Below are 57,671 nucleotides of genomic sequence, written 5' to 3'. Positions count from 1 at the left end.
ATGGCACCGATGCTGATCGAATTGTCCATCCACAGATAAATAGAGAGCGCACCGATAGTGAAGACCAATAGGTAGTTTGTGATCTCAACGGCGACGTCAAAGCCGGTCACTAAGCGCATCTGGCGGTAAACAGTATCAAGGAAGCCGCGCATGCCATTTTCTGCGTACACCGTTTCCCGTTTGCTGTGGGAAAATAGTTTAACCGTAGCAATGTTGGTATAGCTGTCGACGATACGCCCTGTCATCGTGGATCGGGCGTCAGCTTGCTCAGAAGCGACCTTTTTCAATTTAGGTACGAAGTAGATCTGAATAGCGATGTAACACAATAGCCAAATAACCATAGGGATCATCAGACGCCAGTCAGCTTGAGCCAGAAGTACGACGATCGCAGTGAAATATACGGATACATAAACGAAAACGTCCATGGTTTTCATTACGGTTTCACGGACTGCCAGAGAGGTTTGCATCACCTTAGTCGCGACACGACCTGCAAAATCATCCTGATAGAAATTCAGGCTTTGTTTTAGCAAGTAGCGATGCGCTAACCAGCGAATGGACATCGGATAGTTGCCAAGGAGTGTTTGGTGCACCAATAGTGAATAGGCAACGACCAAAACAGGCATGACAACTAAGAGTAAACCACCATAAAGCATGAGTTCGGATCGGTTTTCTTGCCAGAATGTTTCAGGGTTACTGGTTGACAGCCAGTCAACAAGGTTGCCCATGGCACCAAATAATGACACTTCTACGATGGCCACAACCGTTGCCATCAACGACATAAGGATCAGAGGTACTTCAAACCCGCGAGTGTAATAACGACAGAAAGCAAAAATTCCACTCGGTGGCTGAGAAGGTTCTTCATTAGGAAAAGGTTTCGTGAAACCTTCAAATTTCTTAAACATAACTCGCCTTAAAATTCACAACGCAGAAGAAAGCTATAGATAGCGGTTGCGCTTTGCATCATATGGTAGCTCGTTAATGTGTGAAATGTAACCGTATATCAACCATTTGTTATACCAATAGCTGCATAATATTCAGTCAAAGGGTTTTAAATGTCATTCTATCCATAAAATTTACTGTAAAACTTAAGATTCACAGTAAAAATGTAAGATTAGTATCGATTGTTATACATGAATTCAGTAATTGTTGTCTTAACAATATGTCTACAATTCAGCGTAAGTGAGTGAGATATAACGAGTCTATCGCCATGTTCAAACAGCAAACACAACTAGAAAAGTCAGTTTCTACCGTGCAAAACGCCAACTGTGTGGTAATGGTTCCACCAAAAGAATTTGCGTTTAATGCTGAAACCGCTCGAGACAATGAGTTCCAACATCAAGTCAACGAAACCACGGAGCAAGTTCGCAAGCAAGCGATGCAAGAATTTAATACCATGGTTGGTCAGTTGCGCCAAGCTGGTGTTCAAGTTGTGGAATTTGATTACCCTCTTGGTGAAGTCGAAACGCCCGATGCCGTCTTCCCTAATAACTGGTTCAGCACTACTGCTGATGGTGCTTTGTACACTTTCCCTATGGCGTGTGAAAACCGTCAGCAGGAAGTTCGCCCAGATGCTTTGCGTGAAGCTCTAGAAGCCGCAGGGCGAAAGGTGGTGTCAGAAGATTCTCTGACTGATTATCTGGCTCAAAATGCACATCTAGAAAGTACGGGTGTTATGGTCATTGATCATGTGAATCGTACTATCTATGCGGCGTTGTCACAGCGTTGTGATCGCGAAGTATTGGAAGACTACGCTGAGCGTATCGGTTACGATCGTGTTGTGTCATTCCAGACTGCCTTACCGTCAGGCAAGCCGATCTACCATACGAATGTGATGATGGCGATCGGGGAGCGCTTCTGCGTCATTTGTGACGAAGTGATTCCTGAATTTGAACGTCGTTTTGTACTTAAGTCTCTGGCGAAAGATAAGCAGGTTATTTCTATCAGCCTTGAGCAGATGAACCAGTTCTGTGGCAACATTCTAGAACTTGAAACGGTGAATGGTGACAAAGTGATTGCCATGTCACAATCGGCGTACGATGCCTTCTCATCAGCACAACGTGCCCAACTTGCGAGCCACGGTAAGCTTTTACCTTTCAACGTTCAGACCATCGAGTCGATCGGGGGTGGCAGCGTTCGTTGTATGCTGGGTGAAGTTTTCTTACCAAGCCGGCAGACCCTTCTATAAATATTTAACAGCCTGTCATCTGACAGGCTGTTTTCTCTATACAATAACAAACCCGGCAAATGCCGGGTTTCACATTGATGAAGCGATTACTTAATCAGCCCCGCTTTTTAATACTTGAATACGCCTGCGTGAAGTAGGCGACGAGCCATCATTGACTATTATGAGCTTTTGGAATGAGGTTCAGTAGACAAAGATGAAAAGAAAAGCAGCCAGTTGGCTGCTTTAGTGATTAGAGTTCGCGGCTTTCGGCAAACTTTTCTAGCCCCAGCACTAGAGCAATGGCACACAACATAAGAACGACAGCGATGCCTATTTGTGCTGGCTGTGACGTGATGGCTTCAAAGTCAAACGGTGATAGATTGCGCTCGACGAGTGGGACTTGCTCACCACTCGAATTCGTCCGCCAGGTTAGAGTCTCTTTCCAAGGCCAGATCTTTGGTAATGTACCAATCATTAAGCCAGTTAAAAAAATCAGAGTCACATCCCTGAAGCGTTTTAGTAGCCAAGACAATACGTGAGAAAAACTCAGCAAGCCAATCACACAGCCAGTGAGAAAGAGCAGCAAGATAGTCACATCCAGTGATTTCACCGCACCTAGAACGGAGCTATACATGCCGATGAGCAACAAAATGAAGCTGCCTGAGATCCCCGGTAAAATCATGGCACAGATGGCGATAGCCCCCGCAAACATGACATTAATATTGGTCGGATCCATTTGAAGTGGTTTGAGGATGGTAATGCTATAAGCAAACCCAACCCCGAGTAATAGGAAGATAAGTCGGCTGATACTTCTTTTTTCAATTTGCTTTAGCATATGGAAGACCGAAACCAGAATTAAGCCAAAGAAGAAAGACCAGAGAGGGATAGGGTGTGTCACTAATAGCCATGAAATTAGCTTTGCCAGAGTCGCAATGCTGGTTAGTACACCACCAAAGAGAGCGATAAGGAATAAGCCATTGATATGATTAAACGCAGCTTTCAATCCATCGCGTTTTAAAATACCAATTAAGCTTGGGTTAATACGCCGGATACTCTCCAATAATGTGTCATAAATACCAGTGATGAAAGCAATGGTACCACCAGAGACTCCTGGTACCACGTCGGCAGCGCCCATAGCTAAGCCTTTGAAGAAAGTAGATAGATAGTTCATTCGTTACAGCGGTTCAGTTTAGGTAGTGGGAGTATATCGGATTGACGTCAAAAAAGTATGAAAATAGTGAATGGATAAACTAGTTGATAAGATACTTGTTTAATATCGAATTGCACTTTTTTGCAAAATGCAATTTTCATTTTGCATTTTCATTATAATAAATTGGTGAAAAGTTGGATCAAGATTAGGGTTTTTGTGGGTTTTAAAGTTGGCACGATACCTGCTTTATTTAAGGTGACCCTTATTAAGCCGAGGGTCACCTAGCCAACTGACGTTGTTAGTGAATGAACTTGTTCACACAATATATACGCCAATCGCCATTATTGCGGTTGGCTTTTTTTTTGGCTTTTTAGCTCACTCTTCGTCAATTTACATTGATTCATAAAACGAATTTTCTCTCTATACTCGACAAACGCTCGTGAGTTTATTAATAATGTCCGCTTTCTTTTTGACCCTAAAGTACATCATCGGGTCTTACTGTTGAAAATCGCGTGGGAATATCCACAGTAGAGAGGACACCTTTCAATAGAGAATATCTCAATCAATGCCTACAATTGTTACCTGATCCCTTGGTAACGAAAAGGCTTAGAGCTGTATGCTCTTTACTCGTTAGGGAAGATGAGTGACAAACAATGAAGAGGTTATATGAATCAGATAATTTCGGTTGGACCACTAGAATCTTTCTTAATTGCTATCAGCGTGTTATTTCTTGGTCACTTTGTAAACTCAAAGCTGCCAATTTTGAAGAAATTCAACATTCCAGAGCCTATTGTTGGTGGATTAATCGTTGCGATGATCATCACTGCAATGCATTTTAATGGCGTAAGTTTGGAGTTTTCACTGCCACTGCAGAATACCTTTATGCTGATGTTTTTCAGTACCGTGGGGTTAGCTGCAAACTATACGCAGTTAATGAAAGGTGGAGCGAAAGTCTTTGTTTTCCTTGCGGTTGCGTCTTTTTACATCATTATTCAAAACGGTGTTGGGGTGTCATTGGCTTCAGCTCTAGGTTTAGACCCATTAATGGGTTTGATTGCCGGCTCTATTACCTTATCCGGCGGCCATGGTACTGGTGCTGCATGGTCTCAAACTTTTACAGAGACCTATGGTTTGAGTAACACCTTAGAAATCGCGATGGCCTCGGCTACATTTGGTTTGATTATTGGCGGTATAATTGGTAGCCCAGTAGCACAGAAGTTGATTAACAAAAATAACTTTGAATCTGAATACGGGCGTGGTACCCAAACCCACGAAAAGTTCCCAGAAGTGGTGACGTATAACGAATACGAAGAAGATAAGGTGACAGCGAAAAAGGTCATTGAAATACTTTTTATCCTCCTCATTTGTGTCACTGGTGCTAAATATCTTGAACAATGGGTGAGCAGCTTAGAAATCAGCTGGCTGATGATCCCTGACTTTGTTTATGCGCTGTTTATCGGTGTGTTTATCACCAATATTCTGGAAGTGACCAAAACTCACAAAGTGGATGCGGAGACGGTCGATATTTTGGGTACTGTGTCTTTGTCGCTGTTTTTGGCTATGGCTTTGATGAGCTTAAAACTATGGAATATTTTCGATCTTGCGATACCATTTTTGATTATCCTGTCGGTTCAGTCTGTCATTTTGGGTATTTTTGCTTACTTTGTGACGTTTAAGGTGATGGGTTCAAACTACGATGCGGCTGTTATTGCGGGTGGGCATTGTGGTTTTGGTCTGGGCGCAACGCCGACCGCTGTTATGAATATGGGGTCTTTGGTGAATAAATTTGGCCCTTCCCCACAAGCTTTCATGGTCGTACCTATTGTGGGTGCCTTCTTTATTGATATTGTGAACCTGATTATCCTACAAGGTTACATCTCCTTTATTGGCTAGAGCATACTAAAATAGCAAAGGCCTCTGTTTAGAGGCCTTTGTACTATCTTGTCGACATTAATGGTCAAGATAGAGATAGTTTTGCCAACTCTTCATTCGGATGAGGACTTTGCGCATAATCGAAACGTGGGTGAATTTATCTGAATAAACCGCCACTTCGACAGCAGTACCCATGGGCAAATGATAATCAGATAAGTCGTCCGTAATTTTAAGTGTCACAAACACTCGTCCACTTGTCCGTAGTGCTTCTGTCCCTAGAAGAGCTCCACGGGCTTGAAATTGGCTTTCACCAATCGCAGGCAGCACATCGACTACTTCTCCTTTAAAAACCTTACCAGGAAGCGCTCTGAAGAGAAATTCTGCTTCATAGCCAGGTTGCAAGCGTTGTAAGGAATTTTGCCTAAACGCGGCCGCATAAAGTGTTTCCTCGGTATGAATAAAGGTCATCACTGGTGCTAATGGCAGTGGAACGGCCATAACGCCGGGTCGCAAGGCTAACTGGGTTGCAAAGCCGTCGGTAGGGGCTCTGACAATGGTTTGCTCTAGGTCAAACTCAGCCTGTCGTATCTCCGCTAACAGGCGTGCCACTGTGGTGTTTTCTCCACCAATTTCAGAGTTGAGTGCGATCTTGGCTTGCTCCACCCTAGCTTCAGCAACTTTCACCGCCGCTTCCGCAGCTTTGTATGCCTGACGTCGTGTATCCAGTTCCTGTTCGGTGAACGCCCCTTTATCGAAACCGCGCTGATACCGTGAATATTCGCGTTGCGCTTTGTCTCGGTCCGCGATGGCCTGAGCTTGAGCAGCTTGTGCTTCTTGCACATCAGATTCTAGCCCCAGTGCGCCTTGGCTGGCTTCTTTTATCTGAGCTTCCAGTTTTTCAACTTCAGCTTCATAAGGAACCGGATCGATCATGAACAAAATGTCCCCTTTCTTAAGAGGTTTATTGGGTTCAACCGGAACTTCGATCACGCGGCCTCGCACACCTGAGACAATAGGTGTGCTGGAAAATACCTGATTGCCAAGTTGGGTGAACGGATGGTTGTAGTTCATCAGCAGAATCAGTGTGCCGACTAATACCACACCACCTAATACGGCCGTGGGCACGGTCCACTTATTGAGTGGAATATTAAAGATTTTAAATATGGCAATACATAATGCGGCATAGGTCAATATGAGGAGTAAATCCATTATTGCTCCTCCTTATTATCGCCGGTTCGGGTAGTGAGCGAAGGTTCAGCATGATGTTGTTCTTTTAGTTGGTGCACGGCTTGCTGCAACTGATTAACTTGATCGATGAGTGAATCAACACGATGATGAATATCGTGCTGTTCTTCCTCTAGTTTCTGAAACCCCCATCCTCTTTCTTGACGCCACAATGTGGCCCATATCCAGAGAAATGGCCAAATAGCGTGTAGTGTGAACAAGCTGACCCAGCCAGCATAGTGGATGGCATCTTGATGCGGGTGCTGCCGCTCTTTGGCGATTTCATAGGGGATGTCGTGAATGACAATGATGCCGTAGAAAATGACCAATGCGACAAAAATAAGTAGGCCTAGCGCGAAGTAGTCCAAAAACATAAATGCGTCCCTGTTATTGTGTTTTTATTCAATAAAACGTACGGTGATACGAAGTTAAGTATAGAAATAAAAACAAGAAATTAGAGAGTGTTTACCCATTTTCTTAATCCAGTCTTAAGGTGAACGGATGGAGTTTCAGGGAGAAATTGCCGCACTATCTGCGGCTGTAGTTTGGGCGGTCGCGACTTGGATTTACAGCCAGTTTAGTCATCACTTTTCAGCGATGCAGCTCAATATTGTTAAAGGCGTTGCAGCGTCTGGGATGATGTTAATAGTCATGCCATGGCTTGATGGACCAGCCACTGAGGTATCCACTCTCCATTTGTTGATATTGGCGTTGTCCGGAATCATAGGAATAGCGATTGGAGACAGTGCCTACTTTGCCTCATTAAAGCGAATTGGTGCGAATAAAACCTTGCTGTTGGAGTCGTTGGCCCCGCCATTATCCGGTGTTTTAGCGCTAGTTGCACTGGGATTAATACTTCCCCTACAAAGCTGGGTAGGTGTCTTGGTCACCACTGCAGCGGTCACTTTTGTGATTTTTCAACCGGATGTCCACGGCGAAAAAACGCATTGGTCAGGTGTAGGATTTGGCATGCTGGCAAGTGTCTGTCAGGCCTCGGGGGTAGTCATTTCTCATTATGCGCTTGTTGCCGGAGATTTACCGCCTTTGTTGGGAGCATTGATTCGATTATCTGTCGGAGTGTTGGCGGTGGCTTTGGTTATTACTGTGTTTGAGAAAAAGCCGTTTTCATCGATGATTATGCATTTGCGTCAACTATCTACGTCGTCTTTTTTGTGGCTGTTGAGTGCCATCTTTGTTGGGACTTTTCTCGCTCTCTGGTTACAACAAATTGCGCTAAAACATGCAAATCCTGCGATTGCTAAGACGTTGATTGCAACCAGTCCACTGTTCATGCTGTTTATCTACATGGTTAAAGGCGAGAAGGTCACAGCCAAAAGCATGGTGGGGACTTTGGCTGCGCTTGGTGGGATTTCTTTATTCTTTTGGCGTTAGTTTTACTCAGTGCACACTTGATTACGACCATTCGCTTTTGCTCGGTATAGAGCTTTATCTGCGCGATAGAAGGTACGCTGAGTATTTTCACCTTCGCGGTGAAGTGTAATACCAATACTCACGGTAAGTCCACGCTCACCAAGAATATTTTGCCAGCCAAATTTGAAAATGCGTTCTCGGTAGTTCTCCGCATGCATTGTAGCTTGCTCTAGAGTTGTACGCTCAAGAATCACCAAAAACTCTTCACCACCAAACCGGACACTCGATGCACCTCTGAACTTGAAGTAGGCGGCCAGTTCATGGGAAACATTGACGATGGCTTTATCGCCCACCAGATGGCTGAGCTCGTCGTTAATCGATTTAAAATGGTCAATATCAATCACCATCAAAGCAAAAGGTACATCATGTAACAGCAGATCTTTGAGTTTTACATCGAGCCAGCGCCGGTTGTGTAGACTGGTCAGTGGGTCGGTAAACACGTCTTGCTGGAGCTTAGCTACGGTATGTTTTTGGTTTTCAGTTGTTTCCTTGAGTTCTCGGTTTTCAAGCTCTGATAGTATCAACTTAAGCTGCAGTTCAAATCGTGACAATCGACGTAACTGGGCAGCACCAAGCTCACCAATGGGAATTTGTTTCATTAAGTCACTTTCGATACGAAAAGCCCTCTTTTGGCAGGCCAGAGCTTGTTGAAAGTCACCTTGCTGCTCGTAGATATCACCGAGAGCAGTATTTAATTTTAGATTCAGCACAGGAGAGGCGTAGCGCCTTATTTTCTTCTGAGCTCTTTCTAATACCCAATTTGCGAGGTGCGGCTTGTTTGACTCGTTGAGGCTGTGTGCCAATTCAAGACGAATCATGTTCGATAGCCAAATAGAGTGGATGTTCCCTGCGGTGTATTGAACATTGCCCAAAGATTCAATGGCTTGTTCATGTTTACCCAGACGGCGAAATAGCTTGGCCTGATAAAGCAAAATTTGCCCAGCCAGCACTTTATCGCTGACTAAAATGGCGAGTTCAGAACATTCTTTGAGTAAATCTTGTGCTGCGGAAGTTCGGTTAAGCTCAATATAACACGCCAACATATACAGCTTATAACGTAGTCGCAGCGAACGGCTGGAAATGGCATGGTCAATGCTGTCGATTTTCTGGTAATAGCGTAGGGCACGGTTATGGTCGCCATACGCATCACAAAGGTTGCCCATACCCAATACCGCTAATACGTAGGCATCAATATGACTGGTGTCTACCGCAATGGTCGAAGAGGTAATGTATTCTTGAAGTGCGCCCGAGTAGTCGCCACTTTCAACCAACCTATCGGCCAAGCTATTTTTCACCTCAAGGATCAATTCAGCATCATTAGGTAAAGAGAGGTGTTCCAATGCACTTCTTAACTCTTCAATACTGGTCTTCGGCTGCTTAAGTTCATTGCGATATTCAGCACTGATGATCAGGCTTTGTGCTTTTTCCTGCGGCGTTGTCGCAATATGCTGGCGAATATGATTCCAGAAAATGATCGCTTCTTCCCCAGACACAGAAGAAGCATCTAAACCCGATTCGGAGATTTTATTAAGCAATGTTTCCATTCTGTATTTCCAGTGGTTGGCTTTCTTCTAATTGTTCTAGGGTAAACGGGAATGTCAGGATGTCCTGAAAAACAACTTTTGGTAGTGACTTATTCAGGCCTTTGCGGTGCCATGGATAGATTTCAATCATTTGTGCCAACACGTGGAATACCTGCAGTGCAGCGTCGTCTTTTTCTGACAGTAGGATACCTAAGCGATCGCTGCTTAGTCGAGAGAGCAAATCTCGATGAGTACAAAGTGAGTGTGCCAGTTCAGCACATACTTCAAGGTACTCAGGATCATTGTGTTGAATGATCACAACAGCATGATTGGATCGTTTAAGTTCCGTTTTAAACAACACCAATTGTTCCCACCAGTAAATCTCAGACACCATTTGATTGAGGTGTTTCTCAGGATCGTACTCGTGTTGACCTCGGATGCGGTTAATGAGTTTGCGAGCTCGTTGCTCAAGCTGGCGTTTTGATGCCCGAGCTTTATCGTTGCTGACGCGAGCCGTTTGCTCTCTGAGCATGTCTATTGAATATTTACGATATTTTTGAAAAGCTCGTAGTGCGGTTTTAAAGTCACCTTGCTCTTCAGCTACGCGGGATTGTTGAAAGCAGATTTGTGACAGTAACTCACCATTATCGAAAGAAGCCGCAGAACGCTCAGCCTGGACCAATAGCTTTGCGGCTTCGTCAGGTCGCTTTCTCAAAAGCTCCAATCTTGCTTGGCTGATATAGGAATGGGCTTTCATCCACACGAGGTCATGCTTTTCGGCGAGGGCTTGTGCTTTTCCTGTTGCCACTTCTGCATCTTCTATTCTTTCAAGGCCTAGCAGAGCTAGCCCTCGGAAGTCCCACATTTCGGCTTGCCAAGTTTTGTCATCGTGGCCTTTGAGTGCCTCGGTTGCGCCATCAAGTACCGTCAGCATCTCCACATAATTGTTGAGTAAGTAAAGATCCCAGGCGAGGAGAATCCTTGCTTTACCTTCCAGCCAACCTATGCGGGTGTTATTGGCCACGGTCACAGCCAGTTCATGAGTGGTTCTTGCAAGCTGGTACTCATGGGTGATACGCCAGACATTTCCGAGCCCAATTAAGGATTCAATTTGGATTTCGATTTCATCGACTAGTGCAGATTGCTCCAATGCATTGATCCAGAACTGCTGGGCGGAATAGTACTTAGCCTGCCCCCAAAAATGGAGTGCGTGGATATGAAGGATCTCAGGAAGAAAATCGTCAGTGTCTAAAGAGTTGAGTTTGCTGTGAGCTTCTTTGATGTATTTCAGCCCACGCCGATAATCCATTAGACTCCAAGCACAGCGAGACATGATGATCAGGCACTGCACAGCCCCTTCCGGGTATAAAATCTGATTGGCGCGCGTTGCGCACTGTTCAGCGATAGCTAAAACCTTCTCAGGTTCGCTTTCAATTCGTGTTTTGAGCTGTTCAATCTCTGTGTCTAGCAGGTGCTGGCTTTTATCCAATGAATCAACCCCTTAGCAGCCATTTCTAATATTCATTCAAAAGTATTATAAAAATAGTGGCTGATGCAACTCTAGTAAAAGCATTAATACGCCTAAGGTTTAATGGCGTACTTCACAATATTAGTAATTATGAAAGCAGTTCCCGCAGAGTCAAAGGTGACTGAGTTAAACCAAGACTTTGCGCTGCAGTCATACCACTCTTATCTTGGTAGCACAAATTATGCCATGCTCGAAAAATGTCCAACATAGGCAGTAGCCCGCCTGGACGAAGCTTACGGCGTGGCTCATTGATGAAGCTTTCAAACAGAGTTTGGAATCGTTGTTGATAGAACTCAGTTTGTCGAATACTTGCTTTGCTAAGCCATTCTTTAGGCTCGTTATTCTTACCTGCTAGATAACAGATCCCTTTAGACGAGTTGGCGAAAGAGGTAATTGCCCAGCGGTCTCTCCACCATCCCATATGAACAATATCGATTTTGCCAACCAGATGCTGTTCATTCCAGTTAGCGTCTTCTTCTACATACAGAAGGTCGACATTTTGACGCTGGATACGTGGTAGACAGACGCTGAGCGCCGCAGAGCGTAAAACTGGGTCCTGAGGTAAATAGATAGAAACCTGACGCTCGCTGTTACATAGATCCAAAACGTGCAGGAAATGGGCGTAAGATGTATAAGGTGGACGAATGAGCGCCCCTTTTGATGGGTAGTTGAACACCGTCAGGTTACCCATTGGGTCCTCGACATTACCGCGGGCTAAAATGGTTTGATACTGCTGGTCGATACGTTCTCTGAGCATCGGTGAAGGCTGTGGCACAGGAATACTGGCCTCTGATGAGTGATCACGAGAGACAAATCGCGCGGTTTCTTGATAGGGGTCGTGGTCGATATCCCCTTGTGGCTCTTCATTGCTAGAGTAGTTGACGTGCTGGCAAAGAATATAGCCCGAGTTTGCTTCTCCAGTTGCGATCCATAAAACGCCGTTGTTGCTCTTAGGCTGCAGAGGCACATAGTAAGAGGCGAGCTCATACTTTTCGGCATGATTTACCCAACGAGCATCAAACATGGCGAGTTTGCGGCGGCATCGGCTAGCGATGTGATCGAGATGATCGTAAAACGTCTTCGGGTTGATCTCTAATTTACGGCAAATTTCACGTACGGAGTAGCCCATAAAGAGCAGACCGAGGAGGTTTTCCTGAAAAGCGAGTTTTTTGTTGGCACCCGACCATTTATCTACGAACGTCGATTGGCACAACTTGCAACGATAACGTTGACGGTCACCGCTGTAACCAAAGGCATGATACAGGTGTTTGTGAGTATGGACAGACAAGCCAAAGTTTTCGCAATCGGTATTGCGACACGCTGGAAGACCGTCACTGTGGAGTTGTCTTAAACGATGGAGTTCGTTTAACACTTCCTGATTGTTAAGTAAGGGGGGGAAAGCACCGCACTCCCGACAAACCATCGCAGGTCGCTTAGGGTTAGCATGTTGCACGACGTATCGATGTGCATCACTCAATCCAAAGTTGTCACACGCCAATGTTTTACAAAAGTTGAGTTGTAACCCGTCTGCTTCCTTAGGCAGTTTGCCAGTTGTCACTATCTCCCCCTCGGGATTATCTGGGCTGCCAGAGCCAAGGCGCTGGCAGCAAAAGAAAGGTCATTAGATGTTGATGGCTGTCTCAAGCGCAACTTTCATCATGTCATTGAAAGATTTTTGACGCTCTTCAGAGCTCAGCTTTTCACCACGGATGATGTGGTCAGACACTGTCAGGATAGTCAGTGCTTTGGCACCAAGATCCGCAGCGACACCGTAGATGCCCGCGGCTTCCATATCTACACCTAGAATGCCAAGCTTTTCCATCTTCTCAAAGATGTCTGCTTCCGGAGTGTAGAAAAGGTCTGCAGAGAATACGTTACCCACTTTTACAGGTACTTCTTGAGCGCGTGCTTGGTTTACCGCTTCCTCTAGAAGGCCGTAATCAGCAATTGCAGCGAAGTCATGATCATTAAAACGGATACGGTTCACTTTGGAATCTGTGGATGCACCCATACCAATGACAACGTCCATCAGGTTAACGTCGTCACGTACTGCACCACAGCTACCCACACGAATCACGTTTTTTACGCCATATTCAGCGATCAACTCGTGAACGTAGATACAAGCTGATGGGATACCCATACCGTGGCCCATTACAGAAACACGTTGACTTTTGTAAGTGCCTGTAAAGCCAAACATGCTACGAACATCACAAACTTGTTTTACATCTTCTAGGAAGGTTTCCGCGATGTATTTAGCGCGAAGAGGGTCACCTGGCATTAAAACTGTTTCAGCGAAATCACCTGGTTGAGCGTTAATGTGTGGGGTTGCCATAGTAGTTACTCCAAGTTTATTAGTAATTATGTGTTCTGATTACTAATTTTGTTGATTCTCAAAAAACTGTTGAAGCAATACTAGCTAGATATGATAAGGCTCCGTGAGAAGTGTGTCACAAAAGTTACCCATTTAACTATAGATATGAGTATCTATAACGTTTTTTGTTGAAAGGGTTAATGCAATCGATTTGGAAAAACGATTGCTTCAGAATTGAACCGAAAACGGATCAATTACGTAACACTTCGTTAAATTGTACATTTTTATTTCTTGTATAACTTTGGGATGTTGTGCTAAAACTTATACAAAAGATATTTTTGTACACATTAACAAGAATACTGGAGCATCATATGAGCAACGTAATCAAAGTCGGCATTAGTTCTTGCGTTTTAGGTGAAAAAGTTCGCTTCGACTCAGGACATAAGATCAGTAAGTTTGTTACTAAAGAACTTGCTCCCTTTTTCGAGTTTGTTCCTGTTTGCCCCGAGGTAGGGATGGGAATGCCTGTTCCGAGACCAACTATCCGATTGATCTCAGACCAGGAACGTATTGCTCTAGTAGAAACAAAAGATGCATCTATAGATCACACAGACAAAATGGTGGAATACTCCAAAAGTAAAGTGGCTGAATTAAGTCATACCGACCTATGTGGCTACATTGTCTGCGCCAAGTCACCGACTTGTGGTATGGAGCGAGTCAAGGTGTATAAGAAAGGTGGGGCCGAAAATATTGGTGTAGGCCTATACACACAAGAGTTAATGAAACAGATGCCGTGGCTTCCTGTGGAAGAAGATGGTCGCTTAAATGACCCTGTACTGAAGGAGAACTTCATTACTCGTATATACACGCTAAGAGATTTCTACGATTCAATGGAAGGGGAACCGACAGCAGGTAAAATTGTTGCATTTCACTCACGTTATAAACTGACTTTGATGGCGCACCACCCTCAATCTTACAAAGAGCTTGGCCGCTTAGTTGCGAACATCAAAGATTATGATATTGATACTTTCTACCAGAAATATCGTGTTGGTTTGATGAAGGCGGTCTCTCACCGAGCAAGTCGCAAGAATAACACCAATGTTTTGATGCACCTTCAGGGCTACTTCAAACGAGACCTCGCTAAAGAACAGAAAGCCGAGCTGTGCAATGTCATTGACCAATATCGTCAAGGCACGTTACCGCTCTTGGCTCCCATCACTTTAATTAAACATTACTTGGCTGCTTATCCGGATGCTTATTTATCCGAACAGAAATTTTTGCAGCCACACCCTCAGGAAATGCGCTTGAGATACGGATTATAAGATGAAGAGATACGCAATAAGAGAAATATCTGAGCTGACGGGCGTAAAACCAGTCACTCTGAGAGCTTGGCAACGCCGCTATAGTTTGATTGAGCCTGAAAGAACAGAAAAAGGTCACCGCCTCTATACTCAGAAACACATTGACCTAATCAATAAGATCCAAGGCTGGTTAGGCAAAGGAGTGTCGATTGGTAAGGTGAAAGCTTTGCTGGAATCAGGAGAGCAGGTTGAATCCGAAGTATCTGCTAGTGAGACTCAACTAGAGGATGTTGAGCCTGTTTTGGACGCTTTGGCAAACCTCAACAAAGGTAAGGCTGAAACCTTAATACATTCGGTACTTAAAGAGTATCCACTCCATGTTGTAGAAGCCCAGTTTATTCAACCAGTAGTGCAAGCCCTTGGACTTGTCAGGCAGAGTCTGCGTTCACTTCAGTTTGGTTTATTCCATACGCTGATGCTAACCAAACTCAACGCTATCATTGAAGCTGAAAACAAAGTGGCACGTTCAGGTAAAGCGCTGTTTATTTGCGCTCAAGGCAGTATGGATATTGGTTCTCGTCTGATGGCACTTTCACTGGTGGAGAAGGGATATAAAGTCACCTTGATCGACGACGTTGAAGATTTGTCTGGCTTGATCGATCACCCATGCCTAAATGAATTCTCAGCACTGGCTATATACAGTGCGCGTGCGGTGAGTGAGTCGCAATTGTCTGCCATTAAACAACTGGAAGACTCTGTTTCAGGTGAGTTGGTGCTTTCAGAATTGCTTCAGCGACTTAAGGGGTAAAGTCATGAATCTTGTGTGGCTAAGGCGTGATCTAAGAGTCGAAGATAACGCTGCATTGATCAACGCCGTTGAGACGGGTGAACCGGTTGTCTGTATTTATGTTGCCACGCCAAAAACATGGCAGGATCATGGTGTGGCACCTATTCAGGCCGACTTGATCTATCGCCGCTTACAGGCATTAAAGCAAGATCTCGAATCTTTGCGTATCCCACTGCTTTATCAGCAGGTTGAAACATATACGAAGAGCGCCCAATGTGTGGCTGAGGTTGCTACTTTACTGGGGGCTACCCGAGTCTATGTGAATAAAGAATATGAGGTTAATGAACAGCAACGTGATGCTAAGCTTGAATCTTGTTTGAGTCATGCCGGAATTCAACTTGAGTCCAGCGATGATAAGTGCCTATTTACTCCTGGTAGCGTGGTAAACAAACAAGGCAGTTACTTCAAAGTCTTCACACCATTTAAGAAGGCCTATCTTGCAAAACTTGATGCTTGCTCGTTTCACGTTCGTCAACCCAAGGCAGTCACTTCGAGTGAACTACCTGAACAATTAGGCTCTCTTTTGCTTAATGATGATGTTAAATTCAGTTACTCAAGAGAGCCGAGTGACCAATATGTTGTTGATACACAATCAATCATTCAAAAGCTGCGAGACTTTGATAGCCAAGCTATTGAAGGTTATGCACGTAATCGTGACTTTCCAGCAGTTTCAGGAACCAGTCAGCTTTCACCCTATCTAGCCATTGGTGCTTTGTCCATTCGTCAGTGTATGGCGCGTTTGATGTTTGGCCAGACTCCTCCTCTTAGCCAAGGTAGAGAAGTCTGGCAAAGTGAGTTGATATGGCGTGAGTTCTATCAACATCTGATCTACTTCGAACCGAAGTTAAGTAAAGGTAGATCTTTTGTGGACTGGGGGGAACGCTTGGTATGGCACAATAAACCACAGCAGGTTGAGGCCTGGAAGCTGGGGGAGACGGGGTTTCCGATCGTCGATGCTGCAATGAGGCAACTCAATCAGAGTGGGTGGATGCATAATCGGCTTAGAATGATAGTCGCGAGCTTTTTGACGAAAGATCTTCATGTGGATTGGCGAGTTGGGGAGCGCTACTTCATGAATAAGCTTGTCGATGGTGATTATGCGGCGAATAACGGTGGTTGGCAGTGGTGTGCTTCAACGGGCTGTGATGGACAGCCTTACTTTCGCATTTTCAACCCCATTACTCAGGGAGAACGTTTCGATCCAAACGGAGAGTTCGTTCGTCAGTGGATACCTGAATTGGCTCAGGTACCAGACAAACATATTCATCAACCTTGGAAATGGAGCGGTGTAAGAAGCTTGTCATATCCGCCGCCAATAGTTGATCACAAGGTGGAAAGAGAAGTAACCTTACGGCTCTACAAGGAAGCGAAGGACGCTTAGAATGTTGCGAACACTACTCTCTCTCTGTTGCTGCTTCAGTGCTTCACTATTTGCCGCAACCTATGAACTGCCTCCAGAGGGGAGTAATATGGTCGGACGGACGCAATATCACCAAGTTGAAAGTGGTGAAAACTTAGCTGATATTGCTAAGCAGTATGATGTCGGCTTTCTGACCCTAATGGCAGCGAATAAGGGGGTTGACCCTTTTCTTCCCGCTGAAGATTACGTGTTGACTATCCCAACCCAGATTATCCTTCCTCAGGTTCCAAGAGAAGGTATTGTCATTAATCTTGCTGAACTTCGTTTGTACTACTTCCAACCAGAGAAAAACTTGGTCCATATTTTTCCTGTAGGTATTGGTCGAGTTGGGCGTGATACTCCTGAAATGGTCACCAGCATCAGTCAAAAAAGACCGAACCCGACATGGACGCCGCCAGCTTCTATTCGTAAGGAGTATCTTGAAAAAGGGATAGAATTGCCGCCAGTTGTACCCGCTGGGCCTGATAATCCTCTTGGTGAATACGCAATGCGTCTTGCTTACGGTGTTGGAGATTATCTGATTCATGGTACCAACAAAGATTTTGGTATTGGCCTGCGTGTGAGCTCAGGATGTATTCGTATGGATCCTAAGGATATTGATTGGCTATTTCCAAAAGTGAAACTTGGCGAAAAAGTGCGGGTGATTAATGAGCCAGTAAAGATTGCACTCGAACCCGACCGGAGTGTGTTTCTTGAAGCGCATGAACCGCTAACGCGCAGCGATGGTAGCAAAAAAGATTTGACGATTCCTCAGGAGCTCAGATGGTGGTTAGAAGAGTTTGATTTGTCTGATGCGAAAGCAAGAGCCGCGATTCTGGCGCAAAACGGAGTACCGGTAGAGGTGGTGTCACCAAGTGATTCCTACATTCATCAATCGCTTTAAAACGAATAGAAAGGGCCTGCAATTGCAGGCCCTTTCTGATCGAAAATTGACAGAATTACTTAGTGTAAGACTGAGCAATGTTGTCGATACGCTCATTAGCTCGTGCCGCTTCTTCTTGAGCAGACATTGCAGCATCGCCAGATTTACGTACTTCTGACTGTAGAGCCTGTACATCTTGGCTTAGTTGGCTAACTTGATTGCTTAGCTCGTCAATTTTTGCTGAAGATGCTTCGTCTGGACCAGAAGCACAACCCGCTAGAAGAAGTACAGAAGACGCCGCAGCTGCGATCAACATTTTGTTCATAGAAGAACTCCTTGCATTTAAAGTATCAAAAAGACGCCCTATACATTTCTGCTCATATAGTGACGGTTCATAAAGTGTAGACTCAAATCTAGGCTTCAAAAAGCAGAAAAAAGTCAAAAAAACCCAAGAATTTAAGCAATTATCAAATTAGTTGATACATGTCTCACTGGTGAGAGGTATAAATGTCAATGTTCTAACTACAATGAGGGGTGCAAAGGGAGTGAAAACAGATAATTTTCTGTGATCTCTATCCAGTGCTAACCTTTCACGGTATCATAGCGCGTTTTTGAACACTTTCGCGTTTAAGCCGTAACCAAGAGCAAGGCTGAAACGCACATTTGAACTTGGAGAATACTTTGCACTTTAAAGATTTAGGCCTAGACAATCGCTTACTGAAAAACCTGAAGCATTTTGACTTCAAGAAGGCGACAGAAATACAGCAACAAGCCATTCCGGTGTCGATTGCTGGTAAAGATCTGTTGGCTTCTTCAAAAACCGGCTCAGGTAAAACATTGGCGTTTGTGCTACCAATGCTACACAAGTCTTTAAAGAACAAAGCTTTTTCTGCAAAAGATCCTCGTGGTGTGATTTTGGCTCCGACGCGTGAGTTAGCAAAGCAGGTATACGGTGAACTACGCTCTATGCTGGGTGGTTTGTCTTATGACGCGACTCTGATTGTCGGAGGAGAAAACTTCAACGATCAGGTGAAAGCGCTGCGTCGTTACCCGAAATTTATCGTTGCTACACCGGGACGTCTTGCGGATCACCTTGATCACCGTTCTCTTCATTTGGATGGTTTAGAGACACTTATCCTTGATGAAGCTGACCGTATGCTGGATCTTGGTTTCGCGCCTGAGTTGCGTCGTATCCACAACGCGGCTAAGCATCGTCGCCGTCAAACACTGATGTTCTCCGCAACGTTGGATCACGCTGAAGTGAATGAAATTGCGTTTGAAATGCTCGATGCCCCAAAACGCATTGCAATTGGTGTTTCGAACGAAGAGCATAAAGACATCACACAGAAGTTCTACTTATGTGACCATCTTGATCATAAAGAAGCGATTCTTGAGCGTATTCTAGAAGAAGCTGACTATAAGCAGTTGATCATCTTTACGGCAACTCGTGTTGACACCGAGCGTTTGACGGAAAAACTCAACGAGAAGAAGCTTAAAGCTATTGCATTGAGTGGTAACTTGAATCAGGCGCAGCGTAACACCATTATGAGTCAGTTCGAGCGTGCGGTGTTCAAGATTCTAGTAACAACGGACGTGGCTTCTCGTGGTCTGGATATTGCCAATGTGACACATGTGGTGAACTTCGATATGCCTAAGCACACTGAAGAATACGTTCACCGTGTTGGTCGAACAGGCCGTGCTGGTAATAAAGGTGATGCAGTCTCTTTGGTGGGCCCTAAAGACTGGGACAGCTTTAAACGGGTGGAGGCGTATCTGCAACAAGATCTCACTTTCTCTGAGCTGGAAGGCTTGAAAGGTAAATTTAAAGGCATTAAGCCACGTAAACCGGATTACCGTGGTAAGAAGAAAGTGGTCAAGAAAGCTAAACCACAGACGAAGAAAGCGACGAAGAAACCGGTTCAGCGAGATAAAGGTTTTTACCAGAATGTGGCTGTGGGTGATTCGGTCTTCATCCCGAAAAAGAAAGTCGCGCCAAAAGTTGATGATGAGTAACGTCATCAGATTGTCGCTTTAGTACCACAATCCCCAAGCCTAGGTTTGGGGATTTTTTTATCCATTTGACAGCCTATTTCCGGTAAAAAAGTGGCTGAATTAGTAGCATAAGATGGTTTTCTCTCCTGAAAATAAAATCAAGGATGGGATTTTGAAACCAGCAAGATTAGAAACTGAGACCAGAATATCCAGTGTTAATATTTTGCTTACTATGCATATTTTTCTCTGTTTAGAGTAAGTGGCGATCGGTTATCGATTGCACATGGTACTTCACCGTGAAGTGCTTCTACTTAACGACAGACAGAAGAAAATAAGATGGAACTTAAAAAAATAACAGTGACAGTGGCTAGTGTATTACTTAGTGCGAATGCCTATGCCATCAGCGCGCCCGTACCGCAGGTCGTCGAGCACAATGCAGAACACAATCACGAACATCATCATGGTGTAGAAGATCAACACCTAGAATACGCACCAACCAAACTCACGCCTAAAAGGCCTGAGCCGATAATCAGCAAACTGAATAGGGTAACGGCAGAAGAAGCGACAATACCTTGTGATGTAGAAGCGTTTGCTACATCGAACAGCACCAGTCTGATTAATACTATCACCACTCAAGGTGCCAACTGCGTCAATGAGTTGTTCTCTGCGGAAAGCCGTATTCAGGAGACGACATTTGAATCTGTCAATATGTTCAATGTAGCTAAACACACGACCACTTTAGCCAAGCACTACCAAGGTGGAGGAAGTGATGAGTTGGAAGCATTATTCCTTTACTTACGTGCAGGCTATTACGCAGAGTTTTACAACGATGAAGTCAGCTTTACCTCTTCGGTACGTCCTGCTGTCAAAGAGGCGGTAGATGCGTTTGTTGCCAACGGTCATTTTTACGAGAACAGCGATGCTCACGGTAAGGTGCTGGCTGAAGTGATTATTACCATGGACAGTGCCAGCCTTGAACATGAATACATTGGCGTGGTCACGCAATGGCTACATCGCTGGAACTCGGATTACGCTAAAAATTGGTATATGCGTAATGCGGTCAACAGTGTATTTACTGTGTTATTTGGAGGAACTTGGAATGATGAATACCAAGCTAAAATCGGTGAACAGACTGATCTAGTCAATGCATTGTCGAATTTTGCATTGAACCGAGATTCCATTGGTCGTGATGATGAGTTTATGACTGCGAACGCTGGCCGTGAACTTGGCCGGCTTACGCGTTATCAAAATACGACCATTGAGGAGATTGTCAAAGCCAAGGTGAAGCAGATCTTCGAACAGTATGAAATGTATGGCTTTGGCGATGCGGTATGGTTGGCAACGGCGGACACTGCTTCACATTACTCGGATTGTACCGATCTAGGTATATGTAACTTCAAAACAGAACTGAAGTCATTAGTGCTGTCACAAAGCTATACTTGTGGCCCGTCGGTTCGTATTTTGTCCCAGAATATGACTCAAGTTCAGCATCAGGCAGCTTGTGAAAAAATGGGCTATGAAGAAGGGTATTTCCATCAGCGTCTAGAAACGGGTAATCAGCCAGTTGAAGATGATCATAACACCCAGCTACAAGTCAATATTTTCGACAGTAGCGATGACTATGGTAAATATGCTGGTCCCATATTCGGGATTGATACTAATAATGGTGGTATGTATCTCGAGGGTGATCCAGCCAAGCCAGGAAATGTTCCTAACTTCATTGCTTATGAAGCTTCATACGCCAATCCAGATCATTTTGTCTGGAACCTAGAGCATGAGTATGTCCATTACTTGGATGGGCGATTTGATATGTATGGTGATTTTGGTCATCCAACTGAAAAGGTTGTGTGGTGGAGTGAAGGGGTAGCGGAGTATATCGCCAACGAAGACAACAATCAGAAAGCCATAGACACGATCAAAGACGGATCCACCTACACACTCAGTGAAATCTTTGAAACGACGTACGACGGCTTTGATGTTGACAGAATCTATCGCTGGGGATATCTAGCTGTCCGCTTTATGTTTGAGCGCCATATGGATGACGTAAACCAGATGCTGGTGGAAACGCGAAAAGGCAACTGGTCGCAATACAAAACCATTATCAGTGGTTGGTCTACGGCTTACCAAAGTGAGTTTGAACAATGGCAACAAGAGTTGGTTAATGGTGGCTCGGATCCACAGCCACCAACCGCAGTAATATCAGTCAAAAGTGAGGGACAAATAGGTGAAGCCATTTCATTCAGTAGCAAAGACAGCTCAGACTCCGACGGTGAAATCTCAAACTACTACTGGGAATTCGGTGACGGCTCGACCAGTACACAGGCCAATCCGACGCACCAATACAGCCGTGAGGGGAGTTATTCGGTCCGTTTAACCGTGACGGATAATGATGGGTTAAGCGCTAGTACTAATACGTCGATCAATATTCGTAGCCAAGGCGATAATGATTCACTGCCAACGGACTGCGCGGATCGTTCAAAAGTCAGTGGGGGACGATTGGTCGCGGGAGAACCTGTCTGTTTGGCTTCTCAATCACCTATCTGGCTTAGCATTGAAGGGGTGAATCAGTATCAATCCATGTCGATTACATCGGCGCATGGGATTGGCGATCTGAAGTTGGAGTACAGCAACTTCGGCTGGCCAAATGACGAAGGATCTAATCTTCATGGATGGTCTGATAATTCAGGCAATTCAGAATGTATCACCATTAATGGTCAGGCGAATTATTGGGGATACCTGAAAGTCTCAGGAGAGTTCAGCAATGCAGCTTTGGTGGTTGATTTCAATACAGCAGGTTGCCGTCAGTAAGTTGTGACTTCGAATAAAGCCCAGCAGTTGCTGCAACGTAGTTCACTTAAGAGGAGCTGCGTAGCGATTTACAGGGTATCGGGTCTTTGATATTTTTACCGCCCTAGGCCGATTTGGCTTAGGGCGTTTGTCTATAAAGAGGACAGATAAATCTCCTCGAAGGCTCTTTAAGCGTTTCGGCGTGTTACCTAAAGACACCGCTTTACTCATCATTTTGAGCTGGCTGGCTATAAACTGGCAAGCGTACTTAAAACTGATTTCATTAGGTAATCGTCCGTGCTCTACTGCGGCTTGACTTGCTTCTCGCCTTACCAAGTTATAACCAAGTAGTAGCCCCCAGAGCTCTTGGTAGACAAGTTCGACTGTTTTGCTTCTCAGTACTAAAGCGTTGTGTTGCATCGAACTCTTAATGTCACGATAACCTAGTTCGATCTCCCATCTTTCATGATAAAGCTCTGCCACAGATTGGGCGTCATACTGCTCTCTAGGAAGCGAGGTAAACACCGTTTTGGATTTACCTTGCACCTCATAACTGACGGCTCTGACTGTCCATTTCTCTGGAAGACTAGGGTTCTTTTTACGAGCCTGCGGTGAGACATTCATCTCCACCAGCATGTCACAGCTTTCTTTATCATCCAGTAGAGTATATTTGACTCCTTTCCTTGCAGGGAGAAGCCAGTGTCTATTTATTCCACTGTTTTGCAGAGAAAGGAGTAAATCTGCACCATAAAAACCTTTATCCAGTAACGTCACTGAGTTGTCTGGTAGAGCGTTGATGAAAGGCATCGCTAGAGGAATTTCACCTCGGCGATACGGGCTTATCGCCGCATCAACGATGACATGAGAGCGAACATTCATCATAGTCACAACTCTCAATACTGGATGAGGTGTTTGTCTGTTGCTAGACGTATTTCCAGAGCCAAAATGTTCCCTCAATTCTGGTGTGTCAGCCGTTCTAAAAAGAGCGCCATCGACAGCAAAAACTTGTAAGCCTTGCCATGTATCATCAGGGTATCGCTCAAGTCCCCACGTTTTCCCACATTGCTTAAACAGCCATTCGGGTGCTGCTTTGCCTAAGCGTTGTCTTGCTTGGGTTAAGGCGCTCTTTGCCAATAGCTCTTCATCAGCCAAACCGTCAGCACAGACGTTCATTCTTCGAGCGACTTCGGCAATGGGTTCATTGCGGAAAAAAGCCATACCCACAATCAGCCACAACACCATATCGCTCGGTAATCGGCGTCGACGGATAGTCGCTTTATCGGACAGTGAGGCTGCTTTAGCTACCCACGCATCGGGAATGTGTTCAGAAAAGGTGGTGAGTTGGGCAACATCAACAGGGTTTTCTTCAAGGAAGTCGGCAAAGAAGTTTTGAATAGACATAAAAAATCGGAGACCTATAAACAGATTTCCGATTGTCTCTCATCAGAAGGATCGGTCAACCGATCCTTATCTGATCTACATTGCAGCAGTTGCTGGGCTTTTTCGTAGCGACTTCTCGCTGATTAAATCCAGTCTTGCCCTATTAGGTCAAATGTTAAATTCCCAACATTAAATTGAACAAAAAAATAGACTTGTCGTCACAGTTTTTCATTAACCTGTGTGATTTTTTTCTTGTCATATATTTATAACAAATATGCAACTTGTTTGTTTTAAGTTCTAGCCTTCAAATAAAAACTAAGGAACAAAACATGAATCTTAAGCAGTGGAATATCTTGTTAGCGTCTCTGATTGCGCTTCCCGCTTTAGCGGACACAGATGTATATTTGACCAACAATTCGGACCAGTCTCTGACTATTCAAGTGAACCATGATGGCACCGATTTACTTGAATATGGGGAAGAATGGAAACAACACACAGAAACGCTTGGGCCATGGGAGACCAAACAAGTACTAAGCTTTAATCGTTGGGAAGGGGTGAAATCGGGCAAGACATACCAATTCAACACTGTCGTTTCCAACCCTGTGGGTGAAAGTGTCGTACTAAACCAAGTGATGGAAGGGCATTGGTATAACTCAACCATTGAATATGGAGTCTCTTCCTCTGATGTTGAACTGGCTCTAAAAGATGACCGCAATGTACACCGCTTTAATACGGCCGCATTTGGTGAGCGACAAGCGGAGTTGGCGTTTAAGTCTGCGAATACCGCTCGTTATGATGACCTTTACTACACCATCACTCCTGCCAAAGTCGATGAAGCGGTTGATCCAGATGAAAACACACTCAAGTTAATGACTTACAACATCTGGGCACTGCCTGTGATTGCTTCACATATTGGTGATCGCTACGCCTTGCTCCCTGAATATGTCAAAGGTTACGACGTATTGGCACTCCAGGAAGTCTTTGCTAGTGGCCGAGAAGAGTTTCTGCGTGAATTGGCGAAAGAGTATCCTTATCAGACTAGAATGCTGGATAAAGATGGCTTCAACATTCACGACGGCGGTGTCACTATCGTCAGTCGTTACCCAATAGTGAATCAGGCTCAGTATGTGTTCCCAGATTGTACCGGCACAGATTGTTTCGCAGACAAAGGGGTTAACTACGCAGAAGTCATTAAAGGTGGTAAGGCTTACCATGTTTTTGCTACGCATACAGCGTCATTCGATACAGATACTGCTCGTGACTACCGCCAGCGCCAGTTTAAACAGATTCGTGAGTTAGCAACATCACTTAACATTCCGCCCAATGAAACGGTTGTCTATAGCGGAGACTTCAATGTGAATAAGCGCAAGTTCCCAGGTGACTATCAGCAAATGATTGCGAATCTCAGCGCAATTGAACCACAATATTCTGGCTATACGGAATCGACTTTCGATCCGCGTATTAATGATTTTGCAGGCGAAGCCATGTCTGGTGGCGAGAATGTTGAATATCTTGATTATGTCATGGTAAGTGATGAGTACGCGGTGAAATCATTCAACGACAACCGTGTTGACGTTCCGCGCAGCACTGATGAGCGTTTGTGGAAGCATTACAATCTATCCGATCATTTCCCTGTGACAGCGGTGATTAAGTAATGGTTTATCGTTACCTACTCTTGGTGCTCGCCGTTGTGGCGGGCATCTTTCTCTGGCCAGAGGATGAGGTAGTCAATTCTGGGGTTGGGGTGGGAAAGGCGCATTCCGAGCAATCTATCGCTACTAACCAGAGTCGTTCCAGAACAGTGGTCGTGGGTGGAAGCCAGTTCGAAAAGACGGTTAGCACCCCTCAAGGCAAAGTGTTGAACCCTCTTACTCAAAGCTCGGGAAAAGAGTTGATTGAAGCATTGGAATCCTTTTGGCGGCATTGCCAACAGCGTAATGATTGTGATCAGGCACTGAGCCTGCTCAAAGCTGAGCTATCAGATGCTAGATACCTTATCCTTGCTCATTACCCTCAATTGAAAGCCCAGTGGCAAGAGGTAATGGGAGAGCTGGAGCTCAGTCAATACCAGTCGTTAGCTGATCGAATTGCAGAAATGAAGCGGCAGGCATTGTTAATTTGGGGCGAGCTTGCAAGTGTTATGTTTGCTGAAGAATATGCGCTCTATGACTTTAGTTTGGCATCCCAGGCCTTAGCGACTGATAACGCTGAGAGTTATGTTGAAAGCTATGAAGCATTGCTGAATCAATGGCAACATAATGAAGAGTCGCTGTCTTTAGATAGCGGTGCTGCACGTTATGAAAAAGGCGTGAGTCTAATACCAAGCACTTTTACGCAGCAGCAAAAGGATCAAGCAAAAGCACAGCTCGCCACCAAATACCTCAATGCTGAACAGTCGGCATCCATTGTTCAACGAGAGCAGCAAGTCGCGAGTCAGGAGGCACAAGTCGCAAGCTATCAAAGCCAGCTATCTGATCTCAAAGAGTCACTCGACCAGCAACGTTCAACGGCGGGGTCAGCAATGTCTGATCTTGAATGGCAGCAGTACGTTGAGCAGCAGATTAGCGATTTTCGTATTAACTTTTTTAACTATAACTAGTTGTTAAATAAGTGTTTTATTTAATCGTTTGCGAAGATTTAATCTAAGGCATTATCGGAACCAGCCTCTAAATTGCTTATCAATCGGTCTTATGTGATTTATAGATAGTTGATATAACGCAGCTCCTAATCATTACAATAAGTGTGGTGTTGCGTATGAAGCATAATCAACGTTTGTTTATTCCCAAGAAAATTGCCAGCGCTTTATTATTAGCTGGCATCAGTTTCAATGCCTTATCTGCCCCGGAGTGTGAGTATGAGTTACTTTCGCGCTCTTCTGACTGGGTGACACAAATCAAACTCGCCGAGTCGACGTGTTATCACTCATGGTTCAATGCGCCTGAAGAAGCAGCGACGGGCATCTACAGCGAAACGTCAATCAGACAAGTACAGCGTGAGTTGCTTAAAGAAGTGACGCAGTATGATGGGGATGAGCAGCAGGCTAAGCGAATTGCCAACCTTAGCGAATTTATTAAAGCCGCGTACTTTGCGCGTTACTCAACCCAATCAAGCTATGGCTATTATTCTGAAGAGTTGAGTCGTGATTTGGCTCAAATCTCAGCTCAATTCCTAAGCAGACAATATGCTCAAGCAATTGGCCGAGAGCAAGTACGTGCGATGTCTGCGATAAGCTTAATGGTCGATAGTGTTAAACAACTGCCAGTTGCTATGCCCGCCATGCTTGATCTGCTCGAAAGCTTCAACCGCCAAAATAGCCAACAGCTGCAGTATGTGGATGGATTAAATAATTTGTTCAGAGCGATGAGTGGTCACGTAGCGCGAGACTATTTTTATGCGGATCTCGCAGCTCACCCTGACTATTTGGTGAGGTTAGAGCGGTTTGTTGATCAGAATCGCTGGGCACTGGGTACGGACGCTGAGTTTCTTATCTACAATGCGGTACGTGAATCTGGTCGTTTATTAGCGAGTCGTGATGACAAGCTTCGTAACCAGGTGATGGCGTTTATGAAACGTACGCTGGAGCGTAATGCGCTCGGCAGCGCAGGCGAGCGTTTATGGATTGCGGCGGCGGAAATGATCTTATTTTACGCGCCAGAAGAAGGCAAAAAATTACAGCTTGAACAAAGTAAGCAGCAGCTTGAACTCAGCGTGCTACCCCACCGTTATGAATGTCAGGGCGCTGCGATCATTCGTTCGCAAAACTTATCAGAGCAACAATCTGAACAGGCGTGTGATGTTCTGTCAGCAGTTGAAGCTGACTTTCATCAGGTGGTGAACTCTGGTTGGGTTCCAGTCAATGATGATCATAATGACAAGGTAGAAGTCGTGGTCTGGAAGGACAACGATGCTTACGTCACCTACTCTAATTTTCTGTTCGGTAACAGCACAGATAATGGAGGGCAATATCTAGAGGGTGATCCATCCAAACCTGAAAATGTGGCTCGCTTTTTAGCTTACCGCTACGACTCCGGTGATGAACTTGCCATCCTAAACCTTGAGCATGAGTACGTTCACTATTTAGATGGCCGTTTTAACCTCTATGGTGATTTTAATGACACTTTAAGCCGTGGTCATATGGTCTGGTGGCTAGAAGGATTTGCGGAGTATATGCATTACCGTAAAGGTTACCAAGCCGCAGTAGATTTGATTGAACATCAGCCACTGTCTTTCAGCGAAGTCATTGAAACCACGTATGAAGATGACGTAAACCGCATCTATCGCTGGGGTTATCTCGGGGTGAGGTTTATGCTAGAAGAGTACCCTGAGCGCATGGCACGCTTATTAGAGGCTGCGCGAGAAGGCGACTATACGACTTGGAGTGAACAAGCGAAGCGTTTGGGTGTTGAGTTCAATGGCGAGTTTGAATTGTGGCTAGAAGCAGTCTCATCTGCCGATTCTGACTCGCACAACGATGACGGTGAGAAAGAACAATCGCCACAAGGCTCAGAAATAGCGAGTTTTGCCGCCAATTATTCGCAGATCTTTAGCGCTAACGCCTACGATGAGCATCTGTTTTACATCGATATCCCTGCAGAAGTGACAGAATTCTCCGTTTCGATTGAAGGTGATGGTGACGCAGATCTATACGCTAGCTACCAAAGTGTGGCGCACTACTATGAGTATCAGCTATCTGACTTTCAGCGCGGAAGCGACGAGCTAATTGAGATCAAACCGCAGCCAAACGGGTTCATTACTCCGGGCCGTTACTATTTCAGCTTAACCGCTCGCGAATCATTTGAATCCGTTAAGGTGACAAGTAAAACGGTGTCTCGCTCTCCTTCTGCTGAACAAGATGATTTGACGCCAAAACTAATGTCGGTGAATGAGCCTTTACAAATCAAGGTAAATAAAACGCGATATGTAGGCATGTATGTTGAGAGACCAGCTACAGTGAGGCTTTGGGTAAACCCTGTAGATGAAAGTCAGAGCAACGTGGATGTATTCGTTGGCAAACGTACTTGGGCGACAAGAGACAACTTTGATAAAGCGAGTCAGCAGAGTAGGAGCCGTGAGTTTGTCGAGTTTGAGGTGGCTCAAGCGGGCTATGTCCACTTTACGTTGAGTGCTGATCAACAAGGAGGAGAGGTGGAGTTGTACGCCACTTATTAGTTTGAGAGTACAAAAGAGCACCTAAGGTGCTCTTTTAGTTAATAATATTGTAAATTGCTTATTGATTGGATTATCTATTCGGATATTCTAATTTAGATAAGATTAAATATCATACAATTTGGTTAAAAAGTGATCTTGAGCTGGAAAATAAAACAAAATGCAATCGTTTTACTTCCACTTATTGATATTGATGATAGGTTTTTATGGGTAGGGCAAATGCTCTATTAATGATAAAAATTAAAATAAGGATCATTTTTTATGAGACCAAATCTATCTATCAGCATGATGCTTGCGACGGCAGTGGTTGGCTTCCAGTCGAATGCGCAGACTGTAGACACAACAGATGCTCAATCCAAGGCTGAGGCTATTGCACAACAGAAACAATCTATCGCACTACAAATCAGTGCTCGCTATGCGGATCTTGAATCTTCAATCAAGTCGCAAATTAGTGAAGAGCATCTCTCCGCACCTTTGAATAAACTACAGTCTGCTCAGCCATACTCTGCGTTTAGCCAGAAAATGCAAAAAGCGGATCGCAGTTATCGTGCAATGAAAGGGATTAGTGAGTACAGCGACTCAATAATGGAGCTACGCATTGCGGATGCTTCTATGGTGAAAAACTGGAAAGAGGGTCAAAGCCCACTGTTTGCATTCGAGCCATCGGGTGATGACTCTAATTGGCAATATATCGAAGCGTATGATGTTTATGGCCAAGTTCATGAGTTGGACGTCTATGAGATGCCTGATGTGCCTGTACTGGTTGTGGACAGTAATGGTGCAGAAGAGCTGCGTGCTGGCTTGATGGCCATGCAAGCTGAGATGAAGCGTTTAGGTCAGGATACCGAGCTCACAACCAATGATGTAGCGCCTAAGCCCGTTACAAAGATGGGCAAAATGAGCCGCTCGGTCATGGCTGCTGATGTTGAGCCTCTTAATACCACTCAGTTGACTAAAATTCGTTTGAATGACGACCAAGAGCCTTGGATTTCAGGCAAAGCTGAAGTCTACGCCATTATTACTGGTGTCGATCCAAGTCGCGTTGAGCCAGAAATTGATTTAGTCGAAATGCCTTACCTTGATTACGATGGTCAAGACTATTATCCAGGGCAGACTATGATCCTTTGGCCGCGCTATCGTTGGGGCGCTGTTGACATGATTCTGATGGAACAAGATGACGGCACTGACTATAAAGAGCTTGCTAAATTGTTGGTGAAAGCGGCAGAAGAAATTCTGAAAATGATCCCAGATCCAGAAGTTCAAGGCTACGCCATTATTGCTCAGATTACTGGTAAGATCATCGATGTGATTCCTGATGGCTTACTAACCAACGATGATGACTATGTCGATGTTTATTACACCTTGATGCAGAATACAACATATGTTGATCGTCCTGGGGCTGGTGGTAATGCCATCGCCACCTTCAAACCAGTGACCATTTCACCGACGGAATAATTGACAGTATTCTGATTTTCACACAAGGGCGTATATTTGAAAGGATATACGCTCTTTTTGTATTTATATTTTGTATGTAATGAATTCATTCATTACCATTTTTTTAATGGTGAATGTTATCACTTAATTAGCTAAATTATTCTTGACGTGAATGCAACTCTATATTTATATTCATTGTGAGTGAGTGTTATATTTGTGTTTTTTATTGTTTTGTTTTATTTATTTTTTGTGGTTATTATTTAATGTTACCTAGCTCTTATTATTCAAAAAAAATATCATAATCATTATCTTTGAATATTTATTAGCATTCATTTTTACTATTGCAATAGTTAATTTTACTTGCAGTGAAATCTATTTTTGTCGATTTATATATGGTTAGATATCCTTATATTGCTTATCTCTAGTTATTATGTCGCGTTGCCATTATCGAGCTTGAAAATATAATTTAGCCACTTTTTTGCAACGTCACATCGGCATCATGTTGAGATACCCATATATAACTAAACTTTTTCTCACCATCATAACCATTTTATCACTGAGTTCTTGTGGAGGTGGTGGAGGTGGTGGTGATTCGTCACCACAGTCCAGAGATACAGGTACGGTTTCCGGGATAGTGTTTGATGCACCCGTCTCTCAAGCTGTTGTTACCGCCTACGAATATCAAGATGGTAAAGTCGGTCGTAAGTTAGGCTCTGCCACTACGACAGCATACGGTGAATATTCGATTGAAGTCGATGCGGCTTCAATGCCTTTGTATATAGAGGCGAAAGGGGGCGCTTACAAAGACCCTCTGACGGACGAGGTGATAGAAACCAGTGAAGGTAAACCGATTCGGATAGTTAGTGTTATTAACTATGGTGAAGGGAATGATCAAGATGTGATGCTCACTCCATTGACTTATATGGTGGCTGGCCTTGCAGAATATAAGATCAAACAAGGTGAAGAAGCTTCAAGGGCTGTAGATGATGCACTCAATACGATCAATGCTATGTATGGGTTCAATGTCAATTCCGTGAAGCCTATTGATATTACCAAAGAGGGAATCAGTGGCTCTGCGAGCGATGGACACCTGTATGGTGCATTGTTGACCGCTTATTCTTCCTATGCCTATGACTTAATTGGTGAAAGTGGTAATGCGGGTAACGTTTATAGTTCGTTGAACCTGTCTGATATTGGTTATCGAGACATTGTTGCTGATGGGCTTCTTAACGGTTCGGAGCTTATTGGGTCGTTTGATGAAGATATTTATTTTGGTGAAGAAAAAGTGACACCTGATACTTATACCAATCAAATGGCAGAACATACCTTAGTGGTTGTCAGTGATCCTGACCTGAACGTTTCCAATACTCCGGTTGAAGATTATCTGGTGATGGCTGAGCACCTAAACGCATTAGGTACCAATGGTTCAACCGACGGTGCGATTCCTGCGCGTGAAGAAACGGTCATTGATGAGGAGCCTCCGGTTGCGATACGAGACGGGGATGGCGTGCTTAAAGGCACAGAGTCCATTGATATCACTCTGACTGATACGATTGGTATCCAGTCGGCGGAAGTGACATTAAAGCACAAGTTTGATAGCGGTGAGCAATGGACTGATGTGATATGTTCTGCTGAACCAGCTGAAGGGGATATCTGTTGGCTTGATACAAGTGAGTTTGTTGAAGGGCCAAGAGAAACAAGTTTAAAAGTTTACGTAGACACAGAACAACTGGACCCAGAGAGTGTTGAGGCCTCACCAGAAGCGTATTTGTTGATTCATGCTACTGATGTTCTCGGCAATGGAGATGGACCCCAAGCAGGGTCTCAAATTCCATTTGAGTGGGACAATATCGCGCCTATCATTGAAATCACTTCGGCTGAAACTATCAATAGTGAAGCTGAAAGCTATGTTCTTCAAGGTTTGGTCAAAGAAGACCCCAATTTATTAAAAGATGGAAATGTACTTGTTTCTTTGTCTAATGGCAAAGCAGAGCCTTATAGCTGTGAGGAAGTTTTTGGGGATGAAATTTGGTGTAAGTTTGAGACTGTTGGTTATTTAACGGATAGTTTTGGAGAACAAGCAAATTTTGAAATTACAGCCGAAGACATTCACGGTAACGTTGGTACTCATAACTTTACATTATATAACGATAACACCCCACCAACGTTATATTTGGAATACCCAAACGTACTCTTTGACTTTGAAAATGAGCAAGGGGTTGTTTATGAACGTGAGTATTCTGACATTACATACAATAGTGACTCAGTAGAAACTGCTACAGAGTATCTTAAAGTGCTGTACGATTATGCTTCAAAGGGCTTAGCTATCACTATGGGAGAAATTGATGATGATCTGGAGTTTACAGATTTCATCGCACAAGATCTCGTAGATCAATCGGTTCCATATGTAGCAGTGACCATCACTGACCAAAATGGTTCAGAAACCTATGGCTCCTCAGCAGAGAACCTCACTTTGAGAGTTAAATATTACTCCAAAAAAGAAGGTGAGGATGAATACCATCAGCACATCACAACAGAGCAAGTAGCTAGTAAAGCTGAACCAGGTGAAAACAAAGGGATCCCTTTTAAAAAGTTAGAGCATGAAGCAGACGGTACAGTGCCTCAAATGACGTATTATGTCCCCTATGTTAAAGAGGTTCTTGGGGTCATTTATGGAAATAAAACACCTCAGGATAGACAAAAATTGGTTATTTCGACTTTAGATGCGTCTGGCAATGAAAGTGAACCACAAGAAGTCTATTACCGAACTTCATTTGATATGCCTGAAGTGACGATTGTTACTCCCTTTATTGATGCTTCAGTGAGGTTAGAAGGTTTGAGTGATCTTGGAGCCTTTAACTACATAGACTCATGCGACACTGTGCAAGTGGATGGTCAAAAGGATGTTGCCAGCTGTACTATTGCTTATGATTCGTCAGGGTATGAGTTCTTTAGAGTGTACTTAAGTGATAAGGGGGGAGAAACACATTATTATCAATGGAGCAATAATACGTTTACGAAAGTTACTATTCCCGATACTGGGGATATTGGAGCGTATTTTTCTGCAGTAGATGAGAATACCGTCTATATAACTGAATTCTCTAGCTACCACACAGGTTTATTTGATAGCCAGTGGGATAAGTTAGATGGAGCGGATAAAACCGCAGGCACCGCCCGAAAAATTTTAGCTGATGTTAATTCTGCTCTAGATTCGCAACCAAACTCTATGCTTGGGTTTGATCCTGTTACGACGAAATATGCGACCAACAAAATGTTAGAGGATCCTTTGCCTGAACCTCTTTCAGATGAGTATATCTACCGTTTCTTACTCGAAAGCTTAACCAATATGGCGGAGAGCCAGTCGGCTAATTCGTTGAATTACGCCTTAGCCTTCTATCAAGACTTATCGCATGATGGTAAGGCAAATGGAGAAGGCAGCAGCGGCAGCATAAAGATTGGCAATTATGAGCTGTCTTCAGCCACGTACCGTGAAGAGCTTGCTCAAGGTTACTATGATGTGGCACATGGAATGCACAATGTAGATTCTATGGAGGCACTTGAGCAAGCCAACCATTTTGCGACAGCGAACCCAACATTTTCTGGTGAGGATATCTTTGATGATGAAGGTGGCAGCATTGATCAGGAAGCACCGTCGGTCAATGTGACGCCGAACCTAATACAACAGGAGGGAGCTTATACCGAAGCGGGAGGAACCGATTATAACATCGCAGGTAAAGTCCACTCGAAGGTAACGATCGAAGATATCGCCACAGTTAATGAGCGGAAGACAGAATTGTCAGCCCACTGGGTGAATGACTCAAAAAAAAAGACGTTGACCGATATAGAATTTATTCTCAATAACGATGAATCAACGGAGTATAAAAAAGTCTACGATTTCACGATTGATTCTCTAGCCTCTGATTTCTCGGAAGCCGAACGATTTGAAATTGTCGCTAAGGTGGAAGATGGATTCGGCAATTTTGAAGGCCCTTATGTGGCATCAACTTATTATGTAGATAACGAACCACCTGCGGGCAGTATTACTGCAGTGGCTCCTGAGCATCCAACTGAAGCTGATAATGTAATTGTAACACTACAGTTCGAAGAACCAGTGAAAGCAGTCACTGCAACATTTGACGGCATCGATATTGATTTTGGTGAATCTCAAGACTTCAAAGAGCTCTGGACTGGGACAACATCGCAAGTGATTTCACTTAATCCTAATGAGAATTCGAAACAGTTAGTGGTGAGTAACTATCACGATGAACTCAATAATGTTGGTGCGGAGTTCTCTGAGGACATCATTGTTACGCCGGTCATCACAATCGATAACGTAACAGAGGATAACATCGTTAGTGAGGGTGAAGATGACGTTACAAATATAACCTTTAGCGGGACAACAACAGGCTTTTTAAAAGATAGTGAACTTTCCGTCAAAGTGGTTTCAGACAAGCGCCCGAATATCGATAAATTTGAATTCACCGGGGTCAAGGTAAACCAAGATGGTACTTGGTCAATACCGAATCAAGATATGTCCAATTGGGAAGAGTCGGACTTCATAATTGAAGTGAGAGGCCGAAATAGTGGCGAGTCTGAGGAGGTGGTTGAAGAAAAGAATTCCGAATACATTGACAGTATCAAACCGGAAGTCCTAGATTCTCAAATTTCCATGTCTGGAACCACAGGCACTATTATGTCTGCCCACTCGGAAGAGGAAGTTTTGATTGATGGTGAAGTAGCGACCGTCACTCTGACCTTCAGTGAGCGAGTGAGCCAACCAGAAGCAGTTCTGAACGGACAAGTGATTACCTTTAGCCAGCTTGATGACGTTGCCAAAATCTGGGTGGGGACGAGCCCAGAGCTTATCCTTCCGGATAATTCATCCACATCAAAGCTAGTTGTAACAAATTACCAAGACACAGCAAGTTCACCGAACTTAGGAGACAGTTTTGAGAAACCGGTTGATGTTAAGCCCGTCATTACCATACCGAATATTGATGATTTATCGACCAGTGAGGCTGATGCCTTTGTTATATCGGGGAGTTCAAAAGGCTTTGAAGATGGCGCAGAGTTGAGCGTAGCCGTTTCGAGTGATAATCCACTTAATGATGAATTAGATCTGACCGCAACAGTGAGTGAGGGGGCTTGGGCAACCTTACCGCAAAACCTCTCATCATGGGAAAGCGGCACCTTGAACATCACGGTTAATGGTATGAATGACCACTCTCACGCCGCTGACGAAGCAAGTCAAGATGTTGAGTTGCAGGATGATATTGTGCCTGAGGTGAGTACTATCATCGTGAACTCAGGAGATCCTATCATCGATAACCAAACGGCCTTCGTCAGTGTGACTTTCAGCGAGCGCGTGGAGAATGTTGTTGCAAACGTTGACGGTGTGAACGTGAATTTTGTCTCTCGAGACGGGGCGAAGACGGTATGGGAAGGGGCCACGTCGGATGTGGTGACAGTGAACGCCAATGAAATGTTCAAAACCGTGACCGTAACGCAATATCAGGATGCGCAAGGCAATAGCGGGCAGGAAGACTCAACAGAAGCTCCCGTGAAACCCGTGATTGAGATTACGGAGCGAGGTGGGCCCATCGATGAGCAAGAATCCCGTCAGCTAGTGATTGAGGGCACGGCGCGAGGCTTTCAAGCGAATGATGAAGTGACGGTTGTAGCTCGACTAAGCGGGAGCGCCCAGGAGCACCATTTTGAAGAGACGGTCGTAGTAGCACAAAATGGTGCTTGGAGTACTTCACCGCAGAATATACGTGATTGGCCAAGTGGTGATATTAATCTCACGGTTGTTGGTCTGAACAATAATGGTGTGGCAGCGGATACCGCGACAGATACCATTACTTACACCGATACCACACTACCTCAATTGGTCGGTGAGATTGCCTTTGAACCAGTGGTGCCAGAGGATGGTAAGAAGGTCACGATTACAGCGAACTTTAGTGAACTTGTAACGAACGTGACGGCGACCGTGGGCGGTGTGGATGTGGTCTTCACCGGTAACGAACCCGCCCAGCAGTGGGTAGGACAAACGGAAGAGGCTGTTACCCTATCGTCCAATGACGACACGATTACCGCGGTGGTGAATACTGGCTATAAAGATATCTCGGATAATATCGCTGTTAGTGATAAAGAGACATCGACAGTGGTGAAACCCATCATCCTTATCTCAGACATCGATGACTTAACGACCACTGAGGCACAGGACTTTGTGGTATCTGGCTCGGCACGAGGGTTTGAGAATGGCGCTGAATTAGACGTAGTGGTTTCAAGCAACAGCCCGCTTGGTGAGACATTCAGTGATACTGTGACAGTGACCGAAGGTGCTTGGGCAACGACATCAGAGGACATCTCATCATGGGAAAGTGGCATTTTGACTATCACGGTCGATGGCTCGAATGAAGGTGGCCAGGCGGCGTTGCAAGCGTCTCAGGATGTGGGTCTGGAAGATGATATTGTGCCTGAGGTGAGTACTATCAGTGTGAACTCAGGAGATCCTATCATCGATAACCAAACGGCCTTCGTCAGTGTGACTTTCAGCGAGCGTGTGGAGAATGTTGTTGCAAACGTTGACGGTGTGAACGTGAATTTTGTCTCTCGAGATGGGGCGAAGACGGTATGGGAAGGGACCACGTCGGATGTGGTGACAGTGAACGCCAATGAAATGCTCAAAACCGTGACCGTAACGCAATATCAGGATGCGCAAGGCAATAGCGGGCAGGAAGGCTCAACGGAAGCTCCCGTGAAACCCGTGATTGAGATTACGGAGCGAGGTGGGCCCATCGATGAGCAAGAATCCCGTCAACTAGTGATTGCGGGCACGGCGCGAGGCTTTCAAGCGAATGATGAAGTGACGGTTGTGGCTCGGCTGAACGGGAGCGCCCAGGAGTACCACTTTGAAGAGACGGTCGTAGTAGCACAAAATGGTGCTTGGAGTACTTCACCGCAGAATATCCGTGATTGGCCAAGTGGTGATATTAATCTCACGGTTGTTGGTCTGAACAATAATGGTGTGGCGGCGGATACCGCGACCGATACCATTACTTACACCGATGCCACACTACCTCAAGTGGTCGGAGAGATTGCCTTTGAACCAGCGGTGCCAGAGGATGGTAAGAAGGTCACGATTACAGCGAACTTTAGTGAACTTGTAACGAATGTGACGGCGACCGTGGGCGGTGTAGATGTGGTCTTCACCGGTAACGAACCCGCCCAGCAGTGGGTAGGACAAACGGACGAAGCCATTACCCTGTCGTCCAATGAAGACACTATTATCGCGGTGGTAAATGCGGGCTATCAAGACCTCTCGGGTAATGAAGCGGGCAGTGATAAAGAGACATCGACAGTGGTGAAACCTGTCATCCTCATGCAGGGTATTCCAGACTTGTCGACCAACGAAGCACAGGACTTTGTGGTATCTGGCTCGGCACGAGGGTTTGAGAATGGCGCAGAATTAGCCGTAGTGGTTTCAAGCAACAGCCCGCTTGGTGAGACATTCAGTGATACTGTGACAGTGGCCGAAGGTGTTTGGGCAACGACATCAGAGGACATCTCATCATGGGAAAGTGGCATTTTGACTATCACGGTCGATGGCTCGAATGAAGGTGGCCAGGCGGCGTTGCAAGCGTCTCAGGATGTGGGTCTGGAAGATGATATTGTGCCTGAGGTGAGTACTATCAGTGTGAACTCAGGAGATCCTATCATCGATAACCAAACGGCCTTCGTCAGTGTGACTTTCAGCGAGCGTGTGGAGAATGTTGTTGCAAACGTTGACGGTGTGAACGTGAATTTTGTCTCTCGAGATGGGGCGAAGACGGTATGGGAAGGGACCACGTCGGATGTGGTGACAGTGAACGCCAATGAAATGCTCAAAACCGTGACCGTAACGCAATATCAGGATGCGCAAGGCAATAGCGGGCAGGAGGACTCAACTGAAGCCCCTGTGAAACCCGTGATTGAGATTACGGAGCGAGGTGGGCCCATCGAGGAGCAAGAATCTCGTCAGCTAGTGATTGAGGGCACAGCGCGAGGCTTTCAAGCGAATGATGAAGTGACGGTTGTGGCTCGACTAAGCGGGAGCGCCCAGGAGCACCGTTTTGAAGAGACGGTCGTAGTAGCACAAAATGGTGCTTGGAGTACTTTACCGCAGAATATTCGTGATTGGCCAAGTGGTGATATTAATCTCACGGTTGTTGGTCTGAACAATAATGGTGTGGCGGCGGATACCGCGACCGATACCATTACTTACACCGATGCCACACTACCTCAAGTGGTCGGTGAGATTGCCTTTGAACCAGTGGTGCCAGAGGATGGTAAGAAGGTCACGATTACAGCGAACTTTAGTGAACTTGTAACGAATGTGACGGCGACCGTGGGCGGTGTAGATGTGGTCTTCACCGGTAATGAACCCGCCCAGCAGTGGGTAGGACAAACGGACGAAGCCATTACCCTGTCGTCCAATGACGACACGATTATCGCGGTGGTGAATGCGGGCTATCAAGACCTCTCGGGTAATGAAGCGGGCAGTGATAAAGAGACAGCAACTGGGGTGAAACCAGTACTGTCTCTAGATACCGTGGAAGGTAACAATGAGATTGACTCTGAAGAGGCCAAGCATGTGGTGATCCAGGGTACGGGCATTGGTTTCGCGGGTGATACGAAAATGATTACCGTTACAGTGACCTCGCAAGAAGAGCCATCTTTTATTTGGCAAGAAACAGTGTCTATTTCCGAAGCTGGAGTTTGGGCCACGAACAGTGGTGGTCAGGATATCTCTGATTGGCCAATGGGGCTTATCACTGTTGAAGTCACTGGTACAAACCAGCAAGGGATTGCCGCAGAGCTCGTGACTAATAGTTCGGTATCCATTGTAGATACTTTACCTCCAACGGTAACGGAAGTGGAGTCTCTCACGCCATCTGTGCCAGAAGAGGGTAGCATAGTGAGCTTAACGGTTAACTTCGATGAGCCTGTAAAAGGGCTCTCCGGGAGCTTTGCTGGAGTACCTATGACCTTTACTAAAGTCACTATGGGTGATGATATCTCCGAGCAGTGGGCAGGCCAAACAAGCAGTGAGATTAATTTAACGCCCGGCAGTGCGACGGAAGAGTTTGTATTAAACACTTTTGAGGATGCTTCAGGCAATACTGTAGGGCAAGTGTATAAAGAACCGTTTTTTGTTAAACCACTGATTGAAATCGAGCCAGTAACAGGTGATAGCGTTATCGATGCAGGTGAAGCTGGCGAGTTTTACATAACGGGTCAATCCAAAGGTATCGAACACAATGGCACGCTAACCGTGAAAGTTAAGCGGAACTTTAGTACCAAGCTTGATGAAGTTGTTACAGTAACATCGGATGGCTCTTGGTCTACTGGCAAAATAGATGCGACGAACTGGAACTCCGGAGAATTTGAAGTGCAGGTTTCAGGTAATAACAGTGGAAATGTGAGCGCAGACCAAGCGACTCAAACAATTACCGTTCAATAATTACTCACCTCTCCTGAGATTAAAAAGAGTAAATACCCAGTGTATTTACTCTTTTTTATTAGCCTTTTTTGCAAGAAAGTTGGCTACCTGATTCTGCCGTCATTGAAATTGTGTTTTCATTCACTGCCTTTAATTTCCACTTTTCGGTTACGGTAGGGGAAAGTTCGTCAGCGAAAACTTTCCGCAACTCGTCAGGCGAGTTGTCTGAAAAAGTGGTTTCCAGCTTATCAATCACTTCTAGCAGGGTCGCGTTGCGTTTCATCCACTTCCCGTTACTGAGTATATTGACGTCATATGTGCTATCGGTATCTAAATTGGTTATTTTCAGCAGTGACTCTTTTTCATAGTGTCCATCTTCGAAGTAATGGACGTTGTCATTGTATTTGAGGTTAACGAGTTCGATGGTCGATTCTGCGGAGCATTGCCACTGACCAGAAATGTCTTGTTCAAACTTTGGTGTGGTAACGCAGCCGGATATGGCAAGCGTAGCGATTAGAATAGATAGCGATTTCATGGTTTTAATATTCCGAGCCAATACGTCAGTGGAAGTGTATTGGTATTTGTATTGATTATTCATTGACGGGATTTTATCAGTATTGCTTATTCTGATCGATATTGATAAATCACAAATCTATCAAATGGTTAGTCGTAAAAAAGCCAACCTTACGGTTGGCAAAGAAGTTACAAAGGACAAATGGTTAAATCGGCTTTGTGGCCGAATTCAGCCAATTCTGGGTATCTGAGTCCAAATAGGGGCTGAGTTGTTCAAGGCATTGTTGATGGTAAGTGTTGAGCCAGTGCACCTCGTCTTTCAACAGCAACGATTTATCCAACATGTTAGTGGCTATAGGCGCTAAAGTTATGGTTTCGAAGCCATAAAACGTCCCAAACTCGTTTTCTTCCAGTTCAACCACTTTGAGGATATTCTCAATGCGAATTCCATACTGACCTTGACGATAAACGCCCGGCTCGTTGGTGATCACCATCCCCGGTTCTAGCGCAACTTCTGCTGGGTTTTGAGAGAAGTTCTGCGGTCCTTCATGGACATTCAGACAGATGCCAACGCCATGTCCAGTACCACATTTGTAATCTATACCGTGTTGCCACAGAACGCCGCGTGCCATGATATCCAAATTAGCGCCAGTGGAGCCTTTCATAAAACGGGTTTGGGTGAGACGAATCACGGCCTTGAGCACTAAGGTGTAGTCGCGACGTTGTTGCTCCGATGGCTGACCAAAATGGAAAGTGCGGGTTATGTCTGTCGTCCCCCCTAGGTATTGACCGCCTGAATCGACTAGAAAGAACTGGCTTTCATCAACGCGGTAATTGCTCTTATCGTCGGCAGCATAGTGCATTTTCGCGCCATGTTCGGCGAAACCTGCAATGGTTCGAAAGCTCTCTCCAATATAGCCGTTAATTTCCTTGCGGTATCCCATTAAGGTTTGTTCAGCGTTGAGCTCTGTCACCTTACCGCTGGGTACTTGCTCGTCTAGCCATTTCATAAACCTGACGACGGCGGCGCCATCTTTGCGTAACGTCTCCTCCATGCTGGCAAGCTCAGTGTGATTCTTACGTGCTTTCATAGCAGTGACTGGGCAAGCCATATTGAGCAAACGTACTTGAGAAGGAATGTGACTGATCAACAAACTGTCGGTGTTTCTGCGATCATGAATGAGTACTGAATCAGGAGTGAAAGCTTTTAACGTCTTGCTAAGCTGCGTGTAATCTTCCATCTCTATACCGTGCTCGGTCAGAGTAGCGATCACGTCAGATGTCAGCTTCTGCTTGTCGACAAAGAGTTGGCATCTGTTAAGGGTAATCAGCAAATAACTTTCAGAAATTGGACAGTACAGGGTATCCCCGCCGCGAATATTGAGCGCCCACATTACATCGTCAAGCGTGGAAACGAGCAGTGCATCAGCCGCTTTTTGTTTGAGTACACGACGAATTCTTGTGATTTTTTCACTTGCCGTTTGTCCTGCAAATTCGAGTGGATGATTGAATAAAGGCGCGTTCGGTCTTGCAGGGCGGTCGGCCCATATTGGGCTGATCAAGTCCTGATCAAGTACCAGCTGTATCGACTTGGCTTTAAAGGCGGCTTTCAACTCCAGATAAAATTGCTGGCTGATGCTTCGTCCATCAACACCTACTCGACTGTTTTGCTCCAAACTGTCCGCGAGATACTGTGCAATGGTAGGAGTTTCCGGTAAACGGGCTTTAAACAAGGTTAATCCTGAGCCCTGTAATTGCTCGGTAGCTTGGATATAGTAGCGCCCATCTGTCCACAGACCGCCGGATTTTGTCGTGATGACGGCGTTACCCGCTGAGCCAGTGAAGCCTGAAATCCACTCTCTTGCCAGCCAGTAATCTGCCGAATATTCGCTGGAGTGTGGGTCATTGTTTGTCACTATGTAGGCGTCAAATTGGTGCTCAGCCATTTCCTCGCGGAGAGCATTAAGGCGCTGAGCAACGGTTGCTAAGGTCATGGGTTATAAGTTCCTATTTGTGTATGAGTACAGAAAATTTGATGGTCTGAATGTCCGCTAAGTGTGGGTTTCTGTTGAGCGCACTGGTCACTGGAATCCGGGCAGCGCGTTCTAAACACGCAACCACTTGGCGGATTGAGAGGTGAGGGAAGGTCGCCGGGCAATAGCTGAACGTTCCTCTGTCTTGCCAAAGTAGGGTTGGCAACTGGGACCGCAGATAACAAGGCTTTGGTATAAGGGTGATGAGCGTCATCAAAGACTTTGTCGTATCGGCCAATCTCCATCGGTTTACCCAGATACATCACCATGACTCGGTCACTGATGTGGCGCACCACGCTAAGATCATGAGCGATCATCACCATGGTTAGTCCCATCTCTTGCTTAAGATCATCAAGAAGATTGATGACCTGCGCCTGAATAGAAACATCCAGTGCGCTAACGGGTTCATCACAAACCACAAGATCGGGCTTGAGAATCAACGCTCTGGCAATCCCAACTCGCTGACACTGGCCACCTGAAAACTCATGGGGGTAGCGGTTACGCTGGCTGGCTAAAAGACCGACTTTATCCATCATTTTAATCACGCGCTGCTCCACTTCTGAGCGCGACAGGCTGGGCTCGTGAGTCAATAGAGGCTCGGCAATACACTCTGAGATAGTGAGCCTAGGGTTGAGGCAGGCCGATGGGTCTTGAAAGACCATCTGAAACTCACGCCGTTTATCGGCGAGTTGATGTTTCCCCAGCGCTAACAGATCTTGTCCTTTCCAATGCAACTCCCCGCTTGAAGGTTCAATGAGCCTTAATAGCGCTCGCGCCAGTGTTGATTTACCGCAACCCGATTCGCCAACAATACCGAGCGTCTCGCCACGATAAACATCGAGGTCGATGCCATCCACCGCTTTGACCACTTTGCGCTTACTCGGCAGGATGTGTTTGTTGATGTTAAAGTGCACGCGCAAATCACGCGCTGAAAGCAATACTTGCTGTTCCATGTCGCTCTCCTATGCTCGACGCGCTATCTGAGTAACGGCCTGAGGTCCATTAACATGACAAGCCAGAGATTGATGTTGAGATAGTGACCGAAATGGTGGTACTGACGCGTTACATTCTGGTCGATAGTGATTGCAGCGCTCTTTAAATGGGCAGCCTTTACGCTCTGTGAGAGCGCTAGGTGGGTTACCGGGAATGGTGGGAAGCCTGTCCATATCTTTAGTAATGGAAGGGATGGCTTCGAGTAGGCCTTGGGTATACGGATGAGCAGGATGGTTGAACAGCGAATCTGTATCCGCTTCTTCCATCTTCTGCCCACCGTACATAACCAACACCCGGTCGCACATCTCAGCAACCACGCCCATATCGTGCGTAATCAACAAAATTGCCGTGTGAAATTCAGACTGCAGATCGCGTAATAGAGAGAGAATCTGCGCTTGTACTGTGACGTCCAAAGCGGTGGTGGGCTCATCAGCAATCAGAAGCTCCGGCTTACACAATAAGGCCATCGCGATCATCACACGTTGTCGCATGCCACCAGATATCTCGTGAGGGTATTGAGCCATACGTGTGGCGGCGGAAGGGATCCTCACGGCATCAAGCATGGTGATCGCTTCACGGTTGGCATCACTGCGGTTCATGCCTTTGTGAACCATCAACACTTCAGCAAGTTGCTTGCCGACTTTCATAAATGGATTGAGTGATGTCATCGGATCTTGAAAGATCATGCCGATTTTTTCCGCGCGAATGTGGTTAAGCTGTTTTTTGGACATGCTGAGTAAGTTCTCGCCATGAAAACTCGCTTCACCCGAAACAATACCGTTATCGGCAGTCAGACCCATCAAGGCAAAAACGGACTGACTTTTCCCTGAGCCAGACTCACCAACAATACCCAGTGTTTCACCTTTGTGGATGTTGTAGGACAGATTACTGACGGCATGAACTTCACCATCAGGTGTTTTGAAACGCACATTCATATCTGTGATCGATAAAATACTCATGGGGCCTCCTTAGCGATCTTTAGGGTCGAGGGCGTCTCGCAGCCCGTCACCGATGAAGTTAAAGCAAAACAGGGTGGCGACTAAGAATATGGAAGGGAACATCAGTTGCCACAAAGCCACATCAATGGTCTTAGCGCCTTCCGCAATCAGAATGCCCCAGCTCGTATCAGGCGGCTGAACGCCGAGCCCGAGAAAACTAAGGAAGGATTCAAACATAATAAAACCGGGCACCATAAGTGAGGAGTACACCATCACAATGCCGAGTACGTTAGGCAGTACATGGCGGCGAACGATAGTGAAACGGGAGACACCAATGGAATGGGCGGCTTCGATAAACTCGCGTTTTTTAATACTAAAGGTCACGCCGCGAACAACGCGAGCAATCCCGAGCCAAGACACCATGCCAATCACAACAAAAATCAGATAGATGTTGTTGCCGAACAGGGTGACAAACAAAATGACCATAAACATGAAGGGTACTGAGTCGAGTACTTCAATGATTCGCATCATCACACTGTCGACCATGCCTCCGATGTAGCCAGATAACGCTCCCCACGCCGTGCCGATAATCACGGCAACCAGTGCGCCCATAAACCCGACCATGATTGAGAGACGCCCACCTTGCATGGTGCGGGCAAAGATGTCCTGACCAAGATCATCGGTACCAAAGTAATGACCTGAACTAAACGATGGTTTACCTAGCTCATAGGGATCGACGACGACATTCCAGTCAATCTCATCATGGCCGAATGCCGCGACCTGCGGGCCAAAAATGATGCATACGATGATAAACATCAAGACATAAACCGACGTCATGGCGGCGCGGTTTTTACGAAAACGTGTCCAGGCATCTTGCCATAGACTCCGGCCTTCAACCGCTTCAATCTGAGCACTCATTTGCTCTGTCAGTTCCGTGGCATCAATGCGTTTGGTTAACATAGCAGCGCTCCTAAATTCGAATACGTGGGTCGATGATGGTGTAAAGGATGTCGACCACCAAATTAAAGAAGATGGTCAAAGAGGCGACGATCAGCGTTATGCCCATCACCAAACCATAGTCTCGGTTGAGGGCACCTGAGACAAAATGCTGCCCCATGCCGCCAGTGCTGAAAAAGATGTCGATGATGACCGAACCTGTTACTACCGCGACGAAGCTGGGGCCGAGCATGGCAATGATAGGGATAAGTGAAGGGCGCAGCGCATGATGAAACAGAATGTAGCTGGTCGACAAGCCTTTCGCCTTTGCAGTGCGGATGTATGGCTGATTGAGCGTCTCGATCATGGCACCGCGCATCACGCGCGCAATGCTGGCAACGGATCCAATCGCCAAGCTCAACACGGGTAAGATCAAGAAAGAGAGCTCACCCCCTTCCCACCCACCGGCGGGTAGCCAACCGAGCTGAATCGAGAAAATCGTGACTAACACCGGAGCCAACACAAACGCAGGGATGACCACTCCTGTCATTGAAAGTGACATAAGTAAATAGTCAACTTTTCCATTGCGGTTTAAGGCGGCGATGGTGCCAAGTAACATGCCTAATGGCACAGAGATACAAAACGAGATAACACCAAGGATCGCCGACACTGGCCAAGATTGAGCAACAAGCTGAGTGACGGTGAAATCCTGATAGACAAAGCTTGGGCCGAGATCGCCTTGAAGGAAGTTAGTGATATAAATGAAAAACTGAACCAGAAAGGGTTCGTTCAAATGAAATTTAGCTTCGATATTTGCCCGTACCACTTCTGGCATTGGGCGTTCCATATCAAATGGGCCGCCGGGCGCGATATGCATTAACCAAAACGACACCAGTGCAATAAACAGCAATGTCGGTATGGCAATCAAACAACGGCGCAATATGTACAACAACATAGCCTCTCCTTGCTTAGAAAAGCCCGAGCTTTAGGGGGGAAGTGACAGGCCCGGGCAAACTCGGGTCAATGTGCTTTCACATAGACATTTTTGCGGTAGTAAGAGGATTCTGGATTGGTACGCTCATAGCCACCAATGTAATCCTTGATCAGGTATTGATCGTTGCCATTGCGGTACATAGGGATGATCGCCATGTCCTGAATCAGAAGCTGTTCCGCAGCCATGTATTCCTGTGATGGGTCACTGAGGCTCTTCGATTCAGCCATTAGGCGATCATATTCTGGGTTGCTGTACTTAGAGTCATTGTATTCACCGGTCGAGACAAAGATGTCCAGCCAGGTTGAGGCTTCGTTGTAGTCGGCGGTCCAGCCACCACGGTTAATGTTGCCCGGATCTTTCAGCGCATAGAATACCTTTGGCTCAAGTTGCTTAATTTCGACTTGTGCGCCCAACACACTTTTCCACATGCCCGCCATCGCGGTGGCCATTTTGACGTCTTTAGAAAAAGTCGGCACGGTGAAAGTGAGCTTAAGCGGATTGCTCTTGCTATAACCCGCTTCTCTAATCAGCGTTTTAGCCTTGGCGTTACGTTGTTGCTGAGTCCAAGTTGCGAATTCCGGTGTGTGAGATTTGAAACCATCGGTTTGAGGGGGAACCAGAGTAAACATTGGAATGCCGCCATTTTTGGCGATGGCTTTTGTGATGATGTTTCGGTCGATAGCGTAGGAGAGTGCCTGACGGACACGAAGGTCTTTGGTCGGGCCCTTACTGGTGTTGAGATAGTAGAACGTCGAGCCAAGTGATGCACTGGTGTCGGCTACCTGCTCAGGAAATTGTTTTAGAAGCTTGTTCTTTTGAGCCGCGGGAATCGACAGAGCTTGGTCTATTTCGCCGGCTAAGTAGCGGTTTAGTGCAACGTTGGCATCTCCGATGGGTAGCCAAGTGATTTGGTCGAGTATGACGTTGTCAGCATCCCAGTATTTGTCATTTTTTTTCATCACCATTTTTTCGTTTACTTTCCACTCCGACAAAGTGAAAGCGCCATTGGTGACGATGTTTTTGGGTTGAGTCCACTCGCTGGCGTATTTTTCTACCGTGGCTTGGTGAACTGGTGCAAGGACAGGGTGGCTCAGAAGTTTGATGAAGAACGGCACCGGCTTTTCTAATGTCACTTCAAAGGTGTGATCATCAATGGCGCGAACGCCTAAGGTGTTAGCTGGTGCTTCACCTTTCATAATCTTGGCGGAGTTTTTGATGCCGGGAATCGCGGCAAACCAAGCATAAGGTGATGCGGTTTTCGGGTCGATAAGGCGCTGCCAGCTATAAACAAAATCGTGTGCCGTTAATGGGTCACCATTCGACCACTGAGACTGACGCAACGTAAAGGTGTAGACAGTGTTGTTGTCATTCGCTTGCCAGCTTTCAGCTATGCCGGGAATAGTTTTGCCTTGTTTATCCTGTACTGTCAGGCCTTCAAACAAGTCTCGCCCTAAATTGAATGCTGGTTCTGCGGCCTGTTTTGCCGGATCAATTGAGGTGACCTCTGCCCCGTTGTTTAAAACAATCTCTTGTTTGTCAGCGAGCTGCGTTCCTGATGGGTATGGTTTGGCGAGAGCATTGCCGGCCAATAATGCCGTGGCAATAGCACTCAGTGTGATCAGTTGTTTTGCTTTCATAGCTTCCTCGTAATGTCCTTATCGGATGAAATCCCTATCATCTGAAGGGAGGGAAATCAGACACTCAAAACGACCGGAGTGGCGAGTACTGCACAGAGTGAAAGGGATAGATAAAATGTATATTGTATAAAATACTTCAACAATCGATATTTAACATTATTGTAACAAGGTGGCGATTTTAGAGACTTGCGGTCTTATAAAATGAGACTGAGCGAAAAATGAACAAATGAAAGTTTGAGAATGAATCCAGAGTCACAGAAAGTTGAGGGAAGTGATACTTCAAACGTACTCTGGCCCTAGCGTCTGCGGAATTTTGCTGAAACCTGTTTAAGCAGCTCCCCATCTATCTCTGGTAGTCCGTCCGAGAAGTAGATCTGCTGACCGGGCGTCATTCGAAACAGCACATTGGTGAACTCACCCTCTTCGTTGGCGCAATTCGCCGCGTGCATTTCACTGACTTTACGATCCACTTCCTGTTCGAGTTTGAGCCTCTGGTCTTGGGTCAAACGCACTCTGGCCTGACAAACTTGAGAAAGGGTTGAGTCTTCCATCGAGATCGTTTCAAAACGGCGCTTGAATAAGGTATCGAGTGCAGTGCCTTCTTCCATGATAAATCGCCTGCCAGAGCGATACACGATCTTGTCACCGTGCGCTTCCAGATAGCCAAGGATTTCAGCAATGCTCAGGTAGAATCTCAGGCTGGTATCTGAGAGTTGATACTGCTCGGCAATTTGTTGCGGTGTTTGGTTACGTGAGGTAATGAGGTAGATAAAGTCGAGAAGGTAAGGGTGTTCAACAAACAGAGCGTTTTGCTCATCAGAGAGGAACTGCTCATTGTCTCGTTGGATCTGCACCGCCAATTGCGTCAGTTCCATCAGATCACTATTGAGGTGATTGGTGTACATCAGGATCTTGTCCAGACCCAATGAAGGATTATGCAAATGCCGCTTTATAGTCGAAAGCGGCACGCCGGTTTTCTCAGACAATTCGCTATAGCACAAACCTTCGTTTTTGATTTTCTGGCGGATGGCAGCCAGCAAAAATTCTGGTCCGATATGCATGGGTTTCAGCCCTGATTGTTTTGGCGCTCGATAAGCAAGTTGCGAATATCAGCACCTGCTTCGAGGATGTGTTTTTTCAGCATGTACTTCGCCCCTTCAATATCACGGTTCTGGCACATTTCCAGCAGAGCGACATGCTCCTTGTCGGCTTTGACGATGCCTGATGTAAACAGAAGCTGCATACGAATATAGCGGTCGCACTTGGTATTCAGGTTGTAGATCACATCCATGGTTTCTGGCATTTCAGCGGGCTCATACAAGGCTTTGTGCAACTCATAGTTGTAGTTGCTCCACTCTTCCACTTCGTCTCCGCGGCTGACAACATCTTCAAATCGCTGACGAATTTCATTCGCTTTGGCAAGATCTTCATCGGTCATTTTCTGGATAGCACGTTCCAGAATAAAGCATTCTACGACGGCGCGCAGTTCAAATAGCTCATCAATCTTCTCAGGTGATAGCTCGGTAACAGTGGCACCTTTATGCGCCTCAAACGCAACCAGCCCTTGAGCTTCTAACTGCATCAGAGCTTCACGCACTGGAATTCGGCTGACGTTGAACTCTTTGGCGAGGGCATCTTGACGTAGGGGTTGGCCCGTCTTTAATTCCCCTTTGAGGATCTTGGTTCGGATCGCTTCTTCGACCAACTGCGTTCGAGTTTTAAAAACAGGTTTTTGCGACATCCAAGTCTCCGCTCACATCATTCTTATTCAATATTTTATTCAATATACCATTAGTGTCCGGCATTGCGACCCTTGCAGCCGTTCACCTGTTTGTTTTTTGGGATGGGTCAAAACAAAAAGGTACCAGCTGGTACCTTTTTGAACAGTGACTACTGACCATCTACAGTCCGACGCACGTTAAGTGGGTTTGCTTGCTGTAGAGCTTTAGGCAATAACTCGTCCGGCATGGATTGGTAAGCGACCGGACGCAACCAACGTTTTATCGCTTCCGCCCCCACTGATGTGCTTGCTGGCATGGTTGAAGCTGGGTAAGGGCCGCCGTGCACCATGGCATAGCTGACTTCAACCCCGGTTGGCCAGCCGTTAAATACTAAGCGACCAGCGACTTCTTCAAGCTCAGTCACCAGTTTCGCTGCGAGAGCATAATCTGCTTCTTCTGCCTGAATGGTAGCCGTCAGGCTTCCGGCCAGATTCTGGCTCAACTCAAGCATGTCTTCGGCGCTTTCACATTTGACGATAATGGATTGAGGACCAAAAATTTCTTCCTGCCATTGTGGGCTGCGTCGCCACTGTTCACTGGTGGTTTCAAATAGATACGCGGGTACACCTTGTTCAGGCTGGGATTGGGTGAGTGTCAGCCCTTGCTCGCGAGATCGCAGCTCACTTTGTTGCAGATAACCCTGTTTGATCCCTTCTGTAAGCATGATCTGCCCAGGCTGGTTTTGAATCCCTTGGCGTACCGACGACAGGAATTGCGTGCCAGCGTTATCATCGACGATGAACACCACTGCAGGCTTAGTACAGAACTGGCCGCAGCCCATATTCATCGACAGCAGATATTCTTCGGCTAAAGACTGGCCATGCTGCGCCATACGTTGGGGGAGGATGAAGACAGGGTTGGAAGCGCCCAGTTCACCGTAAAAAGGAATCGGCTCTGGACGCTGCTGCGCAATATCGTACAGTGAACGTCCACCAACAATCGATCCGGTAAAACCGACCGCCTTGATTTTAGGATGAGAAACCACGGACTGACCTAACTCATGGCTGGTTCCTTGCAGCAGAGTAAACACCGCTTGAGGCAAACTCATCTCATCCAATGCTTTGGCAATACATTCAGCGACTTTTTCACTGGTGCCAGGGTGTGCAGGGTGCCCTTTGACGACCACTGGACAACCCGCTGCCAATGCTGACGCACTATCCCCGCCGGCCGTGGAAAAAGCGAGAGGAAAGTTAGAGGCACCGAAAACCGCAACCGGGCCAAGAGCAATGTTCTGACGGCGAATATCCGGTTTTGGTAGTGGCGAACGTTGAGGATCTGGGGTGTCGAAAATCGCTTCCTGCCACAAGCCACTTTCTACGACATTGGCGAACAACTTAAGCTGTGCAGTTGTACGGCTTAGCTCTCCGTTAAGTCTTGCAAGCGGCAGTGCTGATTCAAGATGAGCTCGTTCCACAATACCTTCTCTGGCTTGCTCCAGCTGGTCGGCGATATTGTGTAACAGCTTAGCTCGAATCGCTGGGGAGGTTTGGCGAAATGATTTAGCCACCTCAGCCGCGGCATTGGCCGCAAAGTCGACATCAGATTGCTGATGCTCTGGAAATTGTCCTTCCAATACCTGCTCGTTTGCTGGATTGAGGGCAGAAAAAGTGCTGGTTTTACTCATGGTCGTGTCCTGTTGATCTTGGGCTATTTAAGTTCAAATCCAAATGCATATGGGTCGTTATCATCCACCCAGATGGTGTTGTGTCCGGTAACCTGCGCCCAGCCTTCAATACTGGGTAAGATGGCTGCTTTCCCATTGACTTCCGTAATGCCTTCGATGCGGCCAGTAAACAGGCTGCCAATGATGCTTTCATGAATAAAATCATCACCTTGCTTTAGTTTTCCTTTCGCGTGCCATTGTGCCATTCGGGCGCTGGTACCTGTGCCGCAAGGGGAACGATCGAGAGCTTTCTCACCATAGAAGACAGCGTTGCGAGCGGTAGCTTGGGGCTGAGTTGGTGAGCCAGTCCAGAGTACGTGTGAGACACCACATACTGTTGGATCGTCGGGGTGGATGCATTCAACAGCATTGGATACGGCTTTACGTACCCGAGGGCTAAACATCAGGATTTCGTCTGAGGTGTAATGCTCCAGGCCCAGATAGTTTTCCTGAGGATCAATGATAACGTAGTAATTACCGCCATAAGAGACGTCAACGGTGATCTCGCCAAGGCCTTCCACATCGACGGTGACATCTTGATGAGCAAGATAGGCAGGCACATTGAAGATCTTCACAGAAGTGATCTTTTCGCCATCGCGCTGATAGTGCACTTCTATCTGACCTGCCGGTACGTCAAGGATCAGTCGGCCTTCTTCTCTTGGAGTAATCAATTTTTGTTCTAATGCTGAGGTGACTGTGCCGATTGTGCCGTGTCCACACATGGGCAGGCAGCCACTGGTTTCGATAAACAAGATCGAAGCATCAGCGTTTTCGCTACAAGGTGGCAGGACAACAGAACCAGACATCATGGCGTGACCACGTGGCTCAAACATTAAGGATTGGCGGATCCAATCATAATGTTTAAGGAAGAACTGCCTTTTCTCACTCATTGTTTTGCCCTGCAGTGGCGGTACGCCACCCGCAACCAGACGCACCGGGTTACCACAGGTATGTGCATCAATGCAGAAGAAGGTTCCTTGTCTCATTTCTCGCTCCTTGGATACGAAATTGGTTGAACTGCTTTGGAGGGATGTTATCGTGATGTTAAGTATATTTTATACAATTTCTTTTTTGAAACGTGATAAGGAGCAAAATAAATGGTGAACAAAAATTCCTCACAAGCGCAAAAAATTGCGGTCATTGGTGGTGGTATTATTGGGCTGTGTATTGCGCTCAAGCTGCAAATGAATGGCGAAAAAGTCACGATATTTGAGAAAGACAATGCGGGAGAAGGATGCTCTAAAGGCAACGCTGGCCACTTCGCAACGGAGCAAGTTTTCCCATTAGCAACACCGGCACTTATCCCGCAACTTCCTAAGATGTTATTGAGCCCATCAAGTCCGGTTTCTATCCGTTTTCAAGACATCCACAAAACGCTGCCATGGATGATTCGCTTTCTGATGAAAGCGAGAAAATCTGCCACTGAACACGCGACTCAAGCATTGACTGAACTCAATCGTTCGGCGATGGAAAGTTGGCAACGCTTGTTAGAAGAGATTGGGTTGAGTCATCTGATCGTGGATGAAGGCTCACTACTTGTTTTCGAAGACTCTCAGCTATTTTCGGCTTACCAATCCACTTTGAATGCCATGGATGAGCAAGGAGTGAGTTATCAGGTTTGGGATAGAAAAACGGTACGAGAAAAAGTGCCTAAACTTTCTCATTCGGTGAACCACGGTGTGTTCTTTCCAAGAACCTCACATAGCTTGAGCCCTTATGATATGTGTGTTGAGCTTAAGTCTTACTTTCAGGGTTTATCGGGGGAGTGGAGAAAAGGGGAAGTCGAAAACATCCAAGAAAAGGACGAGAAAATGGTCGTCACCGTTCAGGAACGTTCGCAGAGTTTTGATAAGGTCATAGTTGCCACAGGGGTAGAATCTGCTTCCCTAGTTAAGCAAATGACGGGAATAAAAGTGCCACTACAAGCGGAACGCGGCTACCATCTAATGATGCCAGATCTGGCGAAAACTCTGCCGTTTCCGGTGAGCTCAGCCGACAGAAAGTTCATCATGACGCCCATGCAGAATGGGTTGAGATTAGCGGGCACTGTCGAGTATGCTGACCTAAATTCACCCGCTAATATGCGCCGCGCAACCATGCTAAGAAATCTTGCGAAATCGGTGCTTAAACCAGAATGTAATTTGGAAAATACAGGAACATCCTGGATGGGAAATCGATCTTCATTACCGGATTCTTTACCTGTGATTGATAGCCTGAAAAACGGAAAAATGCTGTTTGCTTTTGGTCATCAACATCTGGGGTTGACTCAAGCGGCGGTGACTGCAGATTTAATTGTTCAACTTCATCGTGGCGAGCAACCACATATAAATTTAGCGCCATTCTGTCTAAATCGATTTGGCTAAAAAATTTTAAAATTTAATATTGTATAAAATATACTGCTGAATTATGTTAATGCAAAGTTAAACGAAGATGGGTGTATTCAGAGTTATAAAAATTTTGGGGGGAACTCGGCAGAGCAACTCGGATAGACGTTCACACAAGCAACCTCACTCATGTTTCGACAGAGAATGGAAAATCTCTGTCCTGTTTTTGGAGGATCTATGATTAATATCGACGCGCAGCAAATCGTCAATTGTCTTTCGATGCGAGGACTTATCGAATCGATGCGCCAAACTTACACTGAGCAGGCAACCATTCCGCAGCGTCGAGTGATGCCGCTTGAAGACGGTAGCTATGACGCTTTTGCTCTGCTTCCTGCATGGAGCGAGTCGCTGATCACCGTTAAAGCGTTCACGTATTTCCCTAACAATGCTGAGCAAGGCAAAGACAGTCTGGCGTCGAAAATTCTCGCTTTTGATCGCGCTAACGGTGAGCCGCTTGCGCTACTCGATGGCAAAGTGTTGACCTTCTGGCGCACAGCGGCGGCGTCAGCGCTCGCGGCGGATTATCTGGCCAGACAGGATGCAAGCAGGCTGCTGATTTGCGGCACTGGAAATCTCGCCCCATACATGGCGTGGGCGTACGCAGCAGTACGACCTTTGAGCAAGGTATTGGTTTGGGGACGCGATGAAGCAAAAGCTCGTCAGACGATTGATGAGATTTTATCCGCTAGTGAATATCAAGCGCTGCCTGAATCAAAACGTTTTAGTGTTGAAGTGGTTGACTCTGTCGATCAAGCGCTGAGTGAAGTGGACATGGTGACATGTGTAACAGGTGCGAGTCAGCCGCTATTTAATGGTCGAAATATCCAAGCTGGCACACACATCGATCTGATTGGCAACCACGACAAAGACAAACGAGAGTGTGATACGCAAGCGGTCACTCGCTCCACCGTATTTGTCGACAGCAGAATCAACGTACTGGCGGAAGCCGGCGATCTATTGATCCCTATTGAAGAAGGTGTCTTCAGTGAGCAACAGATAAGTGCGGAACTGCCTGAACTGTGCAGTGGGCATCATGTTGGTCGCGAAGACTCGCAGCAAATCACTCTCTATAAATCCGTGGGCAGTGCATTAGCGGATTTAGCTGCAGTGAAGTTTGTTTTAACGCAGAAACAGGTTTTTTAACTCTGAGTGGCATGACTACTCATCACGTGGTTTCGGCCGCTATTTTAAATTGCATACAATATACAAGTGGAAGGTTATTGATGAACGTAGATTGGAAAGGTGTATACCCGGCAGTAAGTACTCAGTTTCGCAAAGATCAGAGCATTGATTTAGATGCGACACAAACAGTGATCGACAATCAGATTAACGATGGTGTCAATGGCATCATCTGCCTTGGAACCGTGGGTGAGAACTGTGCGCTGTACCCAGATGAAAAACGTCAGGTGCTTGCAGCAGCACACGAAGTGGTTGCAGGTCGAGTGCCCCTGATTGCGGGCACTGCGGAGTCGATTACATCGGCATCAATTGATTACATGCAAGATGCGCAAAAGATAGGAATCGACGGTTGTATGGTGATGCCTGCCATGGTGTACCGTACTTCAGACAGTGAAACGGTCGATTACTACTCCACTTTAGCGCAAGCGACTCCGGAAATGCCCATCATGATCTACAACAACCCGGTCTCTTATGGCGTTGACGTTAACCTAGATTTGATGGAGAAACTTGCTGAGTACGACAGCATTGTTGCGGTGAAAGAGTCAACGACAGATACCCGCCGCATTACTGAACTCTACAATCGATTTGATGACAGATTCACAGTGTTCAGCGGTGTGGATGACATTGCACTAGAGTCGTTGATGCTGGGGGCTACCGGTTGGATATCTGGTCTGACAAACGCATTCCCAGAAGAGTCGGTAGCGATCTATAAGTTAGCCAGCCAAGGGCGCTACGCGGAAGCGCTGGAAATTTACCGTTGGTTCCTGCCTTTGTTGCGTCTGGATACGATTCCGACTCTGGTTCAGTGCATTAAATTAGCTGAACAGGTTTGCGGCCGCGGATCCGAGCAGGTTCGAGCTCCTCGACAGAATCTAAAAGGAGAAGAGCGCGCTAAAGTGATCGCTATGGTTGAGCACGCTATTGCTACGCGTCCGGACCTAACTAAATACCAACTCTAACTCCTAATTGGGCGGTACAAACTGCCCATTTCATTCAGTCACGCAAGGAGTTGTACCAAGGTACAAGTTATTTAGTTACGAAAAATTATGACCTTAAATGAAATGTCATTAATAGCAATTTGTGATCTTGATTCGTGTAATTAAACCAATATTGGCAGTTCAATCAGTTAATGAGGATGAGTTCACGGTTTTTCTGAATAGTAAATTTACACTGCAAAAAAATAACAGACGCAGTAAAAACATAACTACATCAGGACATCTACATGAAAAAGAACATCATTGCCCTTGCTCTTAGTGGCGCAATTGCGCTAACCGTTGCTCCTTACTCTTTGGCTGCTAATGATACGACGGTTCAAGCGTCAGCAGACTACGCACAGCTTGTCACTAAACGTCAGGTGGTGGATCAATTGTTGGCTGACGCAGTGACGGCGTTTAAATCTCCCGCGCGTATCTCTCATGCCGGTTTTACAGCAAAAATGCCAAGCAATATGGAGATCGTCACTAATCGACTTTTAGAAGCTTACGACCTCGAACCTTACCGCACTGACTTACTGATTTCGGCGGCCAATGCGCAGATCTACAACAAGAATGTCGATCGCGCAATTGAGCTGTTTGAGCAAGCTTTGATGGTCGCTCCTGATGATATTGATTTGCACGCGTATCTGGCGGTTTGGCAACGCTTTAAAGGTAATGATGCTGAATCAAGCAAGCATATGGAAAAACTTCATAAGTTGAATGCAGGCAAGGCCACTGATATCACTCGTATCTTTGAAACCGTAGATCGTGTTTTGGCGACGCCGCTAAAAGACAGTGCAGAAAAAGGTAAGCTGAATGACAAAGGCGCGATTGTGACCTTAGGTTATGCTTTAAACCCTGATGGCTCAATGCACCTGATTTTGGTTGAACGTCTTGAGACGACGTTAGCCATGGCGAAGGCCAACCCTGATGCTTTGATTGTGTTAACGGGTGGTGTACCTAAAAACCATAAGACGGAAGGCAAATTGATGGCCGATTGGTTAATTGCCAAGGGGATAAGCCCAGATCGTATCATCGAAGAAAACTACGCGACCAGTACCGTTGGTAATGCTTTGTTTAGTAGTTACGCACTGGCTCGTCATAACATTAAACACGCCACTATTATCAGTTCTGCTAGCCATGTTCGACGCGGGCAGACTTTGTTTGAAGTCGCCAGTTGGCAAACTGGCCCACAAGGCATCACGTTTGACACTGTAGGCTATCCAGACAAGCTGTTGAAGGAACTCACAAAGGCAAGTGATAATGAGCTGCTCGGTATTTATCGAGATGCTCTACGGACCTACGGCATGTGGAGTTACCGCTCTTACCCACTAGAGTCGAGATAAAGCATCAGTCAAAGAAAAAGGCCATGTCAGTGGCCTTTTTCTTAGTCGTTACCTTTTGGTGAACCAAGCAGAAATAATAGTGCTAAATCTCTGAAAAACGCTTACGAAGATCATATTTATCTATTTTTTTAATTTGATTAAATCAGAGCATTTCATCTCTAAGTTACTTATATTGATTGTTATGTTATAACGTACTCATTTCCCTTTTGGAGTTGGAACCTATTGTTATGCAGAAATTGAATCAAGTGCTTGTCGTGGCAGGTACCCATGGTAATGAATTAACCGGTTTGTACCTTCAGAAGTTGATCAAAGATGGGAACTATTCGGTTGAGCGTTCAACGTTTGAAGTGAAAAGTGTTGTCGCTAACCCAGAAGCGGTGAAAAAGAACGTGCGGTTCATTGATGTTGATCTCAACCGTCAGTT

At 45.8% G+C, this 57,671-nt stretch carries 40 protein-coding genes (2 of these 40 cut by a window edge); 19 read left to right on the top strand and 21 right to left on the bottom strand.

The window, feature by feature from the left end; translation table 11 throughout:
* Window positions 1-902, bottom strand: the start of a protein-coding gene (locus CTT30_RS21640) for an ABC transporter ATP-binding protein (RefSeq protein ID WP_252036966.1). The gene continues 952 nt to the left of window position 1, outside the view; only the first 902 of its 1,854 coding nucleotides appear in the window; it begins with the start codon at window positions 900-902; its stop codon lies off the left edge, out of view.
* A gap of 305 nt (window positions 903-1,207) precedes the next feature.
* Here CTT30_RS21640 and CTT30_RS21635 point away from each other — a divergent pair, with 305 nt between their 5' ends.
* Window positions 1,208-2,185, top strand: coding sequence for an arginine deiminase-related protein (locus tag CTT30_RS21635; protein WP_239835586.1), 978 nt, complete (start codon window positions 1,208-1,210; stop codon window positions 2,183-2,185).
* A gap of 229 nt (window positions 2,186-2,414) precedes the next feature.
* Here the strand turns inward: CTT30_RS21635 and CTT30_RS21630 are convergent, their stop codons facing one another.
* The gene (locus tag CTT30_RS21630) at window positions 2,415-3,335 is read right to left on the bottom strand and encodes a polyprenyl-phosphate transporter (RefSeq protein ID WP_239835585.1); all 921 of its coding nucleotides are present in this window, start codon (window positions 3,333-3,335) and stop codon (window positions 2,415-2,417) included.
* A 645-nt stretch (window positions 3,336-3,980) separates the two neighbouring features.
* Here CTT30_RS21630 and gltS point away from each other — a divergent pair.
* The gene (gene gltS / locus CTT30_RS21625; RefSeq protein WP_239835584.1) at window positions 3,981-5,207 is read left to right on the top strand and encodes a sodium/glutamate symporter; all 1,227 of its coding nucleotides are present in this window, start codon (window positions 3,981-3,983) and stop codon (window positions 5,205-5,207) included.
* Between the two features lie 57 nt (window positions 5,208-5,264).
* On the opposite strand, the gene CTT30_RS23470 is transcribed toward gltS, so the two are convergent.
* On the bottom strand, window positions 5,265-6,395 hold the full coding sequence (locus CTT30_RS23470; RefSeq protein WP_252036965.1) for an HlyD family secretion protein: 1,131 nt from the start codon (window positions 6,393-6,395) through the stop codon (window positions 5,265-5,267).
* The gene (locus tag CTT30_RS21615) at window positions 6,395-6,784 is read right to left on the bottom strand and encodes a DUF3302 domain-containing protein (RefSeq protein WP_252036964.1); all 390 of its coding nucleotides are present in this window, start codon (window positions 6,782-6,784) and stop codon (window positions 6,395-6,397) included. Before CTT30_RS21615 ends, CTT30_RS23470 begins: the two co-directional genes overlap by 1 nt.
* A 127-nt stretch (window positions 6,785-6,911) precedes the next feature.
* Here CTT30_RS21615 and CTT30_RS21610 point away from each other — a divergent pair, with 127 nt between their 5' ends.
* The gene (locus CTT30_RS21610; RefSeq protein WP_252036963.1) at window positions 6,912-7,802 is read left to right on the top strand and encodes a DMT family transporter; all 891 of its coding nucleotides are present in this window, start codon (window positions 6,912-6,914) and stop codon (window positions 7,800-7,802) included.
* A 2-nt stretch (window positions 7,803-7,804) separates the two neighbouring features.
* Here the strand turns inward: CTT30_RS21610 and CTT30_RS21605 are convergent, their stop codons facing one another.
* From CTT30_RS21605 to deoD, 4 genes are all read right to left on the bottom strand, one after another.
* Window positions 7,805-9,385, bottom strand: coding sequence for a GGDEF domain-containing protein (locus CTT30_RS21605; protein ID WP_239835580.1), 1,581 nt, complete (start codon window positions 9,383-9,385; stop codon window positions 7,805-7,807).
* On the bottom strand, window positions 9,369-10,853 hold the full coding sequence (locus CTT30_RS21600; protein ID WP_252036962.1) for a hypothetical protein: 1,485 nt from the start codon (window positions 10,851-10,853) through the stop codon (window positions 9,369-9,371). Before CTT30_RS21600 ends, CTT30_RS21605 begins: the two co-directional genes overlap by 17 nt.
* Before the next feature lie 127 nt (window positions 10,854-10,980).
* On the bottom strand, window positions 10,981-12,450 hold the full coding sequence (locus CTT30_RS21595; protein ID WP_239864678.1) for a lactate dehydrogenase: 1,470 nt from the start codon (window positions 12,448-12,450) through the stop codon (window positions 10,981-10,983).
* Window positions 12,451-12,513: 63 nt separating this feature from the next.
* Complete coding sequence (deoD, locus tag CTT30_RS21590) at window positions 12,514-13,224, bottom strand: purine-nucleoside phosphorylase (protein WP_252036961.1); 711 nt, start codon at window positions 13,222-13,224, stop codon at window positions 12,514-12,516.
* 350 nt (window positions 13,225-13,574) lie between these two features.
* On the opposite strand from deoD, the gene CTT30_RS21585 reads away from it, so the two are divergent.
* The 4 genes from CTT30_RS21585 to CTT30_RS21570 are packed head-to-tail and all read left to right on the top strand — an operon-like array spanning window position 13,575 to window position 17,654.
* On the top strand, window positions 13,575-14,525 hold the full coding sequence (locus CTT30_RS21585; RefSeq protein ID WP_239864677.1) for a YbgA family protein: 951 nt from the start codon (window positions 13,575-13,577) through the stop codon (window positions 14,523-14,525).
* A gap of 1 nt (window position 14,526) precedes the next feature.
* Window positions 14,527-15,312: a MerR family transcriptional regulator gene (locus tag CTT30_RS21580; RefSeq protein WP_252036960.1), complete on the top strand. Its 786-nt coding sequence runs from the start codon at window positions 14,527-14,529 to the stop codon at window positions 15,310-15,312.
* 4 nt (window positions 15,313-15,316) lie between these two features.
* A complete protein-coding gene (gene phrB, locus CTT30_RS21575; protein ID WP_252036959.1) occupies window positions 15,317-16,732 on the top strand; it encodes a deoxyribodipyrimidine photo-lyase in 1,416 nt (471 codons plus the stop codon).
* A 1-nt stretch (window position 16,733) separates the two neighbouring features.
* On the top strand, window positions 16,734-17,654 hold the full coding sequence (locus CTT30_RS21570; RefSeq protein WP_239864674.1) for a L,D-transpeptidase family protein: 921 nt from the start codon (window positions 16,734-16,736) through the stop codon (window positions 17,652-17,654).
* A gap of 55 nt (window positions 17,655-17,709) precedes the next feature.
* Here CTT30_RS21570 and CTT30_RS21565 read toward each other — a convergent pair whose 3' ends face one another.
* Window positions 17,710-17,958 (bottom strand): Lpp/OprI family alanine-zipper lipoprotein, encoded by a 249-nt coding sequence (locus CTT30_RS21565; protein ID WP_239835573.1) that lies wholly within the window; start codon window positions 17,956-17,958, stop codon window positions 17,710-17,712.
* A 344-nt stretch (window positions 17,959-18,302) separates the two neighbouring features.
* On the opposite strand from CTT30_RS21565, the gene CTT30_RS21560 reads away from it, so the two are divergent.
* Together CTT30_RS21560 and CTT30_RS21555 are read left to right on the top strand one after the other, a co-directional pair.
* On the top strand, window positions 18,303-19,646 hold the full coding sequence (locus CTT30_RS21560; protein WP_252037636.1) for a DEAD/DEAH box helicase: 1,344 nt from the start codon (window positions 18,303-18,305) through the stop codon (window positions 19,644-19,646).
* A gap of 315 nt (window positions 19,647-19,961) precedes the next feature.
* A complete protein-coding gene (locus CTT30_RS21555; RefSeq protein ID WP_252036958.1) occupies window positions 19,962-22,433 on the top strand; it encodes a collagenase in 2,472 nt (823 codons plus the stop codon).
* Between the two features lie 42 nt (window positions 22,434-22,475).
* On the opposite strand, the gene CTT30_RS21550 is transcribed toward CTT30_RS21555, so the two are convergent.
* The gene (locus tag CTT30_RS21550) at window positions 22,476-23,813 is read right to left on the bottom strand and encodes an IS4 family transposase (RefSeq protein ID WP_252036957.1); all 1,338 of its coding nucleotides are present in this window, start codon (window positions 23,811-23,813) and stop codon (window positions 22,476-22,478) included.
* Window positions 23,814-24,121: 308 nt separating this feature from the next.
* Between CTT30_RS21550 and CTT30_RS21545 the strand changes: the two genes are divergently transcribed.
* From CTT30_RS21545 to CTT30_RS21525, 5 genes are all read left to right on the top strand, one after another.
* Window positions 24,122-25,447: a sphingomyelin phosphodiesterase gene (locus CTT30_RS21545; protein WP_252036956.1), complete on the top strand. Its 1,326-nt coding sequence runs from the start codon at window positions 24,122-24,124 to the stop codon at window positions 25,445-25,447.
* Window positions 25,447-26,391: a chromosome segregation ATPase gene (locus CTT30_RS21540; protein ID WP_252036955.1), complete on the top strand. Its 945-nt coding sequence runs from the start codon at window positions 25,447-25,449 to the stop codon at window positions 26,389-26,391. Before CTT30_RS21545 ends, CTT30_RS21540 begins: the two co-directional genes overlap by 1 nt.
* Window positions 26,392-26,546: 155 nt before the next feature.
* A complete protein-coding gene (locus tag CTT30_RS21535) occupies window positions 26,547-28,961 on the top strand; it encodes a M9 family metallopeptidase (RefSeq protein ID WP_252036954.1) in 2,415 nt (804 codons plus the stop codon).
* 258 nt (window positions 28,962-29,219) lie between these two features.
* Complete coding sequence (locus CTT30_RS21530) at window positions 29,220-30,413, top strand: DUF3103 domain-containing protein (protein WP_252036953.1); 1,194 nt, start codon at window positions 29,220-29,222, stop codon at window positions 30,411-30,413.
* A gap of 457 nt (window positions 30,414-30,870) precedes the next feature.
* Window positions 30,871-39,897 (top strand): tandem large repeat, encoded by a 9,027-nt coding sequence (locus CTT30_RS21525; RefSeq protein ID WP_252036952.1) that lies wholly within the window; start codon window positions 30,871-30,873, stop codon window positions 39,895-39,897.
* A 58-nt stretch (window positions 39,898-39,955) separates the two neighbouring features.
* On the opposite strand, the gene CTT30_RS21520 is transcribed toward CTT30_RS21525, so the two are convergent.
* From CTT30_RS21520 to CTT30_RS21470, 11 genes are all read right to left on the bottom strand, one after another.
* Entirely contained in the window at window positions 39,956-40,474 is a 519-nt protein-coding gene (locus CTT30_RS21520) for a regulatory protein ToxS (protein ID WP_252036951.1), read from the bottom strand.
* Window positions 40,475-40,595: 121 nt separating this feature from the next.
* Window positions 40,596-42,383, bottom strand: coding sequence for an aminopeptidase P family protein (locus CTT30_RS21515; RefSeq protein WP_252036950.1), 1,788 nt, complete (start codon window positions 42,381-42,383; stop codon window positions 40,596-40,598).
* The gene (locus CTT30_RS21510; protein ID WP_171348758.1) at window positions 42,380-43,375 is read right to left on the bottom strand and encodes an ABC transporter ATP-binding protein; all 996 of its coding nucleotides are present in this window, start codon (window positions 43,373-43,375) and stop codon (window positions 42,380-42,382) included. The genes CTT30_RS21515 and CTT30_RS21510 overlap by 4 nt, the downstream gene beginning before the upstream one ends.
* 9 nt (window positions 43,376-43,384) lie before the next feature.
* A complete protein-coding gene (locus tag CTT30_RS21505) occupies window positions 43,385-44,374 on the bottom strand; it encodes an ABC transporter ATP-binding protein (RefSeq protein WP_252036949.1) in 990 nt (329 codons plus the stop codon).
* 9 nt (window positions 44,375-44,383) lie between these two features.
* Window positions 44,384-45,313, bottom strand: a complete 930-nt coding sequence (locus CTT30_RS21500) for an ABC transporter permease subunit (protein WP_006960247.1) — start codon at window positions 45,311-45,313, stop codon at window positions 44,384-44,386.
* A gap of 10 nt (window positions 45,314-45,323) precedes the next feature.
* Window positions 45,324-46,244: an oligopeptide ABC transporter permease OppB gene (oppB, locus tag CTT30_RS21495; protein WP_006960248.1), complete on the bottom strand. Its 921-nt coding sequence runs from the start codon at window positions 46,242-46,244 to the stop codon at window positions 45,324-45,326.
* A 65-nt stretch (window positions 46,245-46,309) separates the two neighbouring features.
* On the bottom strand, window positions 46,310-47,920 hold the full coding sequence (locus CTT30_RS21490; RefSeq protein WP_252036948.1) for a peptide ABC transporter substrate-binding protein: 1,611 nt from the start codon (window positions 47,918-47,920) through the stop codon (window positions 46,310-46,312).
* A 296-nt stretch (window positions 47,921-48,216) separates the two neighbouring features.
* Window positions 48,217-48,981, bottom strand: a complete 765-nt coding sequence (locus CTT30_RS21485) for a transcriptional regulator (RefSeq protein ID WP_198562564.1) — start codon at window positions 48,979-48,981, stop codon at window positions 48,217-48,219.
* 5 nt (window positions 48,982-48,986) lie between these two features.
* The gene (locus tag CTT30_RS21480) at window positions 48,987-49,661 is read right to left on the bottom strand and encodes a GntR family transcriptional regulator (RefSeq protein ID WP_006960251.1); all 675 of its coding nucleotides are present in this window, start codon (window positions 49,659-49,661) and stop codon (window positions 48,987-48,989) included.
* A gap of 149 nt (window positions 49,662-49,810) precedes the next feature.
* Window positions 49,811-51,325: an aldehyde dehydrogenase (NADP(+)) gene (locus CTT30_RS21475; protein WP_252036947.1), complete on the bottom strand. Its 1,515-nt coding sequence runs from the start codon at window positions 51,323-51,325 to the stop codon at window positions 49,811-49,813.
* Between the two features lie 23 nt (window positions 51,326-51,348).
* On the bottom strand, window positions 51,349-52,350 hold the full coding sequence (locus CTT30_RS21470) for a 4-hydroxyproline epimerase (protein ID WP_239874352.1): 1,002 nt from the start codon (window positions 52,348-52,350) through the stop codon (window positions 51,349-51,351).
* A 111-nt stretch (window positions 52,351-52,461) separates the two neighbouring features.
* Here CTT30_RS21470 and CTT30_RS21465 point away from each other — a divergent pair, with 111 nt between their 5' ends.
* The 5 genes from CTT30_RS21465 to CTT30_RS21445 form a co-directional block, all read left to right on the top strand.
* Entirely contained in the window at window positions 52,462-53,727 is a 1,266-nt protein-coding gene (locus CTT30_RS21465; protein ID WP_252036946.1) for an NAD(P)/FAD-dependent oxidoreductase, read from the top strand.
* A gap of 198 nt (window positions 53,728-53,925) precedes the next feature.
* Entirely contained in the window at window positions 53,926-54,891 is a 966-nt protein-coding gene (gene lhpI, locus CTT30_RS21460) for a bifunctional Delta(1)-pyrroline-2-carboxylate/Delta(1)-piperideine-2-carboxylate reductase (RefSeq protein ID WP_252036945.1), read from the top strand.
* Window positions 54,892-54,971: 80 nt separating this feature from the next.
* Window positions 54,972-55,886, top strand: coding sequence for a dihydrodipicolinate synthase family protein (locus tag CTT30_RS21455; protein WP_019275367.1), 915 nt, complete (start codon window positions 54,972-54,974; stop codon window positions 55,884-55,886).
* Window positions 55,887-56,149: 263 nt separating this feature from the next.
* The gene (locus CTT30_RS21450; protein WP_252036944.1) at window positions 56,150-57,247 is read left to right on the top strand and encodes a YdcF family protein; all 1,098 of its coding nucleotides are present in this window, start codon (window positions 56,150-56,152) and stop codon (window positions 57,245-57,247) included.
* Window positions 57,248-57,474: 227 nt separating this feature from the next.
* Window positions 57,475-57,671 carry the start of an aspartoacylase gene (locus tag CTT30_RS21445; RefSeq protein ID WP_252036943.1) on the top strand. It continues 667 nt past the right edge of the window, so the window shows 197 of its 864 coding nt (coding positions 1-197); the start codon lies at window positions 57,475-57,477; the stop codon falls past the right edge of the window.

The sequence above is a fragment of the Vibrio coralliilyticus genome (assembly GCF_024449095.1).
GTDB classification, from domain to species: Bacteria; Pseudomonadota; Gammaproteobacteria; order Enterobacterales; family Vibrionaceae; genus Vibrio; species Vibrio coralliilyticus_A.
The sequence above is the reverse complement of the archived record's forward strand: the minus strand, read 5'-3'. Positions and strand labels throughout refer to the sequence as shown.

Excerpts from the sequence above, each read along its gene's own strand:
- CTT30_RS21635 (WP_239835586.1), top strand. The coding sequence starts at position 1,208 with ATGTTCAAACAGCAAACACAACTAGAAAAGTCAGTTTCTACCGTGCAA.
- CTT30_RS21630 (WP_239835585.1), bottom strand. The coding sequence starts at position 3,335 with ATGAACTATCTATCTACTTTCTTCAAAGGCTTAGCTATGGGCGCTGCC.
- gltS (WP_239835584.1), top strand. The coding sequence starts at position 3,981 with ATGAATCAGATAATTTCGGTTGGACCACTAGAATCTTTCTTAATTGCT.
- CTT30_RS23470 (WP_252036965.1), bottom strand. The coding sequence starts at position 6,395 with ATGGATTTACTCCTCATATTGACCTATGCCGCATTATGTATTGCCATA.
- CTT30_RS21615 (WP_252036964.1), bottom strand. The coding sequence starts at position 6,784 with ATGTTTTTGGACTACTTCGCGCTAGGCCTACTTATTTTTGTCGCATTG.
- CTT30_RS21610 (WP_252036963.1), top strand. The coding sequence starts at position 6,912 with ATGGAGTTTCAGGGAGAAATTGCCGCACTATCTGCGGCTGTAGTTTGG.
- CTT30_RS21605 (WP_239835580.1), bottom strand. The coding sequence starts at position 9,385 with ATGGAAACATTGCTTAATAAAATCTCCGAATCGGGTTTAGATGCTTCT.
- deoD (WP_252036961.1), bottom strand. The coding sequence starts at position 13,224 with ATGGCAACCCCACACATTAACGCTCAACCAGGTGATTTCGCTGAAACA.
- CTT30_RS21585 (WP_239864677.1), top strand. The coding sequence starts at position 13,575 with ATGAGCAACGTAATCAAAGTCGGCATTAGTTCTTGCGTTTTAGGTGAA.
- CTT30_RS21580 (WP_252036960.1), top strand. The coding sequence starts at position 14,527 with ATGAAGAGATACGCAATAAGAGAAATATCTGAGCTGACGGGCGTAAAA.
- phrB (WP_252036959.1), top strand. The coding sequence starts at position 15,317 with ATGAATCTTGTGTGGCTAAGGCGTGATCTAAGAGTCGAAGATAACGCT.
- CTT30_RS21570 (WP_239864674.1), top strand. The coding sequence starts at position 16,734 with ATGTTGCGAACACTACTCTCTCTCTGTTGCTGCTTCAGTGCTTCACTA.
- CTT30_RS21565 (WP_239835573.1), bottom strand. The coding sequence starts at position 17,958 with ATGAACAAAATGTTGATCGCAGCTGCGGCGTCTTCTGTACTTCTTCTA.
- CTT30_RS21555 (WP_252036958.1), top strand. The coding sequence starts at position 19,962 with ATGGAACTTAAAAAAATAACAGTGACAGTGGCTAGTGTATTACTTAGT.
- CTT30_RS21550 (WP_252036957.1), bottom strand. The coding sequence starts at position 23,813 with ATGTCTATTCAAAACTTCTTTGCCGACTTCCTTGAAGAAAACCCTGTT.
- CTT30_RS21545 (WP_252036956.1), top strand. The coding sequence starts at position 24,122 with ATGAATCTTAAGCAGTGGAATATCTTGTTAGCGTCTCTGATTGCGCTT.
- CTT30_RS21540 (WP_252036955.1), top strand. The coding sequence starts at position 25,447 with ATGGTTTATCGTTACCTACTCTTGGTGCTCGCCGTTGTGGCGGGCATC.
- CTT30_RS21535 (WP_252036954.1), top strand. The coding sequence starts at position 26,547 with ATGAAGCATAATCAACGTTTGTTTATTCCCAAGAAAATTGCCAGCGCT.
- CTT30_RS21530 (WP_252036953.1), top strand. The coding sequence starts at position 29,220 with ATGAGACCAAATCTATCTATCAGCATGATGCTTGCGACGGCAGTGGTT.
- CTT30_RS21520 (WP_252036951.1), bottom strand. The coding sequence starts at position 40,474 with ATGAATAATCAATACAAATACCAATACACTTCCACTGACGTATTGGCT.
- CTT30_RS21515 (WP_252036950.1), bottom strand. The coding sequence starts at position 42,383 with ATGACCTTAGCAACCGTTGCTCAGCGCCTTAATGCTCTCCGCGAGGAA.
- CTT30_RS21510 (WP_171348758.1), bottom strand. The coding sequence starts at position 43,375 with ATGGAACAGCAAGTATTGCTTTCAGCGCGTGATTTGCGCGTGCACTTT.
- CTT30_RS21505 (WP_252036949.1), bottom strand. The coding sequence starts at position 44,374 with ATGAGTATTTTATCGATCACAGATATGAATGTGCGTTTCAAAACACCT.
- CTT30_RS21500 (WP_006960247.1), bottom strand. The coding sequence starts at position 45,313 with ATGTTAACCAAACGCATTGATGCCACGGAACTGACAGAGCAAATGAGT.
- oppB (WP_006960248.1), bottom strand. The coding sequence starts at position 46,244 with ATGTTGTTGTACATATTGCGCCGTTGTTTGATTGCCATACCGACATTG.
- CTT30_RS21490 (WP_252036948.1), bottom strand. The coding sequence starts at position 47,920 with ATGAAAGCAAAACAACTGATCACACTGAGTGCTATTGCCACGGCATTA.
- CTT30_RS21485 (WP_198562564.1), bottom strand. The coding sequence starts at position 48,981 with ATGCATATCGGACCAGAATTTTTGCTGGCTGCCATCCGCCAGAAAATC.
- CTT30_RS21480 (WP_006960251.1), bottom strand. The coding sequence starts at position 49,661 with ATGTCGCAAAAACCTGTTTTTAAAACTCGAACGCAGTTGGTCGAAGAA.
- CTT30_RS21475 (WP_252036947.1), bottom strand. The coding sequence starts at position 51,325 with ATGAGTAAAACCAGCACTTTTTCTGCCCTCAATCCAGCAAACGAGCAG.
- CTT30_RS21470 (WP_239874352.1), bottom strand. The coding sequence starts at position 52,350 with ATGAGACAAGGAACCTTCTTCTGCATTGATGCACATACCTGTGGTAAC.
- CTT30_RS21465 (WP_252036946.1), top strand. The coding sequence starts at position 52,462 with ATGGTGAACAAAAATTCCTCACAAGCGCAAAAAATTGCGGTCATTGGT.
- lhpI (WP_252036945.1), top strand. The coding sequence starts at position 53,926 with ATGATTAATATCGACGCGCAGCAAATCGTCAATTGTCTTTCGATGCGA.
- CTT30_RS21455 (WP_019275367.1), top strand. The coding sequence starts at position 54,972 with ATGAACGTAGATTGGAAAGGTGTATACCCGGCAGTAAGTACTCAGTTT.
- CTT30_RS21450 (WP_252036944.1), top strand. The coding sequence starts at position 56,150 with ATGAAAAAGAACATCATTGCCCTTGCTCTTAGTGGCGCAATTGCGCTA.